Origin of the sequence: Steroidobacter agaridevorans (assembly GCF_009932555.1) — a bacterium.
GTDB lineage: Bacteria > Pseudomonadota > Gammaproteobacteria > Steroidobacterales > Steroidobacteraceae > Steroidobacter > Steroidobacter agaridevorans.
The window spans coordinates 519,043-575,707 of the sequence record NZ_BLJO01000003.1 but is presented as its reverse complement, the minus strand read 5'-3'; the positions used below and the strand labels follow the sequence as shown (position 1 = coordinate 575,707).

The 56,665-nt window shown below is 60.8% G+C and carries 56 protein-coding genes (1 of these 56 cut by a window edge); 16 read left to right on the top strand and 40 right to left on the bottom strand.

The genetic code is table 11. The features are described from left to right. Positions 1-30 precede the first annotated feature (30 nt). The gene (locus tag GYH35_RS13390) at positions 31-1,197 is read right to left on the bottom strand and encodes an HNH endonuclease (RefSeq protein ID WP_161828676.1); all 1,167 of its coding nucleotides are present in this window, start codon (positions 1,195-1,197) and stop codon (positions 31-33) included. After that, a complete protein-coding gene (locus tag GYH35_RS13385; protein ID WP_161828675.1) occupies positions 1,197-1,478 on the bottom strand; it encodes a hypothetical protein in 282 nt (93 codons plus the stop codon). Before GYH35_RS13385 ends, GYH35_RS13390 begins: the two co-directional genes overlap by 1 nt. 862 nt (positions 1,479-2,340) lie before the next feature. On the opposite strand from GYH35_RS13385, the gene GYH35_RS13380 reads away from it, so the two are divergent. Then, a complete protein-coding gene (locus GYH35_RS13380; protein WP_161828674.1) occupies positions 2,341-2,721 on the top strand; it encodes a helix-turn-helix domain-containing protein in 381 nt (126 codons plus the stop codon). Next, positions 2,718-2,945: a type II toxin-antitoxin system ParD family antitoxin gene (locus GYH35_RS13375; protein WP_161828673.1), complete on the top strand. Its 228-nt coding sequence runs from the start codon at positions 2,718-2,720 to the stop codon at positions 2,943-2,945. The genes GYH35_RS13380 and GYH35_RS13375 overlap by 4 nt, the downstream gene beginning before the upstream one ends. A 353-nt stretch (positions 2,946-3,298) precedes the next feature. Here GYH35_RS13375 and GYH35_RS13370 read toward each other — a convergent pair whose 3' ends face one another. Next, positions 3,299-5,557 carry a heavy metal translocating P-type ATPase gene (locus tag GYH35_RS13370; RefSeq protein WP_202624297.1) on the bottom strand — a complete coding sequence of 753 codons (2,259 nt, stop codon included), beginning with the start codon at positions 5,555-5,557 and terminating at the stop codon, positions 3,299-3,301. Between the two features lie 180 nt (positions 5,558-5,737). On the opposite strand from GYH35_RS13370, the gene GYH35_RS13365 reads away from it, so the two are divergent. Beyond that, the gene (locus GYH35_RS13365) at positions 5,738-5,932 is read left to right on the top strand and encodes a heavy-metal-associated domain-containing protein (protein WP_161828671.1); all 195 of its coding nucleotides are present in this window, start codon (positions 5,738-5,740) and stop codon (positions 5,930-5,932) included. A 44-nt stretch (positions 5,933-5,976) separates the two neighbouring features. On the opposite strand, the gene GYH35_RS13360 is transcribed toward GYH35_RS13365, so the two are convergent. The 7 genes from GYH35_RS13360 to GYH35_RS13330 form a co-directional block, all read right to left on the bottom strand. Continuing rightward, positions 5,977-6,729, bottom strand: a complete 753-nt coding sequence (locus tag GYH35_RS13360) for a PepSY domain-containing protein (RefSeq protein ID WP_161828670.1) — start codon at positions 6,727-6,729, stop codon at positions 5,977-5,979. A gap of 5 nt (positions 6,730-6,734) precedes the next feature. After that, positions 6,735-7,454, bottom strand: a complete 720-nt coding sequence (locus tag GYH35_RS13355) for a PepSY domain-containing protein (RefSeq protein WP_161828669.1) — start codon at positions 7,452-7,454, stop codon at positions 6,735-6,737. Positions 7,455-7,513: 59 nt separating this feature from the next. Beyond that, a complete protein-coding gene (locus tag GYH35_RS13350) occupies positions 7,514-7,858 on the bottom strand; it encodes a TonB-dependent receptor (RefSeq protein WP_161828668.1) in 345 nt (114 codons plus the stop codon). A 314-nt stretch (positions 7,859-8,172) separates the two neighbouring features. Continuing rightward, positions 8,173-8,574, bottom strand: coding sequence for a RidA family protein (locus GYH35_RS13345; RefSeq protein WP_161812313.1), 402 nt, complete (start codon positions 8,572-8,574; stop codon positions 8,173-8,175). Then, positions 8,571-9,767 carry an acyl-CoA dehydrogenase family protein gene (locus GYH35_RS13340; protein WP_161828667.1) on the bottom strand — a complete coding sequence of 399 codons (1,197 nt, stop codon included), beginning with the start codon at positions 9,765-9,767 and terminating at the stop codon, positions 8,571-8,573. Before GYH35_RS13340 ends, GYH35_RS13345 begins: the two co-directional genes overlap by 4 nt. Further along, the gene (locus GYH35_RS13335) at positions 9,764-10,588 is read right to left on the bottom strand and encodes an enoyl-CoA hydratase family protein (protein ID WP_161828666.1); all 825 of its coding nucleotides are present in this window, start codon (positions 10,586-10,588) and stop codon (positions 9,764-9,766) included. Before GYH35_RS13335 ends, GYH35_RS13340 begins: the two co-directional genes overlap by 4 nt. A 46-nt stretch (positions 10,589-10,634) precedes the next feature. Next, complete coding sequence (locus GYH35_RS13330) at positions 10,635-11,417, bottom strand: SDR family NAD(P)-dependent oxidoreductase (RefSeq protein WP_161828665.1); 783 nt, start codon at positions 11,415-11,417, stop codon at positions 10,635-10,637. Between the two features lie 180 nt (positions 11,418-11,597). Between GYH35_RS13330 and GYH35_RS13325 the strand changes: the two genes are divergently transcribed. Beyond that, positions 11,598-12,095 (top strand): MarR family winged helix-turn-helix transcriptional regulator, encoded by a 498-nt coding sequence (locus GYH35_RS13325; protein WP_161812309.1) that lies wholly within the window; start codon positions 11,598-11,600, stop codon positions 12,093-12,095. A 16-nt stretch (positions 12,096-12,111) separates the two neighbouring features. Here GYH35_RS13325 and GYH35_RS13320 read toward each other — a convergent pair whose 3' ends face one another. From GYH35_RS13320 to GYH35_RS13310, 3 genes are all read right to left on the bottom strand, one after another. Then, positions 12,112-14,430: a bifunctional salicylyl-CoA 5-hydroxylase/oxidoreductase gene (locus GYH35_RS13320; RefSeq protein ID WP_161828664.1), complete on the bottom strand. Its 2,319-nt coding sequence runs from the start codon at positions 14,428-14,430 to the stop codon at positions 12,112-12,114. A 154-nt stretch (positions 14,431-14,584) separates the two neighbouring features. Then, the gene (locus GYH35_RS13315) at positions 14,585-15,394 is read right to left on the bottom strand and encodes a tetratricopeptide repeat protein (RefSeq protein ID WP_161828663.1); all 810 of its coding nucleotides are present in this window, start codon (positions 15,392-15,394) and stop codon (positions 14,585-14,587) included. Between the two features lie 156 nt (positions 15,395-15,550). Further along, the gene (locus GYH35_RS13310) at positions 15,551-15,934 is read right to left on the bottom strand and encodes a UDP-N-acetylglucosamine-peptide N-acetylglucosaminyltransferase (protein ID WP_161828662.1); all 384 of its coding nucleotides are present in this window, start codon (positions 15,932-15,934) and stop codon (positions 15,551-15,553) included. Positions 15,935-16,225: 291 nt separating this feature from the next. Between GYH35_RS13310 and GYH35_RS13305 the strand changes: the two genes are divergently transcribed. Continuing rightward, on the top strand, positions 16,226-16,747 hold the full coding sequence (locus tag GYH35_RS13305; protein WP_161828661.1) for a hypothetical protein: 522 nt from the start codon (positions 16,226-16,228) through the stop codon (positions 16,745-16,747). Positions 16,748-17,236: 489 nt separating this feature from the next. Here GYH35_RS13305 and GYH35_RS13300 read toward each other — a convergent pair whose 3' ends face one another. Genes GYH35_RS13300 through GYH35_RS13290 form a run of 3 tightly spaced genes read right to left on the bottom strand, consistent with a single transcriptional unit; the run spans position 17,237 to position 20,265 of the window. Continuing rightward, positions 17,237-18,211 (bottom strand): alpha/beta hydrolase, encoded by a 975-nt coding sequence (locus GYH35_RS13300; RefSeq protein WP_161828660.1) that lies wholly within the window; start codon positions 18,209-18,211, stop codon positions 17,237-17,239. Positions 18,212-18,220: 9 nt separating this feature from the next. Beyond that, positions 18,221-19,867, bottom strand: a complete 1,647-nt coding sequence (locus GYH35_RS13295) for a M56 and MltD domain-containing protein (RefSeq protein ID WP_161828659.1) — start codon at positions 19,865-19,867, stop codon at positions 18,221-18,223. A gap of 2 nt (positions 19,868-19,869) precedes the next feature. Then, positions 19,870-20,265: a BlaI/MecI/CopY family transcriptional regulator gene (locus GYH35_RS13290; RefSeq protein ID WP_161812303.1), complete on the bottom strand. Its 396-nt coding sequence runs from the start codon at positions 20,263-20,265 to the stop codon at positions 19,870-19,872. A 109-nt stretch (positions 20,266-20,374) separates the two neighbouring features. Between GYH35_RS13290 and GYH35_RS13285 the strand changes: the two genes are divergently transcribed. After that, positions 20,375-21,319 carry a polysaccharide deacetylase family protein gene (locus GYH35_RS13285; protein ID WP_202624295.1) on the top strand — a complete coding sequence of 315 codons (945 nt, stop codon included), beginning with the start codon at positions 20,375-20,377 and terminating at the stop codon, positions 21,317-21,319. Between the two features lie 333 nt (positions 21,320-21,652). Continuing rightward, the gene (locus tag GYH35_RS13275; RefSeq protein ID WP_161812301.1) at positions 21,653-21,979 is read left to right on the top strand and encodes a hypothetical protein; all 327 of its coding nucleotides are present in this window, start codon (positions 21,653-21,655) and stop codon (positions 21,977-21,979) included. 33 nt (positions 21,980-22,012) lie between these two features. On the opposite strand, the gene GYH35_RS13270 is transcribed toward GYH35_RS13275, so the two are convergent. The 4 genes from GYH35_RS13270 to GYH35_RS13255 form a co-directional block, all read right to left on the bottom strand. Further along, the gene (locus GYH35_RS13270; protein ID WP_235936772.1) at positions 22,013-22,660 is read right to left on the bottom strand and encodes a superoxide dismutase; all 648 of its coding nucleotides are present in this window, start codon (positions 22,658-22,660) and stop codon (positions 22,013-22,015) included. 233 nt (positions 22,661-22,893) lie between these two features. Next, entirely contained in the window at positions 22,894-23,235 is a 342-nt protein-coding gene (locus GYH35_RS13265) for a hypothetical protein (RefSeq protein WP_161828657.1), read from the bottom strand. A 140-nt stretch (positions 23,236-23,375) separates the two neighbouring features. Beyond that, the gene (locus GYH35_RS13260) at positions 23,376-23,786 is read right to left on the bottom strand and encodes a hypothetical protein (RefSeq protein WP_161828656.1); all 411 of its coding nucleotides are present in this window, start codon (positions 23,784-23,786) and stop codon (positions 23,376-23,378) included. 183 nt (positions 23,787-23,969) lie between these two features. Beyond that, on the bottom strand, positions 23,970-24,248 hold the full coding sequence (locus GYH35_RS13255; protein WP_161828655.1) for a hypothetical protein: 279 nt from the start codon (positions 24,246-24,248) through the stop codon (positions 23,970-23,972). A 76-nt stretch (positions 24,249-24,324) separates the two neighbouring features. Between GYH35_RS13255 and GYH35_RS13250 the strand changes: the two genes are divergently transcribed. After that, positions 24,325-24,537, top strand: coding sequence for a hypothetical protein (locus tag GYH35_RS13250; protein WP_161828654.1), 213 nt, complete (start codon positions 24,325-24,327; stop codon positions 24,535-24,537). Between the two features lie 28 nt (positions 24,538-24,565). Here the strand turns inward: GYH35_RS13250 and GYH35_RS13245 are convergent, their stop codons facing one another. The 6 genes from GYH35_RS13245 to GYH35_RS13220 form a co-directional block, all read right to left on the bottom strand. Further along, entirely contained in the window at positions 24,566-26,203 is a 1,638-nt protein-coding gene (locus GYH35_RS13245; protein ID WP_161828653.1) for an MBL fold metallo-hydrolase, read from the bottom strand. A 15-nt stretch (positions 26,204-26,218) separates the two neighbouring features. Continuing rightward, the gene (locus GYH35_RS13240) at positions 26,219-28,672 is read right to left on the bottom strand and encodes a TonB-dependent receptor (protein WP_161828652.1); all 2,454 of its coding nucleotides are present in this window, start codon (positions 28,670-28,672) and stop codon (positions 26,219-26,221) included. 210 nt (positions 28,673-28,882) lie between these two features. After that, positions 28,883-29,311, bottom strand: a complete 429-nt coding sequence (locus GYH35_RS13235; RefSeq protein WP_161828651.1) for a putative quinol monooxygenase — start codon at positions 29,309-29,311, stop codon at positions 28,883-28,885. 20 nt (positions 29,312-29,331) lie between these two features. Further along, on the bottom strand, positions 29,332-30,687 hold the full coding sequence (locus GYH35_RS13230; protein ID WP_202624293.1) for an 8'-apo-carotenoid 13,14-cleaving dioxygenase: 1,356 nt from the start codon (positions 30,685-30,687) through the stop codon (positions 29,332-29,334). After that, on the bottom strand, positions 30,684-31,535 hold the full coding sequence (locus GYH35_RS13225) for a VOC family protein (protein ID WP_161828650.1): 852 nt from the start codon (positions 31,533-31,535) through the stop codon (positions 30,684-30,686). Before GYH35_RS13225 ends, GYH35_RS13230 begins: the two co-directional genes overlap by 4 nt. 2 nt (positions 31,536-31,537) lie before the next feature. Beyond that, entirely contained in the window at positions 31,538-32,626 is a 1,089-nt protein-coding gene (locus GYH35_RS13220; protein ID WP_161828844.1) for an SMP-30/gluconolactonase/LRE family protein, read from the bottom strand. Between the two features lie 213 nt (positions 32,627-32,839). Between GYH35_RS13220 and GYH35_RS13215 the strand changes: the two genes are divergently transcribed. The 3 genes from GYH35_RS13215 (at position 32,840) to GYH35_RS13205 (ending at position 37,208) form a co-directional block, all read left to right on the top strand. Then, complete coding sequence (locus tag GYH35_RS13215; protein ID WP_161828649.1) at positions 32,840-36,109, top strand: sensor histidine kinase; 3,270 nt, start codon at positions 32,840-32,842, stop codon at positions 36,107-36,109. Beyond that, entirely contained in the window at positions 36,106-36,753 is a 648-nt protein-coding gene (locus tag GYH35_RS13210; RefSeq protein ID WP_161828648.1) for a response regulator, read from the top strand. The genes GYH35_RS13215 and GYH35_RS13210 overlap by 4 nt, the downstream gene beginning before the upstream one ends. 68 nt (positions 36,754-36,821) lie before the next feature. Further along, positions 36,822-37,208, top strand: a complete 387-nt coding sequence (locus GYH35_RS13205; protein WP_161812289.1) for a hypothetical protein — start codon at positions 36,822-36,824, stop codon at positions 37,206-37,208. 16 nt (positions 37,209-37,224) lie between these two features. Here the strand turns inward: GYH35_RS13205 and GYH35_RS13200 are convergent, their stop codons facing one another. From GYH35_RS13200 to GYH35_RS13190, 3 genes are all read right to left on the bottom strand, one after another. After that, positions 37,225-37,968: an FKBP-type peptidyl-prolyl cis-trans isomerase gene (locus GYH35_RS13200; protein ID WP_161828647.1), complete on the bottom strand. Its 744-nt coding sequence runs from the start codon at positions 37,966-37,968 to the stop codon at positions 37,225-37,227. A gap of 99 nt (positions 37,969-38,067) precedes the next feature. Next, positions 38,068-38,262 (bottom strand): hypothetical protein, encoded by a 195-nt coding sequence (locus GYH35_RS13195; protein ID WP_161812287.1) that lies wholly within the window; start codon positions 38,260-38,262, stop codon positions 38,068-38,070. A gap of 649 nt (positions 38,263-38,911) precedes the next feature. Further along, positions 38,912-39,937 carry a lipase secretion chaperone gene (locus tag GYH35_RS13190; protein WP_161828646.1) on the bottom strand — a complete coding sequence of 342 codons (1,026 nt, stop codon included), beginning with the start codon at positions 39,935-39,937 and terminating at the stop codon, positions 38,912-38,914. Between the two features lie 90 nt (positions 39,938-40,027). On the opposite strand from GYH35_RS13190, the gene GYH35_RS13185 reads away from it, so the two are divergent. Next, the gene (locus tag GYH35_RS13185; RefSeq protein ID WP_161828645.1) at positions 40,028-40,528 is read left to right on the top strand and encodes a hypothetical protein; all 501 of its coding nucleotides are present in this window, start codon (positions 40,028-40,030) and stop codon (positions 40,526-40,528) included. Positions 40,529-40,550: 22 nt separating this feature from the next. On the opposite strand, the gene GYH35_RS13180 is transcribed toward GYH35_RS13185, so the two are convergent. From GYH35_RS13180 to GYH35_RS13165, 4 genes are all read right to left on the bottom strand, one after another. Beyond that, entirely contained in the window at positions 40,551-41,228 is a 678-nt protein-coding gene (locus GYH35_RS13180) for a cupin domain-containing protein (RefSeq protein WP_161828644.1), read from the bottom strand. A 3-nt stretch (positions 41,229-41,231) separates the two neighbouring features. Beyond that, positions 41,232-42,959, bottom strand: a complete 1,728-nt coding sequence (locus GYH35_RS13175; protein ID WP_161828643.1) for an ankyrin repeat domain-containing protein — start codon at positions 42,957-42,959, stop codon at positions 41,232-41,234. A 180-nt stretch (positions 42,960-43,139) separates the two neighbouring features. Beyond that, on the bottom strand, positions 43,140-43,706 hold the full coding sequence (locus GYH35_RS13170) for a hypothetical protein (RefSeq protein ID WP_161812282.1): 567 nt from the start codon (positions 43,704-43,706) through the stop codon (positions 43,140-43,142). 27 nt (positions 43,707-43,733) lie between these two features. Then, complete coding sequence (locus tag GYH35_RS13165) at positions 43,734-43,946, bottom strand: hypothetical protein (protein ID WP_161812281.1); 213 nt, start codon at positions 43,944-43,946, stop codon at positions 43,734-43,736. 164 nt (positions 43,947-44,110) lie between these two features. Here GYH35_RS13165 and GYH35_RS13160 point away from each other — a divergent pair, with 164 nt between their 5' ends. Further along, positions 44,111-44,668 (top strand): dihydrofolate reductase family protein, encoded by a 558-nt coding sequence (locus GYH35_RS13160; RefSeq protein ID WP_161812280.1) that lies wholly within the window; start codon positions 44,111-44,113, stop codon positions 44,666-44,668. A 481-nt stretch (positions 44,669-45,149) separates the two neighbouring features. Beyond that, complete coding sequence (locus GYH35_RS13155) at positions 45,150-47,918, top strand: TonB-dependent receptor (RefSeq protein ID WP_161828642.1); 2,769 nt, start codon at positions 45,150-45,152, stop codon at positions 47,916-47,918. A gap of 49 nt (positions 47,919-47,967) precedes the next feature. Here the strand turns inward: GYH35_RS13155 and GYH35_RS13150 are convergent, their stop codons facing one another. The 3 genes from GYH35_RS13150 to GYH35_RS13140 are packed head-to-tail and all read right to left on the bottom strand — an operon-like array spanning position 47,968 to position 52,143. After that, entirely contained in the window at positions 47,968-49,299 is a 1,332-nt protein-coding gene (locus GYH35_RS13150; RefSeq protein WP_161828641.1) for a DUF1552 domain-containing protein, read from the bottom strand. 11 nt (positions 49,300-49,310) lie between these two features. Beyond that, a complete protein-coding gene (locus GYH35_RS13145) occupies positions 49,311-50,945 on the bottom strand; it encodes a DUF1592 domain-containing protein (RefSeq protein WP_161828640.1) in 1,635 nt (544 codons plus the stop codon). Beyond that, entirely contained in the window at positions 50,935-52,143 is a 1,209-nt protein-coding gene (locus GYH35_RS13140) for a hypothetical protein (RefSeq protein ID WP_161828639.1), read from the bottom strand. The genes GYH35_RS13145 and GYH35_RS13140 overlap by 11 nt, the downstream gene beginning before the upstream one ends. An 84-nt stretch (positions 52,144-52,227) precedes the next feature. Between GYH35_RS13140 and GYH35_RS13135 the strand changes: the two genes are divergently transcribed. Both GYH35_RS13135 and GYH35_RS13130 read left to right on the top strand, forming a co-directional pair. Continuing rightward, complete coding sequence (locus GYH35_RS13135; RefSeq protein WP_161828638.1) at positions 52,228-52,896, top strand: TetR/AcrR family transcriptional regulator; 669 nt, start codon at positions 52,228-52,230, stop codon at positions 52,894-52,896. A gap of 13 nt (positions 52,897-52,909) precedes the next feature. After that, positions 52,910-54,178 (top strand): c-type cytochrome, encoded by a 1,269-nt coding sequence (locus GYH35_RS13130; protein ID WP_161828637.1) that lies wholly within the window; start codon positions 52,910-52,912, stop codon positions 54,176-54,178. Between the two features lie 9 nt (positions 54,179-54,187). On the opposite strand, the gene GYH35_RS13125 is transcribed toward GYH35_RS13130, so the two are convergent. The 4 genes from GYH35_RS13125 to GYH35_RS13110 all read right to left on the bottom strand — a co-directional run. After that, on the bottom strand, positions 54,188-54,814 hold the full coding sequence (locus GYH35_RS13125; RefSeq protein WP_161828636.1) for a hypothetical protein: 627 nt from the start codon (positions 54,812-54,814) through the stop codon (positions 54,188-54,190). 189 nt (positions 54,815-55,003) lie between these two features. Next, positions 55,004-55,864, bottom strand: coding sequence for a DUF2182 domain-containing protein (locus GYH35_RS13120; RefSeq protein WP_161828635.1), 861 nt, complete (start codon positions 55,862-55,864; stop codon positions 55,004-55,006). After that, entirely contained in the window at positions 55,865-56,497 is a 633-nt protein-coding gene (locus tag GYH35_RS13115; RefSeq protein WP_161812271.1) for a DUF1326 domain-containing protein, read from the bottom strand. A gap of 76 nt (positions 56,498-56,573) precedes the next feature. Next, positions 56,574-56,665: the 3' portion of a DUF3280 domain-containing protein gene (locus tag GYH35_RS13110; protein ID WP_161828634.1), read on the bottom strand. 448 nt of this gene lie beyond the right edge of the window; only the last 92 of its 540 coding nucleotides appear in the window; its start codon lies off the right edge, out of view; its stop codon occupies positions 56,574-56,576.

The following is a 56,665-nucleotide window of genomic DNA, read 5'->3' as shown; positions in this document are numbered from 1 at the left end:
CGCAGCCGACCCTGGAAGAGATTCTTGAGCCTATGCATAGGCGCCAGCGGCAGCCTTCGCTCGCACTTCGGCGACCATTGCTTGCATGGCCTCCAACGACCGGCGCAGCCCTTTGCGGCGCGCCCGCTGGCGGATCGAGTTGAGAGGCATATTCAACGCATGTTGCAATGTCTCTAATGATCCGGAGGGATAGTCGCGAGCGAGGATCTCGTCCATTTCCGGCGTCCACCGCTTGCAGATGTAGCCACCGCGCTTCCCAACGCGCGCGGTGGGCGCAGCTGGTTTCGTTGGGTTCAAAATGAACTCGTCGCGCTTGCCCCGTATGACGAGCTTTGCTTTGTTTACGAGCTTTATTACTTGCTGGACCGGCTTCGGTGACCCGTGGAACGTCGCGAACATTGCCGCGCCGTGCTCTTCACGGGACATGAACGCATGTAGATTGCTCGGATCGAAATTACGTTTGTTGCCGTCTTTGAAGATGACTCGCGCATTCTTGGGGAGCTTCCGGCTGTTGGCCTGCTCCCACACCACGGCTTGTTTCGGGCGCCATTGCTCACCATGGAACTTACCTACGGTTGCGACTTTGATAAGAACAATGTTCGAGCGCGTGTCATGGACGCGCTCGGTCCCGATCGGCAGTGCGTTCAGCGAGTTGCGCGCCTTGATCGCAACGTGATCCTTGCGAAATTTGTGAATACGAGCCTGGCGAGTGATGGTGGCGAGAGCGACGCCCAAGTCCCGCGCGATATCCTTGCTGCGCTTCGTCGGGAAGTCTCTACGAAGTATCTCCGTCATCGCCGCCGTCCAGGTATTGCGGGGCTTTTTTGCGCGTGGCTTGCGCAGCGTTTTGGCCTCAGCACGGCGCACTGTCGACGCCAGCGGCTTGCACGCTAGGTTGTCCAGTGAGATGTTTGTTCTATTGCCATCGATGGCGAACACGGTGAACCCGTTAGGTATCACACCGTGCGCGCGTTCCCATGCAATGCGCATTTTTTGGCGCGCAGGTTTGCGCACGAGAAAGCCGCGTTCCTTAAGACGCATCACATCCGCACGGTTCATCGCCCAATAGCGGCCCTTGCCCGCTTTTGCCACCAGCTTTGCGCGAATCTGCTTTGTGTTGATGAGCTGATGCACCTTCGTGCTGCCGACTCGGAGCATCCGCATCGCCTCGGCGCGCTTGATATGCTGCGCGACCATCACTTTCCCCTCAAGAGCTTGGTGTGGGTGGGCAGGCACTTCGATGCAGTAGAGCTGTCCGAATCCGATTCGATCACAGAACCTGCAAGTTGGCTCGGTGTCGCCTCTCTCTCGTTAGACCAAGCCATGTCGATCATTTGGCTTTCGACAACGAGTAGCTTCGCGATCTTTTCTGCGCCGTTTGCGATTCGGTCGGCTTGGTCGCAGGTGATGGCTCCGGAGTGGACGTTATCCATCATCGCAATCAGGCGGTCGTAAACACCGTCCAGCTTATTAGCCATTTTCGGTTCCTTATAGTGACGATGGCACCGCCCAATTCAGCAGCGCCGAGACCGAGGTGAATTCGGTCGTTTGCATCAACTTGCGCGATTTGCAGGCCCCTCGGCGTTTCCATTGCTTACGTAGGCGGCGTACCGCGCTAAGGCGAATGGGTCGCGCAGAAGCGCCGTAACGGCGCACCCGTTCGCGTATCGACAGCTGCCTCTTCCGGTCGGCCTCGCGCTTCTCCTTGAAGGCCAGCACTTCGTCGCGATGGAAGCGCCATACCGTCGCTTGCGGCCGCACGGGCACTGCTTTCTTCTTAACGGGGCGCCGCGTGCGGGCCGCGATCTTTGGAACGTGCGTCCAGCCAGACAGCTGCGCGAGTCGTCGCTGCTCGGCTCGAAGCCAGGGGTGTGGCTTCTCTTCATCGCGCTGAACGCGGGGGAGCGACGGAGTCAGTACTAACAACCTTGCCATGGCCCCGCTTCTGCCAAGGGCGTATACGCGGGAAGTGCTGACATTCAGCATCTTCGCTGCCTGGCGCGCACTGACATACTGTTCTCTCTCGCTGGGCTTCAGTTCAATCGGAGGTGTCTTTGTGATACCTAGGAGTGACTGCGCCGGCGGTAGCGCAGTCCACTCCTGCTTCTTAGGTTGTTTGCAATTCCTCTCTAAGTTCCGCGATCGCATCCGTCGCCCCTCGGCTTGCTGCAGACGAGTCTATGTGGCGACTTACGACCCTTGACAGACAACAAGCTGTGGAAATGCAGTGGAAATTATGCTGCGACTGGTCAGCATCTTCCGAGGGGGTCAAATACAAACTTTGCCTTGGGCTTCCTCCGAGCATGAGGACTACGATAGGGTGAATGCGGAGACCCTGTAATGAAGACCACACTGATCGTCATCCAGAACGACACTGATCACGTCCGGGCCAAGGCGCTGATCGAGAAGCTGATGAACTCGATAGATCCGGCCGACCAAGCCCGGATGATGGCTCAGGCGTACCTGACCGAGGCGTATGAGCGCTCTCGATGGCCGCGACGTGCGCCGTCGCTGCCCGACCTTCTCACCTATTTGATGGACCAACACGGACTGTCGCGTGCCGACCTCATCCCGCTGTTGGGAAGGGCTAGCCGCGTGAGCGAGGTGTTGACCGGAAAACGCGAACTGAGCATGACCATGGTGAGAAAACTACGCGAGCGGTTTCACATTCCAGCGGACTTGCTCATCCCGCCGCTTAGGCCGTCAGTAGTCGCCGCATGAGCGCCGGCTTAGAAGCAAACCTGCCGGATGGGATCTCGCGGGAGCGCGAGCGCCCCTGCTCGGCCAGCGAAGTCATGCCGACCAGTCTCCGGCCGCTTGAGGAACATGAGCGAAAAGTCGCGGCGTTGCGCCAAGCATTGATCGAGGGCGAGCACAGCGGCGAGGTGGACGAGCTTGACATCAAGAAGATCAAAGCAAAGGCGCGGAAGCGGTCAAGCGGGTGATGTACAAACTCCCTCTAGGCTCCCTTTTTGGCGTTACTCACCGAGAAAGCCATCGCGCGCTCCAGGAAAATTCAGCGTGGCGACAAAAAGGCGACAAGCTTTTTTCGGTCGCTGTAAGTCGCTGACCGTGCTGCGACTTTATTCTTTGTAGATCCAATCCATCATCGGCGCCACGCTGACCCTGCGATCTAAGTCTTTCATTGGCAAGCGGAAATCTGGGGTGCCGGAGTTTAGCCAGGATTGGACCGGTAAGCACTGCCGATCATCGCGTCAAGCCGGAAGCCCTTAGTTTCGCGGTGCTTTCCCCAGGGAAGGTTAGCGCTGGCTCGGCGGCCTCGGTCCCTGTTCCATCATCATGGGCGCCGCAGCGGTGGTCGTTGCCGAAAGCCGCGCAACCGCAATGAGTTACCCAACACGAAGCTGCTCGACACCGCCATAGCACCTGCTGCGAATATCGGCGAAAGCAGTATTCCCCAGAATGGCCACAGGGCGCCCGCGGCGATCGGAATCAGTGCCACGTTGTACGCAAACGCCCAGAACAAGTTCTGATGAATGTTACGTATAGTCGCGCGCGAGAGTGCGATAGCAGTGGCCACGGTGTTCAGATGACCCGACATCAGCACCACGTCAGCAGCCTCGATGGCGACGTCGGTACCGGTACCGACTGCGATGCCGACATCCGCCTCGGCTAGCGCCGGCGCATCGTTGATGCCATCGCCGACGAAGACCAGTTGGCCGTGTTCCTTCTTGAACCTGCGAACGGCTTCGACTTTTCCGTCGGGAAGCACCTCGGCGATTACCTCATCAATACCCAGCCTACGAGCGATTGCATCGGCGGTACGCGAGTTGTCGCCGGTGATCATCGCGACTTTGAGGCCGAGTGCGTGAAGCGCGGCGATGGCGGCGGGCGTTGTCTCTTTGATCTGATCGGACACAGCAACGATGGCCGCGAGCCTTCCGCCTATCGCGGCATAGACCGGCGACTTGCCTTCGGCAGCGAGATTTTCGACCGTCTTCGCAAACACGCCGACGTCGTACCCCAATTCACGCATGTAGCGATCGGCACCAATCTGCACAGTCTCGCCATCCGCTTTGGCCGTCACGCCGAACCCTGTGACCGATTCGAAGCTGCTCACCACTGGTAACGCAGTACCTTCGGCTCTAGCCGCATCGACGATGGCACGACCGATCGGATGCTCCGACCTTTCCTCCACCGCCGCGATCTGGCCGAGCACACGATCGCGGTCGAAGCCGAGCAACACTTGCAGATCAGGAAGCGCAGGCCGACCTTCAGTCAGCGTGCCAGTCTTGTCGAGCGCGATGACCTTGGCGTCCTTCAGAAGCTGAAGAGCCTCACCTTTGCGAAACAGAATTCCCAGCTCTGCGCCGCGGCCGGTCCCAACCATGATCGAGGTTGGCGTGGCGAGCCCCATGGCGCACGGACACGCAATGATGAGCACCGCCACCGCGTTCACCAGAGCGAACGTGAGTGCCGGCGAGGGACCGAGCAACAACCAGGCGGCGAACGTGAAAGCGGCTACTGCCATCACGGCGGGGACAAACCACATCGTTACCTTATCGACGAGCGCCTGGATCGGTAGCTTGGCGGCCTGAGCCTGCTCAACCAGGCGGATGATCTGCGACAGCATCGTCCCCTCGCCCACAGCCGTCGCGCGGAAGACCAGCGCCCCTCGCTGGTTTACGGTGCCGCCGACCAACGTTGCGCCTGCCGCTTTGAGAACCGGGACCGGCTCACCCGTGAGCATCGACTCATCGACGAAGCTTTCGCCTTCGGTGACTATTCCATCGACGGGAACGCGCTCGCCCGGCCGCACGTCGACGATGTCGTCGGCGACAACCTCAGCAAGCGGCACTTCGACCGACCCGCCGGCACGACGGACCCACGCAGTCTTCGCTTGTAGTCCTACGAGACGCTTGATTGCCTCTGACGTGCGCCCCTTGGCGCGAGTTTCCAGATAGCGGCCAAGCAGGACCAATGCGACGATGATGGCCGCCGCCTCGTAATAAACACTCACAGTGCCAGGCGGTAACAACTCCGGGGCAAAGGTGGCGACCAGCGAATACGCGTAGGCGGCCATGGTTCCCATTGCAACCAGCGAGTTCATGTCGGGCGCGAAACGCGCGAGCGCCGGGATGCCCTTGCGGTAGAAGCGCAATCCCGGACCCACGAGGATGAGCGTTGTCAGCGCGAACTGGATGTACCAGTTCGTCTGCATGCCGATGGTACGGGCAATCAGCGTGTGGACGGCCGGTATGAGATGTGACCCCATCTCCAAGAGGAAGACCGGCACCGCGAGCAGTGTCGCGAGAATCAGATCGCGTTTCAGCCGGCGTTGCTCCTTCTGCTTGCGCTCTCCCGAAATCTCATCGGAGCTCGCGCTCGGCTGAAGTGGCCTTGTTTTATAGCCTGCGCCGGCGACGGCAGCGACGAGCGCCGCCTGATCTGCGGTACCACGTACCGTGGCGCGCTCGGTCGCAAGATTGACGCTCGCCGCGGCGACCCCACGCACCGCCTTCAGAGCGCGTTCGACGCGCCCGACGCACGACGCGCAAGTCATGCCCTCGATAAGCAAGCTGATGGTCGAAGCCATCGGTGCTGACAAATCTCCCGCCGCTGACATCTCTCGCTTCCTCGATCTTCGTGAACCGACCGAGGTGTTATGGGGCTTCCCATGGTGGCAAGGTCAACAGTCGAGGGGCGCTCTTGACCTTCCCACAGTGGCAACCTTCATGCTCCGTAGCACGTATCCCGAACTCCGAAGGAGAGTCACATGCAATTCCACATCCAAGACATGACCTGCGGCTCGTGCGTTCGCCACGTCAACGAGGCAATCGCAAAGGTCGATCCTGCCGCCAAGATCGAGGCCAACACAGCTTCGCGCAGGATTACCGTCACCACGACGGCGAGTCAGCAGCAGATCGAGAAAGCCCTCAGGGACGACGGCTATCCCGCGACCCTGATCTGATTCCGGCGAACACGATAAGGCCCGGATGGGCCTTATCGTGCTTGTCAGTCAAGGGAGTTGCCGGCTTCGCTGCGTGAGTTGAACGCGGTAGTCCGACGCCACCCCAGAAGAAAAGCAAAATCCTGGCGTCGAAAACTTCGGAGCAGCAGCAGTGCACCGGACAGCGCTAGCCACAACGTCGCGAAGCCCACCGTGATCACGAGTGGATTGTTGAAGTTGTCCCGTCCGGCATAGTCCATCGTATGCAGCATCCAGAAGAAATCAAACAGTCGCCAGGTGTCGTTGCGCGCCTCGACCAAACGTCCGTCGTCGGCGGAGTAATAGAGCGTCGTGCCTCGCCCGTCGTCGAAGCGGGCCGCCCAGGTCGCCCCCGAGCCTCGGGTCTCCATTGTTGATGCGGGATGGAACGCGACAGAAGCCAGGCGCCCGCTGCCAACGTACTGCCGCTGAGCGAGCTCGCTCACAAGATCTTCTGTCAATCGAAGCGGCTCCCCGCTGATAGCACTTCGGAGCGTAATCCCGCTACGCGTCTCGATGCGCCAGACCCAATGATCGAGCAATGAGGTGAGCCGAATCTCGAGGATCTCACCGGAGGCAAGTTCTGAACTCCAGCTCTCGGCTTCCACGAGTGAAATAGACGGAGTCAACACCGCAGGATCGGGCGTCCGCACGCTGTGCTCTGCCGAGACCTCATGATGGTCCAGCCACGCGAAGATCAAGCCGCTGATCGTCCAGAGCAGCACCTGCAAGCCAACAATGAGGCCAAGCCATTTGTGTAACTTGCGAAGAAATCGCATGAGCATCATTCCTGGTTAGTACGCCGCGCAGGCGTCTTGCGCCGGAAGCTGAAATAGAGCAACCAGCAGCCGCTAAATACCGTCACCAGTCCAGCCACCGTCGTAGCACGCAGCAAACCGTTGTTCATGTCGGTTCGCGTGTCGAAGTCCATGATGTGGAACATCCACAGGAAATCGAACCAGCGCCAGAACCGGTGCCGTCTGGTGACCAACACGCCCGTATCGGGATGAACATAGAGGCTGGTTTCCAGCCAATCGTCGAAGTCCACACGCCAGAGCGGCAATGGCCGAGACTGAATCTCCAGAGGTGCGCCCGACTCGATCAGCCTGATAGCTGCAAGCTGGCCATCACCGGCGTAGTACTGTCGCGCGAGATCGGCGACGACTTCCTCCGGAAGCGGAGAGAGTTGGCGACCTGTCGACGCATCGATGAGCGCCTTCCCCGATTTCGTCGTGATCTCATAGACGGGCGCCGGAAAAGAAGGCAACGCACGCAACGACACATCCGTGACGCCTTCATATCGCTGTGCAACCGCACCGAATGGGATCTTGGACATCTCCCTCTGCAGCGGCACACGCACATTGCGAACCAGCGGATCGCCATGAATGAAATCGAGATCGACCACGACCATATAGAAGCCGCTGATCGTCCAGAAAACAAGTTGTATTCCGACGATCAAGCCGAGCCATTTGTGAAGCGTGCGTGATAGCAGTGCAGGCCGCATGGGACTCCAGGATGCTGTGTGTGAGTTGGGCGGCGGGTCCACCGCCGCCCATGCGATGGTTATTGCAGATTCCAGCTGGCCCGTAGATACCAACGCCGGCCCAGCAAGTCGTAAGTCATCGTATCGGTATTGGCATCGGTCCAGCTGGCCACGTACGGCGCATCCTTATCGAAGAGGTTGTCGACGCCTATGGCCACATCGATTGCCGCAGTCACGCGATATTGGAACTGTGCGTTGTGATAGAATACACCGCTCACCTTACTGCCGGGGCCAGTGTCCGTATTGATGTCGTCGGCCTTACCGACGTATTGGACACCCCAGGTCCCAGTCCAACGCTCGCTGCCGACGCGTACCGTCGCGTCTGAGCGCCAATGTGTATAGCTGCCATTGCCACCGGTGATCATGCCTGCGCGAAGTCGACCTCAAGCGCATTGGCTTCATCGAACAGATATTTCGTGACCTGGGCTGCCGCGGCAAGGAAGCGCACGTGCGAGCACGAGTGACGTATTACCATCAGGTGGGCTACTACGCATTGGGCATCCATGAATCTCGCCAGCAGCGACTCGAGTTGATGCCGTACTACACCAAGATTCTTTCGTAGTTCCGAGAGAGACCGAGTGGCAGCAAGGGCAATTGATTGCAAAGCCGTCGCGCCGCAGATGTCACCAGCCCTACTTCGTTCCGGCGGCCTCCACATCGACATAACCGCTCCGCGCGGTCAGCGAACGTAAGGAACGACGGCCGTGGCCTCGATCTCCACTTTCGCCTGCGCTTCCATCAGCGCCACGACTTGCACGACGGCCATCACCGGAAAGTGACGACCGAGCACTTCGCGATACGCCTGTCCGATCTGCGCCAGCTCCGCGTAGTACTCGTCCCGGCTAGTGACATACCAGGTCAGACGCACGAGATGCTCCGGCCGCGCGTCGGCCTCGTTCAATACCGCGACGATGTTCGTCAATGTCTGGCGCACCTGCTCGGCAAGCGTTGCAGGAAACTGCTGCTGCTCATCCCACCCGATCTGTCCCGCCACGAACACCTGGCGGCCCTCGGCCACCATGCCGTTGGCATAGCCCTTCGGACGCGGCCAGCCGGCGGGCTGCAGCACTTGAATGGTCATTTCAAAACCTCGCGGGCGATGATCAGCTTCTGTACCTCCGTCGCACCTTCGTAGATGCGCAAGGCACGAATGTCCCGATACAAACGTTCGACGACGGCGCCATGCACGACACCGCGCCCGCCGAACATCTGAACGGCGCGATCGATGACTGATTGCGCACTCTCGGTGGCCGTCATCTTTGCCATGGCTGCGCTCTTGGTCACAGGCTGGCCGGTGTCCCGCTGCCACGCCGCCCGATATGTCAGCAGCGCGGCGGCGTCGATCGCCGTAGCCATCTCGGCGATGGCTGCCTGAGTCAGTTGAAAGTCAGCCAGCGTCTTGCCGAACATCTGTCGCTGCCGCGAATACGCCACTGCTTCGTCCAATGCGCGACGCGCGAACCCCAAGGCCGCCGCCGCCACGGAGGCGCGAAAGATATCCAATGTGCGCATCGCGATCTTGAAACCGTCGCCTTCGGCGCCGATGCGCCGTGTCACTGGAACGCGGCATTCATGGAAGCGCAATGTGCCCAGCGGATGAGGCGCGATCACATCGATGCGCTGCTCGACGCTGAACCCCGGATCGTCCGGCTCGACCAGAAATGCAGTGATGCCCTGCGCCCCCACGGTGCCATCGGCTCGCTTCTGCCCTGCCGTCGTCCGAGCGAACACACAATAGAAATCGGCGATGCCGCCATTCGAGATCCACGTTTTCGTGCCGTTCAGCACGTAGTGGTCGCCGTCGAGGCGCGCCGACGTTTGCATGGCGGCGACATCTGAACCGGCATCCGGCTCCGACAACGCGAAAGCCGAGATCGCCGTGCCGCTCGCGACCCGCGGCAGATACTGCTGCTGCAAGCTCAAGTCGCCGGCAAGGGACAGCGAGCCACTGCCCAGCCCTTGCATGGCGAACGCGAAATCGGCGAGGCCGTCGTGATACGCCAGCGATTCGCGAATCAAACAAATGGCACGCGAATCGAAGTCCTTCAGCACGCCACCATGCTCCGCTCGAACGCAGTAACGCGTGATGCCGGCTTTGCCGAGCGCGGCGACGAGCTTGCGAGCCTGTGCGTCAACTTCGTCGCGCGACTCGCCGTGCGCCGCGTCGACTAAATGATCGGAGCTCCACGTCGTCACCAAATCGGCAAGCGTCCGGTGCTCATGCCCGAAAAACGGCCAGGTGAGCCGTTCGCTCAGATCGAATCGCACGCTCATTTGCCGACGAACTCCGGCTTGCGCTTGGCCGAGAAAGCTTCGAAGGCGCGGCGAAAATCTTCGGTCTGCATGCAGATGGCCTGCGCCTGCGCTTCAGCCTCCAGCGCCTGTTCAATGCTCATGGTCCATTCTTGATTGAGCATGTTCTTCGTCATGCTGTGCGCGAACATGGGACCCGTCGCCAGAGTACGCGCCAGGCGTGTTGATTCCGGCAGCAGTTGTTCGGCGGCGACGAGCTGATTGAAGAACCCCCAGCGCTCGCCCTCTTCCGCCGTCATCGCTCGGCCGGTGAACATCAACTCCGCCGCGCGGCCCTGGCCAATCAATCGAGGCAGGATGGCGCATGCGCCCATGTCACACCCGGCCAGGCCGACGCGTGTGAACAGAAATGCCGCCTTCGCACGCAGCGTGCCGATGCGCATGTCCGACACCATGGCGATGATTGCGCCGGCGCCGGCACAGATGCCGTCCACGGCCGAAATAACAACTTGAGGACAGCCGCGAATCGCCTTCACCAAATCGCCCGTCATGCGTGTGAACGTCAGCAACTCGGGCATCGTCATGCGCGTCAACGGACCGATGATGTCGTGCACGTCGCCGCCAGAGCAGAAGTTGTCGCCGGCACCATCGATCACGATGGCGCGGATGTCCTTGTCATACACCAGATTGCGAAACAGGTCGCGCAGCTCTGCGTATGAGTCGAAGGTGAGCGGGTTCTTCCGATCTGGAATATTGAGCGTGACGTAGCCGACGCCCTCCTCCACCCGCCACAGGAAATGCTTGGCCTTGTATCCGGACAGATCGACCTGTGTGAACGACATGGGTCCTCGCGATCAGCCGCGTACCGCGGCTGTCATCGATGATCGATTACATGATCTCGCCGCCGGCCACGGCAATGCTCTGGCCAGTGACGCTCTCGCTGCCCGGCAAGCAAAGCCACGCAACCGCATTCGCCACTTCCTCGCACCGGATCAAGCGACGCTGTGGATTGTTGGCGACCAGCACTGCCATCGCTTCGCCTTCCGAGCGGCCGGTCTTCGCCTGAATGTTGCTGACGGTCTCACGGACGATGTCAGTATCCGTGTACCCGGGACAGACCGCATTCACGGTAATGTTTCGGCTTGCGACCTCGAGCGCGACGGAGCGAGTAAGGCCGATCACGCCGTGCTTGGCCGCGCTATACGCGGAGACATAGGGATAACCTTTCAACCCCGCGGTGCTCGCGATATTCACGATGCGACCGAAGTTTCGTTCCAGCATCGAGGGCAGCACCAGACGCATGCCGCTGTACGTACCTGTGAGATTCACGGCCAGCATGGCGCTCCACAGCGCATCGTCCATCTTGTGCAACGGGGCGCTCGCGGCTTGCCCGGCGTTGTTTACGAGGATGTCGACCGGACCGAAGCGACTGCTTGCATCCTGGAGGGCCGCACGCATCTGATCGGCGTTGCCGACATCGGCAGCCACTGCGTAACAGATATCCGTGCTGAGTTTGCCGGCGGCCGCAGCGACACTCGCAAGCTGGCGCCCGAGCAGCGTAACGCGTGCGCCTTCAGCCAGCAGCCGCTGCGCGATGGCAATACCGATGCCCCGGCTCGCGCCTGTGACGAGTGCGTGCCTTCCCGATAAAAGTTGTTCGTTTGCGCTCAAACGGCACCTATCCGCAGCTCGACTCGGCCATAGTACGAGCGAAATATTTTAAGTGTCAACTTTCGACTCGAAGCCTGCCCTGGCACGAAGGCGTTGCCGCTACAGCGCAACTCTTTTAGCATGCGAACAGTCCTTGAATTCCCATTCCGGAGAGCTGCCCCGAGCGGCCGCAATCTATCCATGACGACTCCCACCGCGGCGCCCCGCGCCTTCGCCGAGAAACTTGGCGGCGCTCCTCACAGCAAGGCCTCGCTGCGCCTGTGGCTACGCTTGCTGAGCTGCTCGATGATCATCGAACGGCGTGTCCGGGCGCGGCTGGAGGAAGAATTCGAGACCACGCTGCCGCGCTTCGACGTGCTCGCGGCGCTCGAGCGAGAGCCCGACGGGCTCACCATGAGCCAGCTGTCTGCAGCGCTGCTGGTGTCGAACGGGAATATCACCGGCATCGTCAATCGCCTGATCGAAGAACTACTCGTGATCCGCACTGCCGAATCGGAAGACAAGCGCATCGCTACCGTGCGCCTCACCCGCAAGGGCCGCGAGACGTTCCAACGCATGGCTCGCAAGCACGAAGAGTGGGTCGACAAAATGTTCGCCGGCGTCACCGATACGCAGATGGAGCAGCTGATGAAGCTGCTCGCCACCGTGCGCCATTCGATCGACGAAAACCCGGTCTGATCGACCGCCTCTCAAATCATCCGGTCTTGGTCAGCGCCGCGCGCGCCAGATTGTTCTCATACTGCGCGCGAGCGGAGTGGTATTGCTTGGGCCAGGCTTGAGCCGGGTAACCGATCTTTGCGGCTTCATGCATCACAAAGAACGGGTCGGCCAAATGCGGCCGGGCCACGGCGCACAGGTCTGCTCGCCCGGCGGCGATGATGGAATTTGCATGATCGGCTTCCGAGATCGCCCCGACCGCGATGGTCGCGACACCGATCTCGTTGCGTATCTTGTCGGCGAACGGGGTTTGGAAGAGTCGACCGTAGACCGGCTTTTCTTCCTTCACCACCTGGCCAGACGAGCAATCGATCAGATCCGCGCCCGCTTCCTTGAACATTCTGGCGAACACCGCTGCGTCTTCCGGCGTATTACCCCCGTCGAACCAGTCATGCGTCGAAAGGCGCACAGAGATCGGCCGATCGTGGGGCCACGCTGCGCGCACCGCCTGAAACACCTCGAGCGGAAACCGCGCGCGATTTTCGTGAGTGCCGCCGTACTCATCGTCTCTCAAATTCGTCAAGGGCGATAAAAAGCTGGATAACAGATAACCATGAGCCGCGTGCAGCTCGAGAATGTCGAAACCCACCTCGGCTGCACGCCGGGTCGCCGCGACGAAATCAGCGACAACCTGATTCATGTCTTCGCGGTCCATTGAACGCGGCACAGCCGAGTAGCGCAAATACGGCAGAGCAGACGCAGAGATCAGCGGCCACTCACCCTGCTCTAACGGTTGATCGATGCCCTCCCAGGCAACCTTGGTCGCGCCTTTGCGTCCCGCGTGCCCAAGCTGCATGCCGATCTTCGCCGGCGTCTGCCGATGCACATAGTCGACGATGCGTCGAAAGGCGTCCGCCTGCGTTTCATTCCACAAGCCGAGACAGCCGGGCGTAATCCGCGCGTCGGGAGATACACAGGTCATCTCCGGAAAAACGAGCGCAGCACCACCCATCGCACGCGCGCCCAAATGAACCAGATGAAAGTCGTTGGGAACGCCATTCTCGGCCGAGTACATTGCCATCGGCGATACGACGATGCGATTGTGCAGCGTGAGGCCGCGCACCTTGTAAGGAGTAAACATCGGCGGCGGAACGACACCCTGCGGTGCAAGCTCGACGCCGGCACGGGCCGCAAACCAGCGCTCAAAGCTCTCCAACCACACTTTGTCTCGCAGTCGCAGATTCTCATGGCTGATTCGTTGCGACCGAGTCAGCATGGAGTACATGAACTGTTCCGGCTCCAGCTGATCGGCATAGCGATGGCCGACCACCTCGAACCACTCCATCGCATTGCGCGCCGCGTTTTGAATGCGCGCTACGTCGACCCGCCGAATCTGCTCGTAAGCATCGAGCACGGCCGGGATCTTGTTCGCGTCATGACCCGCGATCTCGAACTGATTGGTCAACTCGATCGCATCGTCGATGGCGAGTTTCGTCCCCGAGCCGATCGCGAAGTGCGCGGTGTGGGCGCTGTCGCCCATCAGCACGACGTGGCTTTTACCGTTGTAATGACTCCAGCGCTCACACACGAGGCGGTTGAAATTCAACCATGCCGAGCCGCGCAGGTGCCGGGCATTGGTCATCAATCGATGACCGTCGAGCGTCTCCGCGAAGATGCGCTCACAGAAGGCAATCGACTGGTCCTGATCCATCTTGTCCAGCCCGTGCGCCTTGAAGGCCGCATCGGTGGTTTCGACGATGAAGGTCGACGTCTGGTCGTCGAAGCGATAGATATGCGCCTGGAACCACCCGTGCTCGGTGCGACGGAAGTCGAACGTGAAAGCATCGTAGGTTTTATGAGTGCCGAGCCAGATGAAACGATTCGGCCGAACCTGCAGATCGGGCTTGAAGACGGCCGCGTATTTGTTCCGGATCTTGGAGTTCACGCCATCGGCGGTGATGATGAGGTCGGCGTCGGGAAACTCCTCATCGCTGTTGACCTCGCGTTCGAACACCAGCTCGACCCCGACCTCCACACAGCGCTCCTGCAGGATGTTGAGCATCTGCTTGCGCCCGATACCCACGAATCCGTGTCCGCTGGTGCGCAGCTTCCGCCCTTTGAACACCAGCTCGATATCGTCCCAATGGTTGAAGGCATCCTCGATCAGCGACGCAGTCGGCGGATCCCACTTGCGCATCGATTGCATGGTGGCATCCGAGAACACCACTCCCCAACCGAAGGTATCGAAGGGGCGATTACGTTCGACCACCGTAATGCGGTGTGCAGGGTGCCTGCGCTTCATCAGCAGCGCGAAGTAAAGCCCCGCCGGACCACCCCCGATACATACGATTCGCATGAGGTTCCAGTTCTCTCCTCGACACCCTCGGACTCACGGCGAGCCTCCGAGGTCGGGAATAGCATGGAACCTTCGACGATCAATTTCAAGCTTAAAGTTATTGTCGATACGCGTTGACGGTTTCTAACAGCCGAGCCGCTCACAGGCACCTGAATCAACGCCGAAGTGTCTTCGCCCGCTGCTCGTACTGTCGGGCGCGGTTCGCATCCCCCTTCGCCTGATATAGCAGTTGCAATTCTTCGTAGATGTAATGTCTCGGCTCCTGCGCGTCCGCACTTTCTCGTTCCAGTCGCAACTGGATTGCCAAGGCATCGTCGGTGTGTTCTTGGACACGAAGGACGCGGGCGATGTGCCAATAGGCATCCCGGGCACCGCGCGAATCATCGCTCTGCTCGCGCAGGAACAATGCCCTGCGGAAGTACTTCAGCGCCTCATCGTACCTACGGAGGTCATATAGCGCTTCTCCGGTATTGCTGCTGATCGAAGCCTCCCATCGTTTGGCTTCCGGTTGCTCGGACGCAGCTATAACCGCCAGCGCCTCTTGATTCCACTTCAGCTGATCCTCGGGCGCAGTATCGACAAATACGAACATGTGTAGAGCATCGACAGCCAGTCCATCCAACTTCGCTTCCCTGGAGATATCGAGTGCTGTAGAAAACGCACTCCGGGCGACGCGCCTGGATTCGGGCGTCTGGGCTGCTGGATCGTGCCGATGTGATGCATGGCTGCGCCCCAGCTCGAGCCAGTATCTTGCTTTCGCTTCGGCGCCGGCCTCTGTGATGTCGGCTGAGATGGCCTGCAACATATTCCTCGCCCCTGCGAAATCCTTCCTCAGCATGTGAGTTCGAGCAATCTGCGTCTGAATGATGAGCCGATCGTCGCCCTCAGCGGATTTCAAAGCGTCACGAAAGCGGCGTTCACTGAGGGCGGGATCACTGAAGTCCCAAAGAGCCGACAGATCCACTGCGGACATGGCGCCGGTCGCCGCGATTGTCGAAAGGATTGCCAGTGCTGTGCGAAACATCCCTTGTGCACCTCGTGTGGACATTATCGGTAGCGACCGCGGCCTCCGCCGCGACTCCGGATAGTCTGCTTTCCTATCGCCAGCCGAGCAGCAGTACTATTGCCCTTGGGGATCGAAGTACGCTTCCCAGCTTTCCGGGTCGGCCTGCAATGCATTCGCCCGCTCGAACCAGCCCCTCGCTTCTTCGGGGGTTCTCCATTCGAAGACAGCAACCCCCATGTTGAAGTATGTATTGCGGTCGGTGCTACCGTTCGCCACCGCTCTTTTCAGCGCCCGCACAGCTTCGAGGTGATGCCGCTGGTCCGCCAGGATGGCGCCCAGGCAAGTTAGCAACAGAATATCATCGGCGTTCCCGGCCAGCTGATCCTCGACGAGTGAGCGTGCGCGTGAATAGTTCCGCTCCCAGAGATGCGTTAGTTTGTACGCTTCTTCGATGAGCCGCCTGGCTTGACGGACCGCATCCAATCTTTGATCGCTCATGGCCTCACTCACGTGACGGGCCGACGAAGCACAGATGCGGCCCGGACACGGTTCGCCCGGCCAGAGCAGCAGGCTCTGAGATCCTCATTCGTCTTTTCCCTTGAGGCTGCATGAGCAACAACGCATGGCCATGCTGGAGTGAATTGTAAGGTCGAGCACAAGATCGCTTGCGTCCTGCTTGCCGTCAAGGCGTTTGGGTGCTCTGCTCCGCATGCGTTGGCTGATTAGGGCGGAGCGCCGATCAGTCAGCTAACATAGCGACTGAGCCTGGGCCGATTTCAGGAGAATGGAATGCGAATCGCAGTGGCGCTGAATGGTGTGGCAAAGCACGTCGCCGGAGTCAGTGGGGCCGGCTATCTGAATGCTCACCTGAACTTGGCGAATCGCCCAAAAGAGCACCAAGTGAAGCGTGTGCTTCGCGTCGTCGGATACGACACGAACCGCCCTACTGAGACAGTCTTTCTGGACTGGCCCGAGATTCCCTTGGCGGCTGGAGATACATTGCAGCTCCAGGTTCTCGACGAAGGGCCCGCCGATAGTCCGGCATCACGGCGAACCAGCACGGAATTACCGACCAATCTGTTCAGCGACCCAGGACTCGCCAAAGAACTGCTCGCGCTTTGCGAGGACTTCCAGGGAAGACTATTTCAGCTAATGAAGAAGTCGGAAACCGTCGAGCCTGCAGACGAACACGAGAGGTTCAAGAGGGCTATTGGAAACGTAGTCGCCGAAGTCGGCGAGAGCTTTTTAAGGCCCGTCTATCGGCGGCATCCCGATCTAGTGCCCGACGCCCTTCGCGGTGAGCGGCTGTAATTGCCGTCGACGGTCGGGCCACAGCCACTGGCGAAAGAACTATGGCCTCATCGTCCCGGCAACCGCTCAGTTGCTGTTCGGCACGAGCAATCGCTTCGCTGGCGATAATTGTGCCGGTGGTGAAATCCAACATGCTCTGCGCTCCCGCGCGGGGCGCGAAACGCAGCGTGTTCGTGCCGCTCCCGTGGAGATAGTCCGCGAACGCGCCATTCGCGAGCCTCAGGCGAGGCTTGCCCTTGACCGTCACCAATTCGTTGAACGTGAGATGGATGCCGCCAGCACCGCTCTTCACGGATTGAACGAAGGGTGCTCCTCGCTCGGGATCCCAGTACCCGGCGAACGTCCACTTCGCATCGATCTCCGCCGCGCTCGGGCTCCCTTTGGCTTCGGAGAGATTGTCAGGTTATCCGAGCGATTCTTCCCGGAATCGGCGCAAGACTTTCAGGATCGTAATCTCACGCGGCGGTCGGCGGGCCCTGCGACCGCAGTTCATTGCATCGGCACGCTCAACGGCGGCTGAGCCGGCAGCGCCCACATCAGCCCGCGGGTGATCGCGGAGGGATAGACGGTGAGGTGGTCTTCGTCGTCAATGACGTTCGACTCGATGCGCAGGCTGGGATAACGGCGCGAGCGCAATTGCGCTTCGAACTTGCGCAGGTCCCGGACCATGTCGTTATTGCGATGATAGCGCTTGTTCGCTGAAGACGGGCTGACTGTTTCGAACGAACCGATCGACAAGAAAACATCGGCGCGCATGTCGGTGTGAACTGCGGCGTAAGCTCGCTCGCGCGCCAGCATGACTCTATCGTCATACCACAACGACGGACTGCTGAGAATGTACCGCTCGAACATGGTCGGCTCGGTCAACAGGATGTGCGCGCCGAGCAATCCGCCGTACGAGTGACCCGCGAAAATCTTGCGATTCATATCGACGCGATAGTGCTCGGCGACCAGAGGAAATACTTCATCGGCGATGAATCTGCGATACGCCTCGGCCTCGCCGTGCACGACGGGCCGGCCTGGCATGTCCGATACGGTGTCTTCGCTGTTCGGTGTCGGCGTGTAATCGCGCCGCCGGCTGTACTGCCCCGTGTCGCCCTTGGCGTAGGACAACCCGATAAGAACGAAATCTTCCAGGCCCTTGCCCCTGTCGCCGACCATCCGGCCGATATTACGCACGAGCGGAAACGCGTAGCTGGCGTCCGTTACGAACAGCACGGGGAAACGATGCCCAGGGCGCTGCTCGTAGGACCCGGGCAGGCTGACGAACAACTGATACGTGCGCCCTAACGGTCCCGACGTAATGTCGCGAACCTCGGTGTCGGCAAGGACATACGCGAGCGGAGCGCTCTCGGTTGGCGCCGGATGCGGCGGCACCGAAGGTTCAGGAACCTTGACTTCCGAACATGCAGACAGTGCAAGGCAGAACGCCGCGAATAGCGACGGTGCGATCTTTTCGAACATCGGTGACGCTCACTCGAGCGCGGTGGGGTTCTTCATGATGAGCAGCACGGCCGTGACGCGCGCCACGTAGTCGGGATCGTTCTCGTAGCCGTGCTCCACGATCTGCCATACGTCACGCGAACCCGTCGTGCGTATGCCCTGCTCTACGCGACGCACGCCTGAGTTGTAAGCGAGCAAAGCCAGCCCCCAGTCGCCAAACTGCTCATAGAGACGGCCGAACATGCGCATGGCCGCGTCGGTTTCCAGCGCGACGTTCAGGCGCTCATCTATGCTTGCATCCACAGCCAAGCCGAACTCGCGAGCTGTCGGCTCGATGAACATCCATAGGCCGGCGCCATGTCGGGAATCGCCATCGTGCGGCAGATTGCGATAGCCCGACTCGACCAGCGGCACAGCCATAAGCTCCGCGGGCAGGCCGTAGTGCGCCAGGGCACCGACGATCAGCGCTTCGTGCTCCTGCATACGTTGCAGGCTCGAACGCATGAACGCTCTGCCGTCCGGCGTGCCCAGCAAGCGATTGAGCTGCTCGATGACTCGCTCATTGACGGCCAGCGGAAAATCATCTCCCGGATGCATAGCGGACAACAGAACCCGCTGAGGCGTGACAGGAAGTAACTCGCCGCGTTGTCTCGCGACCGCCAGCATCTGCTGCGCAACTTCGGGTGTGATCCTCCGGTCCTGAATGGTCGCAGAGAACGCGACCGTCATGCCCGACATCAATGCCAGCATCGCACCACCGAGCGCCATTGCTACAGGCGCGCGCCCTGCACGTGAACGTTTCACGAGCAATGCCTCGATTCTATTTTTCAGAATGCGGTGCCCTGCCCCACCCAACATGCCAGTGCAGATCGACATGTTCTGCTGGTTCACCGCCGCTTCGGCAACGCGCATCAGGCAGCTGCAATACGCGTGCGCCGACACCTTTCGCTGCACAATCAAAACCTCATCGCACGCGAACTCCTGCAGCTCGGTAACAGATTTGTACAGCCAGTGCACCGCTGGATTCCAGAAGAACAGCGCGCGCAGCAGTTGATAGATATAAGTCACGCGGGTGTCGAGTTGGCGATGGTGCTGGGCCTCGTGTCGAATCGCCATGCGCAAGTCGTCGGGCCGCAGGATGAGATCCGCGGGCAATACGATGAAGTGCGATCCTGGCAACCAGAACGAAAATGGCACGCACACGGTCTGCGAAGACAGCACTCGCACGTGTCGCCGCCGTGCAATTGTCTGGGCATCGACAATGATGCGGCGGATCCTCGCAGCTTCGATCAGCAGCGTGATCGCAAATACGGCGAAGCCCGCCAGCAACAGGCTAGCGGTCATCGTACCGGCCGCCTGCAGGGGCACCGATACCTCGGATGAGGCTATTGAGATCGCGATTCGGTGACTATTCTCGGCGCTGTGACTGTCCTGCATGGACGCCGCAGACCAAATCTGCGCATTCCGCGGCATCAGTTCCGTTCGTTGTTGTATGACTAGCGTCGATGGCAACAGCGCCGCGGCAACGGACAGCGCATAAGCGATCCGCAACTGGCGACGATACGCGATCGGGTTCGCCAACCTGCCACTCACCCAACGCACGCACGCCACACACACCGCCGCAACGAGCAGCAGAAAATTGGCCGTGATGTACATGTTCACCGCATGCACGCCCATCGTCAGCCTCCCTTCTTACGTAGCAGGGCACGGATCTCGGCTAGATCGTCCGAGCTCAGCGATTCGGTATCGAGCAGGCGGCGCACCAGGAGCACCGGGGCGTTATCGAACACGCTCGTCACCATCCGCTGCACGGTGCTGCGCTGGTACTCCTCCTTGGACACGGCGGCGCCGTACAGATGTCCGCGGCCCTCCTTGGAACTGGTGACGTAACCCTTCTGCTCCAGAATGCGCACAATCGTGGAGACACTGGTGTACGCCAGTTCCCGCTCTGGACGCAGTTGCTCGACGATCTGCAGCACCGAACATGGACCGATCCGCCAGATGACATTCATCATCTCCAGCTCAGTAGCGGTGAGCGGCTTCTCGATGCGTTGCGCGCGGGTTTTCCTGACCATGAATGTCGCCTCTGCAAATGGCGCACGCATCGTAACTAAAGAATTAGTTGCCCTGCAACTAAGAGTTTAGTCATGATGCTCGCCCCTCCTCCCCGCACGAGACGAATATATGAATCCAACGTCAACTGCGATCAGCCGTCGCGCGTGTATGGGCATGATGATGGGCGCGTTGCTCGGTTGCCGCAGCTCCGAACTAGCACCCGCCAAACCTGAAATCGCGATTACCATCGACGATTTCGACGTCAATGTCGAAACGCCGCGCCTGGACCCCGATGCCAGGAATGCCGCGATCCTCGCCACATTGCAGGCGGCAGGAATACGCGCGGCCGCGTTCGTCGCCGGCAAGCGGGTCGACACCCCTGACGGCAAGCGACGCCTCGCACTCTGGAGCGAGGCTGGCCACATGCTCGCCAACCATTCGTACTCGCATTGGAACTATCCTCGCGTCGATTTCGAAGCGTTCTCCGCAGACGTTCTGCGCGCGGAGGCCGTGATCGCGTCGTACCCGACGTTCCGCAAGTTGTTCAGGTTTCCGTATCTGAAGGAAGGCGCAACCGCCGAGCAGCGCGACCGCATGCGCGCTTTCCTGAAGGCGCACGGCTATCGCATGGGCTATGTCACTGTCGACGCTTCGGACTGGGCCATCAACGCGCGGTTACACAAGCGCCTGGAAGAGAATCCACAGGCGCCGCTCGACGGTTATCGGGACTTCTACATCGAACACATCTGGGAACGCACGCAGTTCTACGACAGCCTCGCGCGGCGAGTGCTGAACCGGCCGGTCCGGCACACGCTCCTCATCCACCACAACCTGCTCAACGCACTATTCCTGGCGGACCTGCTGCAAATGTATGCGCGGCGGGGTTGGCGACTGATCGACGCTGCAACAGCCTTCGAGGATCCGATCTTTGTGAACGAGCCCGATATCCTGCCGGCCGGCGAGAGCATTCTTTGGGCAATGGCCAAGGAGTCGGGCAAGCTCGACGCGGCGCTGCGTTACCCGGCCGAAGACGAAGCTTACGAGCGCAAGCGGATGGACGAGCTCGGGTTGTGAATGGCGACGACACCAGGCGACCGCAGTGCGGATGGAAGCCTGTTTCGACTGGCAGATGCGCGGTCTCCAGCCCGAACAAGCGCCTCAGCCGACCGTTCCCCTGTCACAAAAACTATAGCCATCTTGGAAAACCGCCGGTAGATTGTCGCCCGCAGGATGCGCGTCCAGTAGCCAACTGGCTCCAAAGTACGACAGGGAACGTTTGTTATGAAGGGATTGATCAGTGTCGTGGTCGCCTGGCGGCGAGCCATCCACCGGAATCCAGCACTGGATTTTCAGGCAGTCCGCACCGGCAAGCTCGTGGCCGATCGCTGATCTGCCCGCGAAGCGACCATGGCAAGGACCTGGGAAATCGCCGCCGTCTGCTGCCTTGGAATGGCGGCGACCCTCGGATCGGGCACGATTCGAGCGATGGAGAGCGCTGAAGCGAGCAGCTTCGTCACAATCAAATTCGACGGCGACGGCGCATGCGATGCGCGCAACAATCGGTTGTGGCTGATCAATGACCATACGTTCAAAACCATCGCCACCACTGTGCGTTGGCGCGCCGCCGGTGGCAAAGTCCTCAGCGAGGAATTCTACGTCAGCCCCCAGACCGTGAAAGAGATCGGCTGCGCCGCCGAAGCGGAGATTCTCGAAGCAAAGTTCGCGGATTTCTGATCTTCAGAACCTGATTTGCATTCGACGCCGGGGTCACACCGTAACGCGCTTTGCCACCTCGTCCCAATTCACATTCGCAAAGAACGCATCGATGTACTTGGCTGCCGCCGCGCCGAAGTCCATGTGATAGGCATGCTCATACATGTCCATCACCAGCACCGGCCGCGTATGCGGTGGATTGTGGGCATGATCGGCCATCCAGTAGTTCTCGAGCAGTTGCAAGTGCTCGTTGTAGCCCAGGACCACCCACCCCGAGCCGCCGCCGAGCCCTTGCCCGATCTTCCGGAACTCACTTTCCCAGGCATCGAATGTTCCGAACGATTTGGCAACCGTCGACCTCAGCTGCGCGGGCGCCTTGCCGTCGCCACCAAGGTTGCCGAAATACAGCTCGTGCAATACGACTGAGCCGGTACGGATGAGATGTTCGCGCTTTAGATCGTTATAGACGTACGGCGGGTCTTGAGACGCCAACTGACCTCGCAACTTCTCCCGAACCACGTTCAGTGCCTTGACGGCGCCTGCGTAGTTGTTCTCCCAGTGCGAGACGACGAGCTTCTCTGAAAGCCCGTTGAGATTCTTGGCATTGAACGGCAGAGGCTTTGGCTCGACCATGCGCGACAGCGCCGGAGCGGGAGCTCCAGTGGTGCTCTCTTGGGCACCGACATCGGCAGTCGCAAGCATAGTGACTCCGAGAGCGGCTGTTCGAAGAACTTCCCGGCGAGTGAGGTCAGTCATGCGTTCGCTCCCCGTACAACGATCTCTGTTGATGGACATCGCGACCGCGATAACGAATACCGCGGCTGCACAGGCATCATTGACGCTCGTGACCGGTAGCGCGACTGTAGTTCCCCCGATGAGGCCGACCATTACGGCCGCTAGCCCCTGCAAGACGCAGCCGAGAAGCTGCAGCTCCCTCAGTCGATCATTATATCTACTCGATAGATCAGCGCCGCACCGGTGCTGGAGCATCCGCTAACGCCAACCACTATCTTCTGCCCCGCTGCAATCGCGGCAAGCAGGCTGGCGTACATGTTTCTATTCTCAGGCTGCGTTGTCCAATCGAGGTGCACCGTATCGGATACCGAGCACCCTTCCAATCCTGGAAGTGCGGGCGTAAATCGCACGCCCGCCATGGTGGGATACGTGTTAAGAGCAAAAATCGTGCGCTGACCATGTAAGACAAGTTGCGTTGCGGCGTCAGCTACCGGCGCCAGCATTGAGATCGAGGCGGCAACGAGCAAGAGAGTCTTTCGCATAAATTCCCTTCCATTCTTCCGTGCAATGGTGTGTTTTCCTATGACCCAGCCGAGTTGACAGGCATCAACGCTGTCTTTCCCCGCGAATGGATCGGGCAAATCCTTCTCAGATCTCGCTTGTCGAGCATCGGGCCATCAGCTCAGCCACGATCCTCGATAAAGTACACGTCGGCAATTCCCCAATCAGCGAGATTGCAAGCGGTCGACCGCGTGTAGAGATGAACCGTCGCGCCGGCCTTCTGCGCTGAGATCAGCATCGCCAGCCACCCCTTGCAAGTTGCAACGTTCGCTTCGTAACCCGCGCTGTCATCGATATTGCAGATTTCCCAGATCGGACTATTCAGCGTTCCCTGACGCACGACGAGCTGCCCCTCATCGTGTACACCAACAGCGGCGATAGGTCCCTCGCATACCGCCGCGCGAGCGTTCGTGCAGAACATCGTAGCTGCCACGGTCGCCATGAACAGCCCTTTGAACAAACTGTGGCCGATATTTTTGGAACTGCAGGCAGCAACTTCCGACTGGGTTGAGGCATGCTTCGTTCCGATCAACGATGTCCTTGTCATTTTACGTCCCTGTTATGAGTAAGCGGCAGTGGAATCGAGATACTCGATAGGCCTGGATCCAAGCTACCAAGGCCTTCAGGGAATCGTCAACGGCATCTTCTCAAATCAGGTTTTCGCTGAAACTACGTCTCTTCGCTCACTGCAACACTTCAGGGCAGGACGCACATCTCAGCGAGTTCCAAACCCGACTCGCAGCGTGAGTCCGATCTCCCGCTCCTGCAGTACGTTGACGCTGTAGTACGGGGAGGCAAACGCGGACGACGTACTGCCGACGATAGTGCCGCCAGGCCCGAAGCGCAGCGTGCTTAGATTCGTCGTCTGTGGGCCGGCGCTGCTGTTGAGAACGACCTCTTCATCGAAGATGTTCTTCGCGAACAGAGTCACCTCCCATTGACCCTCGGAGTCGCGAACGCCCGTATAGAGGTTCAACATTGCGTAGCTGTCCACGCTGTCGAACGGGTTGCTCGGATCCTGTGCTCCGGCGGAGATAGCACGTCCGCTAGAGAAGTCCCGGCACGCTCACATGAGCGACTTGCTGTCGTCCGATATCGCCACCTATTCACGCACCGAAAAACGACCGGCGAGCGATCCGCGTCAAGTGGCACTCGATCTGATGTCGCTGCTCACCGGCTGGTTCCGCATACAGCAACAGCTCGGCACCCTTTCGTTGCCCGCTGCCCTGAAGTTCGGCGATCACGCGGTGGATGTGCTGATGGCGGCGCGCAAATGCTGGTGATCCACAGGCGGCGCGCCGCCCCTTGAAGTCAGGGTCGGGCAGAAAAGGAATCCGTTGGTACTGGCAACGAACCGTCGTGCCCATACTGATCTAGAGTATTGCTAACCGGGCAGCCTTGGACTGAAAGCTCGGCCCCTCGCGCGCGGGCACACAACAACTCCGCTCCGTGTGTCTGCTTCTTCAGCATGGCGATGACTTCGCTGTATGTATGAATATTGCCGTGGACGGGAAGATCCCACTCGACCTCGAGCTTCCAGAAGTTGACGGTATCCGGATAGCTGTTTCCCCACCAGACAAGGTTCCAGCCCTCATCGACCAAGTCGCCCTCGGCGACCAGGCGGTCACGTGCGACATACGCGATCAGCCCATCGGCGAAATGGCTGTTGCCAATCACGCGCAGTACTTGCACCGTCATCGAGCCATCCTTGAGCTCCAGACGATCGTCCACCGCGACTACGTTCGCCTTGCGTCCGCTGCGCGCCAGCGCATCGGGGAAATGCCTTGCAGGACGCGACGTGACTTCCTGCACGTAAGCCACATTTTCGCGATTGGCGATGACCGTGAGCCCTTCGGAGACCGCGGCACGCAGACCACCCGTATGGTCGATATGATGATGCGAGAGAATGACGTGTGTCAGTGGCTTGTTGGGTACAGTCTGGCGAGCCTTGGCAATGATGGCGAGCGCGTTGCTCTCGCTGCCATAGGCCTCGTACAGGACGAGATGGTCGTCGAACTCGAACAGCGTCGAATTACCCCGGCCCTTCAAATACCACACGCCCTTCGCCACCGGCACCGCCTCGACGTTCGGTCGTTCCGCGTCGGGCGGCACGGCCGCGGCAATCATCTGTTGTGTGGCGCCCGGCAGGGAATCCTCAGGCGCGTCGATCACATACTTATCAACATAGAGTTTGTATTGAACGACGTTTCTAAAGTCGCTCACGGTGTTGTAGCCGCTCGGCAGCAGGATCGGCGTGCGGTCCCGATCGCCCTCGCGCTGATAGCCCACGAAGTTCGTGCGGTACGTGACATCGCCGAAGTTTGCGTGCGGAGCGACCCAGCTCACCCATGCTGGCAGATGGGTCTGCACATCGAGCGCCAGCGACATCTGCTCTCCATGCTTTGTCGTGAAGTCGACGATGTTTACCGAACCGTCTCGCGTCAAGCGTCCGAGCTTCGCCCGCGGGTCGAGTGCGGCGCGCACGATCGACACAGGGTTGTTCAGCATCTCGATGCGCCGTGCTCGCATCGTTCCTTCCGACGCACGCACCGATTTGCCATCCGGGCCGACGTTGTACGCGATATCTCCATCGAGTGACTGATCGAGCCGCACGGCGCCCGTCATGTTTCGATCGTAGGCGAATACGAAATCCTGCACATTGCGCTGCTGCAGACGCATCCGTTCGTTTGGAAAATCGAGGGTCCGCTGGTGCGCGTTGATGTTGATCCACTTCTGCGGCGCCAGGGGCGAGCTCGAGATGTTGCCGCCCCCGTCCTGGTACGCGAGCTGTCCGTAGCCCAGGATCTTCAGCGTTTTCACCGCCTCGATGCGTTGCTTGCCGCCCAGTGCCTCGGCGGCAGCTTCGATGGCCTGCGTCGCAGGGGAATTCGCCTGCGACCAGGCGACGCTACTCGTGAAGGCCAGCAGCAGACAAAGCATCGTTCGCATCGTTGTCTCCGTGACCTACTCGAATCGAACGTTGAAAGAGAGAGCGACTTCTCTCGGGCGCCCCACGGTGGCGCTCACTGCCGTCGTCTGCGGCTGATAGAACGCGCTCATGATGTAGTACTCGCCGGTGAGATTCGTCCCCGATAGCGCCACGTCCCAGTTGGCGCCGCTGGGTGAGTACGCCAACCGCGCACTCAGCAGACCGAAATCGGGTATCTCGTATGCAGTGATCCGGTCGACGGCCGACATCTGCGAGTCCTGCCACGTGTAGTCCCCGCGCAGAGTCAATTCTCCACTCGTCAACTTCCAACCGTATTGCGCGCCGAGTGCGTAGCTGAACTCCGGCGCCAGCGCCAGCGCCGAGCCGGGCTCCAGATTGCGAGTCGTGCCGCGATCGGTGTACTTCGCATCGATCCAGCCAAGGCCATAGTTCAGAGCGAGCGCATCGGTCGCCTGCCACACGCCTTCGATCTCGACGCCCTTGATCTCGGCGTCCGCGTTGGCGTCGAACAAGCGCCCCGGCACGAGCTCTTCGGACAACTCCAGGTTGGTGAATTCATCGTAGAAGACAGTTGCGTTGAACCGGAGCGTGTTGCCGAAGAATTCCGAGCGCAGTCCGAGCTCGTAGTTTTTGACCTCCTCCGGCAGCGTTTGATAGTCCGACAGGCCGAGCGCGATGATCTGTGGGTCCGCCTCATCGACGTTGACGATGGTGCCGCCGGTGCCCGCCCCTTTCGAGTACGTCGCGTACATCATGATCTGCGGCGTGAACTCGTATTGCAGGGAGAACCGCGGCGTCCACTGAGTCACGGTGGACTTGTCGACTTCCGGAACTCCCGTGCCCGCGTAGTAATCCGCACCCGGGATCAAATCCTGATACAAGGCCGGCACAGGATGCAGCGACTGATCGCCACCGAAGGGATTGGCTTTATAGCTGGTCTCGGTGGTGTCCTGCTCCGTGTAGCGCAAACCGCCGGTCAGGCGCAGCCCTTCCGTCACTTCGACGGTCCACTCCGAAAACGCGGCGAATTGCTCGGTCGCCGTGCGACTGATGCCGATGAAGCCATTGCCGAGCAGTTGCGGGCCGCTTTCCGGATGGCCGCCGAACAGCGGATTGACGGCGCTTCCGGGGTACGCTGCATTGGCCGCCGCGGCCAGCGCGGGGGACTGCAGCAGATCGTTATTGATCCAATTGATACGCCTGCCGTTGGCGCCCGGCGCCTTCTCCCAATACACACCCGTTGTACCGCTCAGGCGCGAGCCACTGTAGATGAACTGCAACTCGCCGGTACGCAGATCGCTGCGCTCGGTGAAGAACGGCAGCTGATTCACCCAAAGATCGAGCCCCGTGCCGTCCAGATCCTCGTAGGAATGGCCGGTGCCCCAACGTCGCGATCCCAGGGCCCTGACGGTCATCGTGCTGTTGAGATTCCAGGTCATATCGACGCGCACGTCGTCGTAGGTCTGACGCCAGCCGGCATCCGCTGTGTCGATGGTATTGAGATATCTCTGCTGCGCCCCGTAGGAATGAAACTCATCGTTGAACGCCTGCACTCCGGGAGTGCTGGGATCGAGATCGACAGAGGTGTAGAGGCAGTAAGCGTTCGGAGCGAAGAAGATCTGCACGCCATCGCCGCTGAACCAGTTCGCCGGCGCCTGCCCGTCATTGCAAACCGGCAGCAGGTTCAGGTTGACGTACGGCACGCCACTGCTCTTGTTTTCAGTCCGGGCATACTGCGCACGCACTTCAAAATCTTTGATCGGCCGCCACAGCACGTCGAGCCTGCCGAGCTTGTCGTCCTGGCTGCCGAACAGGGTATCGACGTTGGTGCTGGACACGTAGCCGTCACGCTCCATGCTTGCGGCGGTCAACTTCACGAACAGTTCGTCGGTGATCGGAACATTGAGATTGCCCGATACGTCAACGCGGTTCTTGGAACCAAACGCCGTATGCATATCGAGCGAGAATTCATCTTGCGGCTTGCGGGTGACGAGTTGGATGGCGCCGCCGATGGCGGAGCGCCCGAAGAGCGTGCCCTGGGGTCCGCGGAGCACCTCCACGCGCTCGATGTCCGTGAGGTTCGGTAACGCTCCGCCTTCGAAAGGTGCGCCGTCCTGGTAGACGACGACACCAGGGACGCCGCGCATGCGAAACTGGCTGCCCACGGTCCCTGAAAACTGACTGGTCGCGATCACTACATTGGGAATCTGACCGTTCACCTGCCGCAGGTCGGTCACATTGCGCTGTTCCAGATCCTCGCCGCCGATCGCGGCTATCGACAAAGGCACATCCTGCAAGCTTTCTTCGCGACGACGAGCGGTCACGAAGACTTCGGTGATGACAGGGCTGTCGGCGGCTTCCCGAAGCGCAGCGTCTTGCGCTCGCGCCGCGGGCAGCGCCGATACAGTCAGGCCAGCGACAATGGCGCCGCCCACCGCATGTTTCAGCGCCTTTTTGTTTCGGATCATGTTTCCCCCGTTCGGCAAAATTGTGCGAGCACCGCTCGCGAGCAGATGCCCGCGGCGGCGATTTATGGCCTGACCGTCCGTACGAGCGTTTGCCACGCTCTCCGAATCGAACGAGCCAGAACGAGGGATGCCGACATTTTGCCTGGGGGCTGGTCTCGGATCAGGGTATGGGTGCTCTCACCTCCGAGGAAATCTGGTCTATCGAAGCTCTCAACGCCGAACGTCTGTCCTATTACCAAGGATCTCCATGCGCACGACTTTCACGCCGCCATCGGCCAGTTCGGGCAGCCTGGCGAACCAGGACTGCACATGGGGAGTGGCGTTGTGGGCTTCGAAGTCCGCCTGGCTCGCGAAGATCTCGTAGAACACAAAATGTCCCGGCGCTTCGCGATCCTCGTGCAGGAAATAGACGAGGTTGTTCGGCTCGGCACGCACCTGCGCCACCAGTCTGAGCGTGGCTTCGCGAAGCTCCCGTTCCTTGCCCGGCTTCGCACGAACTTCGGCCACAACCGAATAGGCGCCCTCGGGGATTTCGCTATAACGCATGGCACTTCCTTTCTGGGTTGTCGCAGGCTCGCCGTTCGCACTGACGGCAATGAGTGCGAACAGCACGAAGAGAATCGATAACGGACGACGCATGGCAGACCTCTTGAGCAGTGTCATATCTGAAAGGCGGCTTGATTCTGCACCCAGTTCCCGTGGAACCCGGGCGGCACGATGTGCGGAATACGGATGCTGGCCTGAGGCGCAGCTTCGAAGTTGCGCGCATCGAGGATGACGAGATCGGTCACGTTGGCCTTGGCGTCGATGACGAAGCCGACGAGCCAGCCTTCGTCCTCTGCCGCCTTCGGGTGGGCGGGCACGAACATGAACTCACAAGGGTGGCGCTGCGGGCCGAAGTCATGGACCTGACGCGTGCCACCCTGCAAGTCATGTTTATATAGAGCCGAGCCGAGAAACCATCCGGTCATCGCCATTGTGTAGGCATAGCGATAGGGCTGGCCGAGGCGTCGTTCATCCGGGCGCGGAAATTCCTGTGGGGCCGAATCTAGAACGACGCGCACGACCTGCCGCGTCGTGGGATCGATGGTCCAGCGTTCCAGGCTGCAGTGTTGCGAATCGGGCCCGGCTTTGATTCGGGAAAACATGCGGTCGTGGACGATCACATCCAATATCACCTTGCCATCGGTCGCGTCGTAGCTGTTCACCGCATGGAAGATGTAGCACGGGTCGACCGGACACCAGATGATGTCTTTCGCCTCGCCTTCTCGCGGTAACAGCCCAACGCGCGCCGCATGTGACGGCCGCCAGCGATAAGGAAAGGTCTGGCCCGTCATGCCGGCCCACAGTGAGAACGTGACCGGCAGGTCCAGGACGATCGCGAAGCGCTGCGTAAAAGCGGAATCGTGAATCATCGGGCCGTGTTTGACCGGGATCGACACCTCGCGCCGGACCTTGCCATCGGGCTTGACGACCACATAGCGAATCGAGCGCCAGCGGGCGGCGTCGTAACAAATGCCGTGCATCTCACCGGTCAGCGGATCCACATGGGGATGGGCAGTGAAGCTGCCATGAAGCGTGCCACCGAAATCGGTGTAACAAAGCGTCTCGAGCATCTCACCGATCTCGACCGGCGTGCTGCCCGCCTCGACCAGGCCGAGTGTCTTGCCGGCGAAGTGGACGACGTTTGTATTGACGGTGTCGAAGGTATTGCGCGGCCCTTCGACTCGCGCCTCGCCGAGCGCCTTGCTTACCGAAGTCGAGCGGATCCAGCGATTGCGATACCAACGCGCGCGCCCCTCCTCGATCCTGATTCCGTGGATCATGCCGTCACCGGAGAACCAGTGATATTTATCCGGCTTGGGCGCCCTCGGGTTCGGCCCCATTCGTAGGTAACGGCCATTGAATGCGGGCGGAATCACGCCGGTGACGGGCAGATCCTCGAGCGTCAGCTCCTGCCGCATCGGTGTGTGAACGCCGGTCAAGTAGGGATTCGCTCCCAACACGGCGTTCACTGCGCGGCCTTCTTTCGACGCACCTGCAAGGCGCCATCGAATGTCTGTTTCACCGGCCCCAGCGCCTGGACAAATTCCAGTTGTTCGCCTTCGGGCCCCTTGCAGTAGATCAACCTCCAACCATTCGATTTGCCTTCGGTGATGCCGTTGCTGTTGGCCTCTATAGGCGCGGCCGTCCGCTCCTTTTCGGACCGCACGGTGAGCACCCGGTTCGCTCTGACTTGCGTCATGCCGCGCCGGCCCGCCTCCGCCTCCAGATCGGCGATGAACTTGTTGAAATCGACGTCGTCGCGAATGTGAAAGCAGATGTGCATCATCCGCGGGAAAGCGGGACTCATGTGATCGAGAGGTTCGGCGAAGGCGGCGCCGCTGCCGGCGGGCTGCTCCGCGTCGCGGTACTGCAGGAGCTCGATCACGACGTTGTCGAATTGAATGAAGCGCACGTCCAGACGCTGCGCGCCGCCTCGCAAATCCGGAATGCCCATCGTGCGCGGATTGACCTTGCGCACGCGCGCCTCGATCTCCTGATCGGTCAGCAGTGTGTTGTGGATGCGCTCGCCCTGGAAGTCGCCATCGCGCATCACCTCGGTTCCGCCGAGCACTTCGGTATAGAAAGCAAACGCTCGATCCATGTTCTGAACGGTCAGACCGAAGTGCTGCACGCCCTGCAATCTCGCGCCGAGCGGCCGGTCGTTGCGTGCGACAGCGCTGCTCGACCGCCCGTCCGCCTCGACACTCGTAGAGGTCACAGGCGATGCCAGCAGGCCACCCGCTATCGCCAATCCAGCGCCTTGCAGGATGCCTCTGCGCTGGAAGTTCGTTTCTTCTGAATGTTTGTGTTCGCTCATTACTATCTCCTGGCGTACGGAACCCAACCGATTGCAGGTGCGTGCAAACTGTGAATGTAGAGCCGGTCCGCTGTCTCAGTGGCGCCCGTGGTTTCCGGATACGCGCCGATGGGATCCTGCAGATCCTCGGTTACGTGACCGCTCTCATCGAAGGCAAATACATGGGAGTATGGATCGCCCACTGGCAACAGCGCGCGCGGCATGCGCAGCAGCACCTTTCGCATGAAAGGTTTTTGAGACAGGTTATCTGCCGCGGGATTGCGGGGTCTGAAGAGCCCCGCCCAGATGCGACCCTCTCGCCCTCGCATCAAGTTGTCGGGGTAGCCAGGCAAATTATCGAACAGCACCGTCGCCTGCGATGAACCGCTTTGGATATCCAGATCTCGCACGTCGCTCGCGATCTTCCAGATACGATAGCGACCGGTCTCCGACACGAACAAGGCTCGCCCATCGGACGATAAGGCGATTCCGTTCGCGAACGAGAATCCATGGGCTACGACTCGAGTGCTCGCGGTCGCAGGGTCATAGGCAAGCACTCGACCTGACGCGGCCTGCTCCAGGATGTCGAGCACGCTCGCTTCATAAGTGCCGCCCCACTCCGCTGGCGAAAAGCGCGCGGACGCGTCGGTGAAAAAAATGGTTCCGTCCGTCGCGACCACGACGGAATTGGCGTAGCGAATCGGATCATCCGAGCTCACCTGATCGGTGAGCACGCTCACGCGCCGATCCGCACCGACGATGAGCAGGCCGCGCATCGCATCGGCGGCGATCATCCGACCGTCTTTATCGAAATCGAAGCCGAGTACGCGGCCACGCGTGTTCGCAAAGATCTCCTGATGCGTGCCGTCGGGGTCCATGCGCACCAAATTGCCGCTGGTCATCGCCGCGTACAGTTTGTTGTCGGGTCCGATGGCGATGTGCTCCGGACCAAATTCATTGCCGATGTCGATGGTGCGCAAACCGGACAGGTGCGTGTTCGGCGCATGGACGCCGACGTAGCCGGGCGGTTTTGGTGCGAGCCATGCCACAGGCTCCGCGGGAACGGACCAGAAGCACAGATAGACCGCGACTGCGGCGAACAGGACTCCCATCGCGCCCGCGAGTCTTGGAACAGTGATGGCGCTCAAAGGGCGCTCCCTCGTGTCATTGCGGTCCCCGCCTCCGACATCAGAGCGCCATGATCGATCCGCTGCACCGGATGCGCATCACCACGAAGGAGCTATCGCCTTGTCCTCTTTCGAGTACATTGTTATATGCGAGCCGCACACGTACGATTTGACAGCAGCAGCACCGCATCAGCGCGCATGAGCACCAACATCTATCAGCGGCTCCCCCGTCACCTTCGACGGGTTGCTCTCGCGGTCATGGCGACGTGCGCGATCGTGTGTACGACGTGCTACGCCGAGCTCTCCCCAGATCCCGCCATTGCGCAGATCGCCCCCGACATCGTCCATCTCGGTGTGACCGAGGGACATGATCTGCGGTTCGTGCGATTGTCACGTTCGCAGGGGCTCTCTCAACAGCGCGTCACGCATATCGTTCAGGACGATCGTGGCTTTCTCTGGTTCGGTACCCAGTACGGCCTCAATCGCTACGACGGCTACCAGTTTCGCGTTTTCAAGAACGATCCCGCCGATCCGGACAGTCTCTGCGATGTCCACATCACGGCATTGTTCAAAGACCGCGCGGGACACCTGTGGGTCGGATGCGCCTACTCGGTCGACCGCTACGATCCGGTCACTGAAACGTTCGTGCACTATCCCCTCGAGCGCTCGGCAGCCGCACGCACGAGCGGCGATGTACGACACATCAGCGAGGACCGGGAAGGCCATCTGTGGTTGTCCACGGGATACGGACTGTACCGTCTCGACCCACAGAGCGGTCTCGTGCGGCGCTTCGTGCACGAGACCGCAAACGCCCACAGCCTGAGCAGTAGCGTGATCAAGTTCAGCGGCGAGGATCGCGCCGGCGACTTCTGGGTTGCAAATGGCGCGGGACTCGATCGGTTCGATCGCCGCAGCGAGCGCGTCACGCTGCACGTACCACTGCCCGAAAGCAGACCCCTCAAGTTTTATGAAGATCGCGCAGGAACGTTTTGGATCTTTGGCGAATCGGGCCCCGGCCTGGCGATTCTGGATCGCCGCGCACAGCGCCTCGTGCGCTACTCGTTCGCCGACAAGGAAGTCCCCGGCCTCCCATTGACCGGGGTGACTTCGATGCTCGAAGACCAGGATGGAACGCTTTGGGTGGGAACGGTGGCCGATGGCCTGCTCAAGTTCGATCGTTCCCGGCAACGATTCACGCGCTATCGCAACGATCCGGCGAACCTCGAGAGTCTCTCCGAGAACCGCATCACGACGCTCTTCGAAGATCGCGAAGGTCACATCTGGACTGGATTCGGTGCGACAGAACCCGGCTTCTTCACCCGCAGCCCGCCGCCGTTCACCAAGCTGCCGGTCGATCTTCACAATCCGAACAATCTTGGCGAGACGCTGGTCAATGTCATCTACGAGGATCGTCACGGCATCCTGTGGATGGGCACGACCGGCGCTCTCAACCGACTGGACCGCAGCACCGGCAGACTCACTCACCTCGACATCCCGGGCGATGGCATTGCGGCCGACGTGCTGGCGATCGTCGACGATCCCTGGTCCGACGCTCTGTGGGTCGGGACCGGCGGCCAGGGATTGTATCGACTCGATACGGCCAACAATCGTCTGCAAGCATTTCGTCATGACGACAAAGATCCGACCAGCCTGAGCGACAACCGGGTCATTCGTCTGTTCGCCGATTCCCGCAAGCAACTCTGGATCGGCACCTACGATGGCTTGAACCGGTTCGATCCCGCCACGCAGACATTCGTCGCGTATCGGCACGGCAAACCGGATACACAACACGTATATCGGTCGATCGTGGAGGACGCGCGCGGAACCCTTTGGATGGATGCCGACGGCGATGGCGTACAGCGTTTCGATCCCCACACCGGGCACTTCACCCAGGTCCGCCTGCAGCCCGCGAACGAAAGCCCACTGCTATACAAACGTGTGCTGTCTCTGTACATCGATCGCGTTGGAGCGTTATGGGCTGGAACAGGGAACGGGCTGTTTCGCTATGACGTCGAAACGGGTGCGAGCACGTATTACAGCGAACGCGACGGGCTGCCGAGCAATGCCGTCAGCTGCACGTTCGAGGATGCCTTGGGACAGCTGTGGCTGGGGACGAGCGCGGGCCTGTCGCGTCTCGACCGCGAGCGCCGGGTATTCAAGAATTACTCGCCCGCGGACGGACTGCCGGGGCTGGATTTCACGGGCTTTAGCGCGTGTTACCGCGGGGCATCGGGAGAAATGTTTTTCGGGGGCTTCGCCGGCGCAGTCGCATTCCGCCCGGAAACCCTGCGGGAAGTCGACTACTCGCTTCCGGTGGCGCTCACCGCTTTCCAGCTTTCCGGTGTTGCTCCGACGCCTGGCACCCGCCCGCCGCTATCCCGCGCGATCGACTATACGAGCGCGATAACATTGGCGCACTCGCAATCCAGCTTCTCGATCGAGTTCGCCGCGCTCGGCTTCCGCAGTCCGACGACGAACCGCTATCGTCATCGGCTCGCCGGATTGGAAGACACCTGGCACGAAGTCGGCAGCGATCGACGCTTCGCCAGTTACACCACGTTGCCGGCCGGTCAGTACCGGTTTCAGGTTCAAGCCGCAACCAGCCGCGGCTCGTGGGGCGAGCCGGGAGCCGAGGTCGCGATCGAGATACGACCGCCCTGGTGGGGAACCTGGTGGTTCAAAGGCCTGCTGCTGCTGCTGGGCCTGGCCGTCATCGGTGGCACCTATATGTTGCGCATTCGACAGATCGCGCATCGCTTCGATATTCGGCTGGAGGAGCGCGTGAACGAGCGAACCCGCATCGCGCGCGAGCTGCACGATTCGTTGCTCCAAAGCTTCCAGGGCTTGATCTTCCGCTTGCAGGCCGTGCACGCATTGTTGCCGGATCGCACGCCCGAGGCGGCAGCGCTGCTTGAAAAATCACTCGATCATGGCGATCGCGCCATCGCCGAGGCTCGTTCAGCCGTGCACGATCTGCGCTCGAACGTCCCGGTCGCGAGCGATCTTTCCGATGCCCTCGCGGCGCTGGGACCGGAACTCGCAGCTGACGAGCCAGGAGCCCGCTCATTTCGCGTCATGCAGGAGGGCGAGGCGCGGCCAATCGCACCGCTGGTTCGAGACGACGTGTACCGCATCGCTCGCGAAGCCCTGCGTAATGCAGCTCAGCACTCTCATGCGCGTCACATCGAGGCCGAACTACACTACGGCGAGAAGGAATTCGTACTGCGGATCCGCGACGACGGTGTCGGCATCGATGCGACCGTCGTGGGTGAAGCACAACGCGCGGGCCACTGGGGGCTGCAGGGGATGCGCGAACGAGCCGAGACTTTCGGTGCCCGGCTCGACGTGTGGAGTGAGCTCAACGCCGGCACCGAAATCGAGATGTCGATTCCTGCGCAGATCGCTTACCAAGGCGCCGGCAGGCATCGATCGCCATTCAGAATCAACGCTCTCTGGAAACGTTCATGAGCTCCGAAGCGCCGATCCGGATCCTGGCTGCCGACGATCACCCTTTGTTGCGCGAGGGAATCGCCTCGCTGATCGGTGCTCAACGCGACATGCGACTGGTGGCGGAGGCCGCGACGGGACGCGAAACCATCGAGCAGTTTCGCGCCTTCCGGCCTGACGTGACGCTACTCGATATCCAGATGCCGGAGACCAGCGGCATCGACGCGCTGATCGCCATCCGCAGCGAGTTTCCCACAGCGAAGATCATCATGCTGACGACCTATGGCGGAGATGCGCTTGCTCAGCGCGCCCTCAAAGCCGGTGCGTACTCATACGTTCTCAAGGGACTGGTCCGCAAGGAGCTGATCGAAACCATTCGCGCGGCCCATGCGGGCCAAAAGCGGATTCATCCGCAGGTGGCATCCGAGCTCGCCGCGCATCTTGGCGAGGACACGCTGTCGGATCGCGAGATCGAAGTGCTGGCTTTAGTCGCGGTCGGCAACTCCAACAAGGAAATCGGCGCCCTCCTCTCGATCACCGAAGAAACCGCCAAGGCGCACGTCAAGCGCATCATTGCGAAACTCGGCGCCAACGATCGCACTCATGCCGTGACCCTGGCGATGAGCCGAGGCATGCTCGCCAGCCCCCTTCCCTCGAAGGGATAATCGGGCGACTCCCAGTTCGGGGATCTGGCGCGACAGCGAAGACGAGTAATGTCGGCCATGAGAAACCGATGCAACGCTTATTTTCTACTTTTCCCAACGGCTGGCCAGGTTGCGGACTGTTGCTGCTGCGATTGAGCTGCGGCGCCCCACCGTTGCTCATCGGCAGCGCAAGGTTATGGGGAGCGCAACTCGATGCAGCTTTCGGGCTCGATCTGCTCAGCTGCGCGGCTGCGCTGTCGATACTCGTCGGATTCTGGACGCCTCTCGCCGCCTCGAGCCAGGCAGTTCTGCAAGGCTTACTCGCATTCTCCGGCGCAACGTTCGAATGGGCGCCGCTGGCGCTCGCCATCACCGATGTCAGCTTGGTGATGCTTGGCCCGGGATCGTTGTCCATGGATGCTCGCCTCTATGGGCGCAAGCGCATAGATCTGGGTCGTTCACCGCGAATGCCTTGAGCTCCACTGCTGAGACTCACTGTCTCTTGTCGACTTCGAGCAGCTCCACCTCGAAAATCAATACAGCATTGGGCCCGACATAGGGTGGCGATCCTGCTTCTCCATAGGCAAGGTTGGCAGGAACATACAATTCCCACTTGGCGCCTTCCGACATCAACTGGAGTGCTTCGGCCCAACCTTCGATGAGCGCTTTGGCATTGGTGCTGTAAGGCTCGCCCCGTGAGTACGTGCTGTCGAACTCGGCCCCGTCGATCAGCCTTCCTCGATAGTGCACTTTCACGTCATCTTCCACGGTCGGTGTATACCCGCCACTACCCTTGGCGATCACCTTGTACTGCAAGCCGCTCTTGGTGACTATCACACCTTCTTTCCCGGCGTTCTCCCTCAGGAAAATCTCGCCTGCTCTTTTATTTTCTTCGGTTGCCACCGCCCATTCTGCTTCCTTCTGCTTTGCATGAGCTTCTTGATAGAGTTGAATCGTGGCGGCAATTTCTCCAGCAGACATTCTCTTCTCGCTGCCAGCGAACACAGCCTGCATCGCAGCCGCCATGAGATCGACGTTCATCGCAATGCCTTCTGCTCTGAACTGCTCCGCCAGATTCGCGCCATAGGCATAACTGTAACGATCTTCCAGCGTTTTGAAGTCTTGTTGGCTCTCCTGAGCCGCGGCTGCTTTTTCTTCGGAGGGAGACTGTGGGTTGCAGGCCGCCATGCAAACCGCAATCGACACCAACACGGCAGCGCCTTTGTTCTGTTTCATGGAGTTTGCCCGCTGAACAACGTCTACTCGATTGCCGACACACAAAAACCCCAACCGCGAACGGCTGGGGTCCTTCCTGAGAAGCCAGGCTGAGAGCGGCTACAGCAGCAAACGGTCAATCTGGGTGCGCATGGCTGCGCCGACCGCGCCACCGGTGCCGGAAATCGGTGCGAAGTGAGTGCCCGTGGTCGTGACCTGCCTGTAGATGGTCGAGTTGCGCCTGCAGTTGGCCGCGTTGCTGGGCAATGCCGGGGCCAGCGTGTCGCCAGTACTGAAGATGCAAGTAACGTCCACGTTGGCCGCGACTGGACGCAGAATCCTGACCGTGAAAACAGTGTCAGGCTGAACGGCAATGACACATGACACATCCGAGCCAATCACATTCGCGGCATTGAAGGAGCCACCCCCGCCTTGCGAGTGACCGGACGTGCAGATTTTTGGACTTGCATTGAGGATACCGGCGTAACGGCTCCTCGCTTGACTCAGAGCGTCTCGAACGTCAGTCCCGCTGCCAGAATTAGCGGTTGTAGCAGCCGCCACCAAAACGCAACGTTGAGCAGCGGCAGTCAGCAGACCCGAGTACGTGGTTGCGCCGCCTCCGGTGCCGTTACCCCATGCCAAGATGTTGTAACGCCCGTCGCCACCGCTGGGCACATAGAATCGGGCGCCGATTCCGCTTTGAATGCTGACGCTGCAACTCTGCGCGAATGCGCCTTGCGACAGCAAGCAGCCGAGCAAGAGTGCGGCCCCAAAGAGTACTTTGATGTTCACGATTTACCCCCAAGATTGAGCTTCCAATATCGGCACGGTCAGCCTGCATGAATTGGCGTCGACCAACTCACCGTGGGGAATCTTAGGGAACCGTATTCAGGAACAATATGACCTCACCTTCCTGATCTCGACAGAAATGGCAGCTGAGGTCACCGCGTCGACTGGCGGCCATCTATTTCGCATCTCGCGCCTGCCAATCGGAACTGGTCAGGCGAGCCCGCTCTCGCTCTTCGGGACTGAAGTACTGTTCGAGCAATTGTTCGATCTGACGCTCGCGTTCGACCTCGTCCAAGCCTGCCTGCATGACGTAACGGCGCGCCTGCCAGAATCCGTTGAAGCGGCTTTGCCACGCCGCCTCTTCACGGTCCGCCGCGGCCAGATCACGCGCGCTTTCCGCGCTCAGAAGCGCCTTACGGGTGGCGTAAATGTCGGCGTTCGAGGCGCCTTGCTCACGCAGGCGTTGCACCTTTTCCGCTGCAGCCTCTTCCGGCTCCAACAGCCCCAGGGCTAGCAGGCGATCATTCAAGTTCTCCTGCAAGGCTTCCTGCTGAGCCAGCTTCTGTTCATCCGTCAAGTTCGAGTTCGTCTGAATGGCGATGGCAGCGAACATGTGCCGCCCGTTGGTATCTTCTACCTCAAACAATTTGTCGGCCGTTTCCGCGCCGAGGTAGCTGCGTCTCAGCTCCACCAGTTTTTCGTAATGCTCGGCAGGCGACTGGTCGATCGGTTGTCCTTCGAACTCCATCTCTGCCAGACGGAATCGATAATAGTTCTCCAGAATTTGCGCCGCTGCTTCGCCCGCCTGACCGGGCAACCCGGTGCGAATCGACTTCTGCAGCTCTGACATGGCCTCCGTGCTCAGATGGGGCCCCAAGTCTTCGAATCCCTCCTCGAGCGCTTCCTTCATGGTTTGATCCGGCACCACGCGGCCACTCTCATCGAGCTTCATGCTCTGCAGAATTCTGTAGACCGTCACGACGTTGGCAGGCACCTCGCTACCTGTCGTCCCCGGCTGTTCCGCTTCCGGCTTGGTGAAATTCCGCCATTGCCAGCGAGATGCAATGGTGTTGGTGTTTGTTTCTTGAATTTCCGCAGGAGGCGCCGACTCAGCTTCGTCCCGGGGCAACACCCAATAAGCCAATCCACCGATCACGGCGGCCGCCGCAAGACCGGAAACAACTTTCCATTGTTTTGGCATGGGCGTCGTACTACCACATCTGATTGTCAACCAACAGTCCCCGTCCGGGCCGCTCGGGCAGCCGCTGCCGTTTTTCACCAACGGGGGTGCGTGTACGAAATATATGTATTGCGGCGATCTGACATCGAGGCGTTGATGCCCGCAGGAGCCAAGCGCAGAATCTGGAAGTCGCCACCCATACGCGCACCCAGCAGCAGGAGAATTTCGATGCGATATTCAATTGCAATCTCCGTTCTGGCCCTCGCTGCATTCACTCCGTTGCTCTTGGCGCAGCCAGAGCACTCGCCGCAGCGCTACATCATCGAAGTGACCAGCCTCGTGCCCGATGCCGAGCGAACGGTGCGCGGCGCCATAGGGTATGACAGTCAGTTGGAACTGATTGAAGTGAGTACGCCGTTCAGAAAGGAACTGAATGCCGTCGCCATCACGGCGATGTTTGTGGTGGCGGAGCCCGATGGCAATATTCAGGTCGTCGTCCACGACAAGGGGACGGCAGGGCTAACGAAGCATGGTGGGGCGAGCGGCCGCGCGATCAAGATTGTCGAAGATCCTCGCGACCCGCTCGTGACATCGAGCTTTGGCGGTTTCTGAGCGCGGACTGCGCGGAGAACGATCAAGTAAAGTCGCATACATCCGCATGCAGCAGCGGCGCCAGTTTGTACCAAACGCGAGTGCCTTGCGGCCCCGCTCGCACGTGTAGTCCCTGACCGGCGGGAAGTCGCAGCCAGGTCCATCCGTCCAATGCCTCTGAACCATCGGAGCAGTCCCCAGCGAGCACTAGCAATTCGAGCCCTTTGGGATTCGGCAACTCGATTGTCGCGCCAGCGCCCCACTCTTCAAACACGACGCGCTCATCCGCACCCGAGAACAGCTCCAGGGAAGTAACTACGCCCGGTCGCAAGTCGCCCGAGACGCCTTCACCGGGACGGCGAACGATACGCTCGCGATCGTCCCTTCTGAACTGCCAGAGCTTGACGAAAATCGTGCATCCCGCTTCGGCGCCCGGCGCATGCCCGGTCCCCGGGGGATTGCGGACATAGGTCCCGGCGGGGAAGTCACCTGTCTCATCCTGGAAAGTGCCTTCCAGCACGAGAAACTCTTCGCCGCCGGCATGGCTGTGTCGAGCAAAGTGGCTGCCAGGTGCGTAGCGCACGATCGACGTGGCGCGCGCCTTCTCTTCGCCAATTCGAAACAACATGCGGCGCTCCACGCCTTTAGCGGGACTCGACACCCAATCGAGATTGGCCGCATGGACCAGAGCGCGCATCGAAAGATCAGCATTGAGTAGCATGGCTCATACCTTCGTCGCTGCCATCGCCGCATCTTCCAAAAGCGCCGCAGCGTCGTCCAGCCCTCGACGGCGCGCGACTTCCCCGGGTGTATGTCCCTGTGGATTGCGAAAGGTCGGATCGGCGCCAAACGATACTAGCAACTCAGCAATCTCAACCGCCTTTTCCTCATCGTCGGGCAAGCAGAAAAGCGCCGGTTCGCCGTCGCGATCGTGGCGATTCGCACGGTCAGGCGCATCGGTGAGGAGCTCCCTCACCCTGTCGACCGCCCCCGCATAGCAGAGGCCGCGAAAGTTGCGGCTGACGGCGGCCAGCAGATTCACCATCTCCGTTTGCCTGTTATAAACAGCATGGGTGAGAGGCGTTCCGCCATAGCGCAGCTCGAACGGATCGATCTGCGCGCCGCGAGCGATGAGCAATCGTGCGATCTCCTCCGCTCCGCAATGGGTCGTGTAATGCAAGGCACGAAGATTCTTCTCGTCGCCGATGTCGACCGACATGCCGAGCTCGAGCAGAGCCTCCGCGATGTCGGCGCGCCGGAGGCGGATGACTGCGAACATGGGTTCGTGATTCTGGAGGAACTCCGGATGCTTCAGAGCGAGCTCGCGCATCCTTGCGAAGTCGCCCGCGACGGTCGCGGCGAAGAAGCGCTCCAGTTCGGTGAGCTCAGGCCGGGTCGCACCCTGACGAACGAGGAGCTCGACCATGTCTTCGCGGCCAGCCTGCACGGCATGCTTGATCACAGGTTTGCGCGAATAGAAATTTATGCCGTGCGCATCCGCGCCGTGCTCCAGCAGCCAGCGCGTTCGTTGAATGTGATGAGGCACGGCGTTTCCAAGCAGATATGCGAGCGCACTGGAACATCGCTCGCCACCCAGCTCCTTCGGGGCCGGACCCGTCCATTTGTGAGTTTCACCGCGTCTTGCGGACTCTGACCAGAGCAGATCGAGCCAGAACGTGGAGTCCGGCCCGAGCGAGGTGTTGTAGAGAGCCTGTGGAGCAAACGGATCGGCGCCACGGGCGATCAGCAGGCGCACGAACGCCTCCGCCAGTGGATGTGCGACCTGGCCGCCCTCGCCCCCGCCGATGACCCCGACCAGCACGTTGAAATCATTGGCGCCATCGGACCAGCCCGCGTTGGGATCGGCGCCAGCATCCAACAGAACATTCGCAATCTCGAGTGCATTGTTCGCCACCGCTTCAATCGGCAGGCGCGCGTAGGCCAGTCGCACTAGAGGAGTCCATCCATCGAAGCCACTGCGATCATTAGCCGTGCGCGGATTCTTGCGCAGAAAAGTGCGCACAGCGTCGACGTCGTGGGCGGCCACAGCAGTGTGGATACTGTCGCGGACAATCTCGGGATGACGCTCGAGGACACGAGCGGCAACAACGCCGCGCTGAGGCCCATCGGGCTCGTAGGTGCCCCACTTCTGGGTCGTGGGATCGGTGCTGTACCGGTTGACGGACTTCTCGAGAAAAAGCCGGACGCGGTCGCCGAAGCTGCGCGCCCGATCCTCGATCTCCTGCTTCAGCGCCGCCCAGGACGAAGCGCCGTATTCCCGAGCCAGCGCGTGCTGTACCTGTCGAAGTTTTGGAACGCCGCTATGAGCGGGAAAGACCTGGCGGAATCGACTGACGGCCTCGATATCGCCAGCCGCGATGGCCTTGAGCCAGCGCTTGGCCTCGCCACGCAGGGCGTCCAGATTGGAAAAGGACGAAAGCGAACGGGTCATGACACCTTCCTTCCGAAAATGCGCCTGATGTCCGCTTCCCAGGCCGGAAGAAGGTTGATACCGATTGCGATTGCATCGAATGGGTGGGAGCAGGCTCCCTTGCCGCGGACCGGTGGCGCCCCAAGCGCACTGTGGCCATCCTAACTCCGTGGGCAGCCGATCTTCAACGGTCAGACGCGCCTATTCTCGTTGCAATGGCGGACCGAAAAACAGTACTCGCACATAGCCGATGACAAGTGCGATGCAGAGGCCCGCTAGAAAGATGACCATGGAGCCGATCGAGCCCATCCACAGTCTGGACTCGCTCACATGAGCGATCGTTCGTGCGCTCCGCCCCGCACTGTTCACCAGGTCCTCCGGTTGCACGCTCATGGTCGCGGGAAAGATGACAAAAAACACTGCTACAGCGATGAGCAGCAAGCAGACTTTGAAGCGGGAAAAGCGCTGAAGCGTCCTCTGATTCGGCTTGATCAGAGCCGGGTATCTGCTGATCAGCGCCGCAATCCCGGGCACCAACAGCCACTGCACGGCCAGGAACATCTTGGTTGCGACGGGGAATTCAGAAACCGAGACAAAGCCGTCTATGGAAGGCACCGCAGCCGCGACCAGATCGGCAAGCATCGTCATTGCAGGCGGATAGCTCTCGGCGCTATTGGGCAGTAGCAAGCTCAATACAGTGCTTGCGGCCACGAATAGGAAGAACATCAGGCCCGCCGCCTGTACGATTTCTGGATCCTTCTCACTCACAGGTCACTCCGTTCGACCCCGTCCCGCTCAGCGCTTCTTCAGACCCACCACGAAAAGCACGAGGCCGGCGCCCAAGGCGACGCCGCCGATCCAATCCGGGACTCGATGCTCCTGTTGCATCTTCGCCTCGAAGCCACCCAGCTTGAAAAAGCTCTCCTCGCGCGTGTAGCTCACGCCCACGAGGAGCAGAAACGCTCCCACTGCCGCAAGCACGGCGCCCGAGATCAATGCAACTCGCATGACAACCTCTACTCGATTTCCCAAGCACCTTCGAATTGCGGCAAGCCCCACCAAGGAGATGCTCTGGCTCACACTGCTGAATTGTAGCTGATTGGCGCCTTTGTACAGGAATCCGGCACATGGCCCACCTTTGCTGGGCTACCGATTGAAGGTACTCTCACGCCATGCAACCGCTTCGCTATGCCATCAATGTCACGTTGGACGGGTGTTGCCATCATGAGGCGGCATCCACCGACGAAGAATTGCATCGTTACTGGGCCGAGCAGCTCGCGCGGGCCGATGCTCTCATTTTTGGCCGCATCACCTACGGAATGATGGAGGCGGCCTGGCGACTGCGGGCGGGAGTGATACCGGAGTGGATGGCCGATTGGATGGAACCGTTCGCCCGCACCATCGATGCGGCCAAGAAGTACGTCGTCTCGAGCACCCTGGAGCGGGCCGATTGGAACTCGCAACTCGTGCGCGGCGATCAACTGCAGGAGACCATCCAGCAACTGAAGCGCCAGCCCGGTAAAGGGCTGTTCGTGGGCGGCGTGACACTACCGCAGGCGTTGGCGGAAATGGGATTGATCGACGAGTACGAGTTCGTGGTGCATCCCAGGCTGGTGGGCCACGGGCCGACGTTGTTCGCGAGGCTATCGAAACCTGTCGACCTGAAGCTCGTGAGCCGACGGGAGTTCAAGTCGGGAGCGGTCGCGCTTCGGTATGAGCCGAAAAGGTAGCGACATCACCAGCGCTCTGGCGTGACATCGAGACGCAACGGCCGCTGATAGGAAACATCCCGCTTGTCATTGAGGCCTTTGGTGTAGCCCTGCTTCTGGAACATCGGCGCCTTCAGTATCACCTGCTGCGCAGGCGTTCGCGTCGCCTCACAACGAGAAAGTCTCGGCGACGGTCCTTACGCCCGTATAGAAAACATTGCGCGAATAAGAGTGATCGTCCACGAGCGGATCATCGGTTCAAGACCTGAATCGATTGATCCACATTTGGAATTGGCCTGGCGGAAAACGGTCTCTCTAAACTCCAGACCATCCACAACATCCTGGCATCGACACCGGCTCGGTCGATCAGGAGGCTCGATCTCGATAGGTGACACCGGTGTCAAACTCGCGCACAATGCGTGAGCTTCTAAGATTCAGGCTTCGATCGCGCGCGAAACATATCGCGCCTTGACAACGATTCTGCTCGACAGGGGGAAGCAAGATGGCACCAGGTAACAAAGGGCCTCGCCGTACGTTTTCGCGCATTCTGATGACGGGCCTGTGCGCTTCGGCGTTGCAGTCCGGCGCAGCGAACGCACAGGAGAGCGGCAACGTTTCGCAGAGCGAGCTCGAGGAAGTCGTCGTGACCGGCTTCCGTCAAAGTCTGGAGCAGGCGCTGAGCTTGAAGCGCGACGCTCCCAACGTTCGCGACAGCATCGTCGCCGAAGATATCGGCAAGATGCCCGATCTGAATCTCGCCGAATCCATCCAGCGCATCCCGGGCGTTGCCATCTCACGTGACGGTGGCGAAGGCCGAAATATCACGCTGCGCGGCCTGGGCCCGCAGTTCACGCTCGTGACCCTCAACGGCATGGAAGTTCCGTCGGCCACGGCCGGTCTCGACTCTTCCGGCGGCGTGAACCGCGGCCGCAGCTTCGACTTCAACGTGTTTTCTTCGGAGCTGTTCAACCGCATCGACGTCAACAAGTCCTCGACCGCGTCGATCGAGGAAGGCGGCCTGGCCGGCACGGTCCAACTCTATACCGCGCGCCCGCTCGATCAGCCTGGCTTCAACGCAACGCTGAGTGGGCAGGCTTACTACAATGACGTCAACGAGGACATCAATCCGCGCGCCGGCGTGACCATCTCCAACACGTTCGCGGATAACAAATTCGGCGTGCTGGTCAATGCAACTTACACCGAGCGCAATCCGTTCCAGGACGGCTTCGGCACGGTGCGTTGGGAGCGCCCCACCGGCAGCGGCTTCGCCAATGTCGGCGGAGCGATCGTCCATGGCACGCCGACCTCCGTCGACCGCGACGGCAATGTCGTCGATGTCGGAGCGCCCGGCATCAACCTGAATGACGTATGGTTCCCTCGCTTGCCGCGGCAGGATTCGTTCCGGCACGCGTGGGAGCGGCTGGGCACCGCAGTCAGCCTCGAGTTCCAGCCGACCGAAACATTCAATGCCGGGCTCACCTGGCTGCGCTCGGAGCTCGATCAGGATGTGGCCGCGCAGAACTCGTTCGCCCAGTTCCGCACGAATGCCGGCCATGGCTACCCCGCGATCACGCCGGTCGAAGTCTGGCTGGATGAATCGGGCCGCTACGCGGTCGCCGGCACATTCAACAACGTGCGCCTGCGCACCGAAAGCCGCCTGACGGAGGACGTGAGCGAGTTCAACCAATACGTGGGCGACTTCCGCTGGGACCTGAGCGATTCGCTGCGATTGAGCGGCATGGTCGGCGTGGCGGAGAACGAGCTGACGAATCAGTTCTTCCGCGTGAACGTCGAGGCGAGAGCGGGTTCGACATTCACTTACGACTTCCGCAACGACCCTGACGTCGCCTCGATCCGCTACGGCTTCGACGTGTCGGATCCGGCGAACTTCGCCCTGCAGACCAACAACGAGCTCATCCAAAGAAACGTCGTCAACCGCGAAAACACCACCGCGCGCATCGATCTGGAATGGCACGATGACAGCACCAGCTTGAAATTCGGCGTCGTGACCAACGAGCGCGAGCTGGATACCGCGAACTACCAGCTCGACTACACGGAGCCGGCGACCTTCGACGGCATCTCCACGGTCTTCAATTACATCGATCTCGGCAACCATGGCGGCAACACGGATCTGAATTTCGTGGCGATCGATTTCGATGCCGCTCTCGGTATCTACAACCCGACCGGCGGCACCTTGCGCAGGGGGCCGGGTATCGCCACATGGACGGTGACGGAAGAGACATTGGGCGGCTATGTGGAGGCCAATGCCGAAGCCGAGCTGCTCGGACGTCCGCTGCACTTGAATGCCGGCGTGCGGGTCGTGCGCACTGAAACGGAGTCGAACGGCTTCGGTACCGGAGAAATCCCGATCAGTGTCGACAACTCGTACACGAACTATCTGCCGTCCGCGAACGTCGCCTGGGACCTGACGAACGATTTCGTCGTCCGTTTCGGCGCCAGCCGCACCCTCACCCGCCCCAGCCAGTCCGCCCTCGCCCCGTCACGCGGCTATTCGGACGTGAACCTCTCGGTGAGCGGCGGCAACCCGCTGCTCATGCCGCAACTGTCGAACAATATCGACATCGGCTTCGAGTGGTATTTCGCCGAGGAATCGGCCGTGTCGCTGGCGTTCTTCCGCAAGGACATCGATTCGCTGATCGAAACGTCGCAGGAAGAAGGGGTCTTGTCGGCCGCGGACAGAGAAGCGGTCGCGCGAGTCTATCCAACTCAGCCGGCGCTGCTCGCCCCGGGCGTCATCTGGACCTTCAACCAACCGCTCAACCTGGACGGAACGGATGTGGAGGGCTTCGAAATCGCCTATCAGCAGCCGTTCACGTTCCTGCCCAGCTTCCTGAGCAACATGGGCTTCCTGGCCAACTACACCTATGTCAGCTCGGAAACGACCTTCGAGTTCGAGGACCAGAGCATCACCGCGCCATTGAACGGCCTGTCGGAGGACTCATTCAACGCCACGCTCTATTATGAGACCGACCGTTGGGGCGCTCGCCTTTCGGTCAACGACCGCAGCGACTACACCACCGCGGTGCCGGGCGGCAACGGCAACCTGACCGAAGCAACGTCGGGCCTGCCGCACTACGACTTCTCGTCCTTCTACAATCTCACCGACAACATCGTGCTGTCGCTCGAGGTGATCAACCTGACGGACGAGGCCGAACGCCTGTACACCACCGGCGACGGCGACCTCGATCTGGTCCGTGAGTACAACAAGACGGGCCGGGAGTTCTTCCTCGGCGCGCGTGTGAGCTTCTAATCGTTGTGACTTCGGACGCCGGCGGTTCTCGCCGGCGTCCGTTCAACTCTCAAGCCAGCAACTCGGGCACCGTGCGGTTCGTCTCCATCGACATGACGCCCCAGCGCTCGACCTGCAATCCCATCGCCTGCTGCAACGTCAGTCCGACTCGCGTGACTGGATCCGCGTTGCCGGCGAGGTGAAAGCCCGTCCGGATCTTCCCGCCGGCATTGCCCGCGATCATCATCGGAATACCCTCCACCGCGTGCGCCTTGGCGATCGAGCAATCGGAATGCGCGAGGATCAGGCAGTTATCGAGCAAGGTGCCGTCGCCTTCCGGAATCGCGGCAACTTCATCCAGGAAATCGCGCCAGGCCACCATGCTTCGGGTAGCGAACCACGCGTGTTCCTTCTGATAGCCCAGCTGCGGATCGGTCGGCTCTTCGTGGGTGAGCGTGTGATGCGTCGTGGTCGATCCTTTGCGACGCAGGTTCGACGCCGTATCCGAGAGCAGGAGGTTGAAGACACGCGTTTGATTACATTGCAGCGCCTTGGCCAGCAGGCCCGCCATCAGCTTGTGAGTGATGAGCACATTGTCCATCTCCGAGTCGAACGGCACGTTGGGCGGCGCCTTCGGCATCGTGAAGTTCTGCACGGGCGCCGGCGGCTGCAGCTGTAGCGCCAGCTGCTCTTCGAGCTGTCGAATCGACGTGAAGTACTCATCCAGGCGGCGTCGGTCATCCACACCGACCTCACGCATCAATCGCTGGCGATCCTCCTGGACCGCGGAGAGCACGCTCTGTCGCACCATCGTGCTCGGATCGGGTTTGAAATCCACCGAGTTTGGATCCTGGAAGCCCGGGCCGAAGATGCGTTGATACAGCGCCATCGGCGAGACTTCGCTGGGATTGGGCGATCCTGCCGCGCGGTAGGAATACGAGCGCTCGGTGCCCGATGTACTGATCTCGAGCGAACGAAACCGCGTGTTCTTACCGATCTCATCGCCGATGATGACGTCGAGCGTGGGCGCCTTGACGCTCTCGTTCGGAACGGGCACGCCGGTGCGCAAGCCGAGGCAGCCGGTGATGTGAGGTTTGTTCGGTACGCCATCGAGCTTCACATCGAACCCGCTCAGGATCGCGAGCTTGTTTCGATACGGCTCGAGCGGTTGCAGATCTTCGGGCATGGCGAAGCTCGCTCCCGTCGCAGTGGGCACCCACTTCTCCGGAATGAAACCGCAGCCCCAGATCCACGTGCCGAAGCGAACCGGAATGCGCCGGCCCGTCGCGGCGAGCGCACGCCCGCTATCGGTGAGAAAGCAGTTCAACAGCGGCAACGCCACGCCCACGGCGGAGCCTTGCAGAATGCCCCGAAGGACCGTGCGTCGATTGATCTTGCTCATGCTTGCTCCTGTCATTCGACTTCGGCGTCGCGGACCGTCGAGATCGCAGAGAAGTTCTCGCTCAATGCAATGGTCCGCATGAGCTCCGGCACGCGATAACCGCTGGCTTTGAATTCCCGGTTCAGATAATCCATGTACGGACGCTCTTCCATTTCGGTATCGCGTCCCACCGCGAATCGATACATCTTTTCGACCAGGCAGCGCGGCGTCTCCGGATGATCGTGCAATGCCTGCGCGAGTCCGTCAGCGGAGTTGAAAGCGATCCCGTCCAGATCGCCGCTTGCATCGATGCTCGCGCCGTTCTCGACCGAACGATACGTGCCCAGTCCGTCGAAGTTCTCCAGCGTCAGCCCGACCGGATCGGTGATCGCGTGACAACCTGCGCAGGCCGGCTCGGTTCGATGGGCAATCAATCGCTCCCTCGCCGTCGGCATTGCAACGTTCGACGGGTCCTGAACCACCGCGAAGTCCACGTTTGCGGGCGGATCCGGCACTTCCTGACAAAGAAACACTTCACGCAGCGCTTTGCCTCGCAAGGTCGCCGATGACCGGCCAGGGTGGGAATTCACCGCCAGAAACGCCACTTGCGACTGGATGCCGTCGCGGTGTTTGCCCGGCTCGAACACAGTCGGCTCCCAGCCATTGCGCGTAGCGACTGGAACGCGATAGACGACACCTAAGGCACGCGTGAGAAAAGTGTTGCGGGTCGTGAACAGGTCGCGGTAATCGCCCTTCTCGTCGATCAACAGATGCGTGATCGTTCGCAACGTCTGTTCCTGAGCATCGGCCGCGACCGTCGAGTTGAACGCGGGATACACGAGAGGATCTTTCGCCAGGTCGCCGAACTTGTCGAACTGGAGCATGTCCTGGAAGAACGCTCGCACGGCCGCTTCGAATGGCGGCGATGCGACCAGGCGATCCACTTGTCGCTGCAAGCCGCGCCCGCTCTCCAGTTCCCCAGCGCCGGCGGCGCGCAGCAACTCTTCGTCGGGCGTGGAGTTCGTCAGAAAGTAGCTCAACCGAGTGGCCTTGGACCATGCATCCAATTGCACGACCTCTCGTTGCTTTTCCTCGGGCTGCGGCCTTTCGATACGCAGCAGGAATTCCGGCGACACCATCATCGCGGCCAGCGCGAACTGCAGCCCGGCGTAGAAATCGCCCAGCCGATCCTGCCCCGCGCGCGCTGCCTCGACGAAACGCGTTACTTCCTCATCACGCAACGGACGTCGGAACAGCGGCATGCCGTAGTGTTCAACAAAGCGCTTGGCGCACTCACCATCGAACTGACTCGCACCGGATTTCGGTTGGCAAGGAACCAGCTTGGCTCGGTGCTCTTCGCCAACCACCGCAGCGGCAACGGTCAAGGCGGCTCCGTCGTATTGCTCGATGCTGAAGGGCGACATGCCTGCCCTGCCCGTGCCGATCGAGATCAAGCCATCTTCGCGCAATGCGCGTTCGAAGCGAGCCGCCACCGGTATCTCCGGCCCGAAGATGTCAGCGACGGTCGCGCGATACTGAGACTCCGTCAGTCGCCGCATGACGGCCGGACCGCCGACAGCATCCGGCTCTCCCGTACCGTTGCCACAACCGGCGAGCGCGGTGAGCAGCACCGCAAGGGCGCCTGTGAGGACGTATCTACTTTGCATTGCCGCTCGCCTGAATCAACTTGTCGTTGGCGCTCTGCGTTTTCACATCCACCACGAACGCCGGGACCGCCTTGATGTGATATTGAGTGGAGAGGGATGAGCAACGACCGGTTTGCGGATCGGGATCGGCATCCGCGTGCTGATAAAGAGATTGATAGGCGCCCTGGCAGGTATAGCCCAGCACACGCGCTGCGCCGTTCGCCGTATGCAGCCGTAACATCTGCGGGCCCGGCTCCCCCGCGGCATTGCGGGCATTGCGAAAGCCGAACTGCATGTCGTACACCGACTCCACCGGCGTATAGCCCGCCAGAAAGCCCTCGATGACACCCGTTTCCGAGAGCGTCATATGCAGCCGCGCGCGCTTCAGTGGCCGATCGTTGAAGAGACTGTTTACTTCCGTGTAAAAGCGCACGTCGACGGGATCGGTGGTCAACACGCCGTCCTTGATGCGGCCACGCATGCTGGATCGATAGCGCGGATCCTGATGCATGGCATACGTGGCATAGGCGAGCGGCTCGCGTGTCGGACTCAGCTGAATAGGATCGGCGTTCGAGACGAAGCCGACCTCGACATCGTCATCGTTGCGAATGTCGTCGACGCCATCGAGCGTGATCAGGATGCCCCACGAGCCGGTCAGCATGCCGATGCCGAAGCCGTTCGATTGGCCGGTGGATTGAAACGATCGATTGCATCCGACGACCCGAAAGAATTGATTGTCGACGCCGCGCTGACCGTTCCTTCCCACGAAATCCTGGTGCGGACACATGCCGCCCGCAGCGGGCTGCTGCGCATTCGAATCGACCGCATCGAGATCGATGCCGTCGGCCACAACCTTGGCGGATTCGAGCGATCGATAATGCGGATCGGGCGGCGCCGCCTCGGGATTGGCGCATACATTCCGACCGTTGGATGCTGCCGAGATCGCTCGCCCGCCGGCTTCCACTCGCTTGCTGTAAGCGTCGTCGGGCTCACCTTTGCGCCGCTTCCCTTCCGGCGTGGCCGCGTAGATCTCGGCGACGTTGAGCGACATGCCTCGGGGACACGCCCCTGTCTGTGCGGCATCGTCCCCGAGCGCATAACGAATGCCCGTCACGACGAACCCCGCCCTACCGTTCTGCACGAACTCGGGCGACGCCGCCCCGGCAGCCCCTGCCGACAGCAACAGCGCAAACGTCACAACTGACGAAGTTCGGGTCATCGAGTGCTCCATCCATTTCTGACGTGCATGTTAATAACAGGGGTGTTAGCATGTCAATGCAGCGGCAAACCCGGAATTTCGACCATGGCTCGACCCATCATTGCTTCCGACGAAGAGATCCTGCAGGCGGCGCATCGAGTGCTCGACCGGCGCGGGCCGGATGCTTTCTCGATTGCCGAAGTGGCAGCCGAGGCCGGGATTTCGCGCGCCACTATCATTCTGAGATTCAGGAGCACGAGCGCGCTCAAGCTCACGCTGTTGACGCAGGTGGTTCAGCACTTCGCCGCGGCCATCGCCCAGGTACCGAAACCGAAGGGTGGCGATGGCCTGCTGCACATCGCGGCGTTCATCGGAACCCACCTGCACTCCCGCGAAAGCAGTGCGAAGTTCTTCGCGCGCTACAACGCCAATCTGCAAGACCCCGAGCTCACCGACCTGGAGCACAAGCGCGGCAAGATTCTCCTCGACGCCATTTCGGCGGTGATGCCGAAAGTGGCGATCGAACACGATGCGGCCGTAAGAGCCTTTCTCTCGCAGCTCACGGGAAACATCATTGCCTGGCTCGCCACGGACGATCAGGATTCGAGACGTTACCTGGTGCTGCGGACTCGAGATTGGCTGCAGTTGGCGGGCATCCGCTTCAGCGAGGAACTGGTCAAGGAATTCACGGCGGGCTCCACCGCGCCCATAAAGAAAACATCAGCATCGACGCCAGCGCGCAGCGCGCCGCGAGCCAAGCGTCGTTCGAACTGAGAGCTCTCGAAGAATGACCATTCGCAGGATGGGCCTGAAAGCCGCCGCATTGATTGGCGCCGTTGCCGTGGGGTTCGCGGCGTATCTATTCTGGCCGCAGCCGCAAGTGCAGCCGAAGGAACTCGCCGCGCTCCAAGGATCCGTGGACCAAGGTCGCTATCTTGCCACCGTGGGCAACTGTGCCTCTTGCCACACGGCCAGGAATGGCGCCCCTTATGCCGGTGGCGTGAAGTTTCACACGGAGTTCGGCGAGCTGTATTCGACAAACATCACCTCCGATGTCGAGACGGGCATTGGCGCCTGGTCGTTCGACGATTTCCATCGAGCGATGAAACACGGCGTGCGCCCGGACGGGGCCCAGCTATATCCCGCCTTCCCCTACCCGTCTTTCGCGAAGATGACCGACTCGGACATCGCGTCGCTGTTCCTGTACATGCAGACCGTTGCACCGGTGAAGTCGGCGGCGAAAGCAAACGATCTGAGCTTCCCCTATAACATTCGCTTTGCCCTGCGCGCCTGGAACAAGTTGTTCCACGAGCCCACCCCCTTTGCTCCGGATCCGAAACAATCCGCCGACTGGAATCGCGGCGCCTATTTGACGCAAACGGTCGCGCATTGCGGCGCTTGTCACTCCCCGCGCAACTTCCTTGGCGCCGAGCGCAACGATCTGGCCTTGACCGGTGGCGTGATGTTCGACGAGGTCAAACCCGGCAAGTATCGAGAATGGTCCGCCGTGAACCTGACGCCTCACGCGACCGGCTTGGGACACTGGACCGACGCGGACATCGCCTCGTACCTGCAAAAAGGAGAATCGGAGCGCGCGATCGTGCACGGCCCGATGATCGAAGTCGTTCTGAACTCCACACAGCATTTCGCGGCCGCGGATGTGCGAGCCATTGCAACGTATCTGCGCGGAATTCCCGCTGCCGCGCCCCCTAGCGGTAGAACGCCAACATCGGAACAGCTCGCGTCAGGCAAGATCTCCTATACCGTGCACTGTGGCAGTTGCCACTTGCCGACGGGGCTGGGCGACAAGGGCCTCGGCGTCACGCTTGCCGGCAACAGCATCGTGCAGGCTGCCGATCCTTCGTCCTTGATCAACGTGATCCTCTACGGCCCCCGCCTCCCTCCGCCGCCGTTCGTTTCCGAACGCACTCGCATGAAGCCCTTTGGCAAACGCTTGTCGGATGAAGACATCGCGAACCTCGCAAGTTACGTTCGCGCGAACTTCGGCAACCAGGCGGGCGCGATCACGCCGGCACAGGTGAATCGTCAGCGCTGAGCGTTGCACTCAAGGCGCGCTGGCGTCCTCTTTGGTCTCGAAAACCCGCAACTCGCCGTTGTATTCGTTGCGCGAAAACACGACATAGCCGACGCCGGAGTAGGACCAGGACACGCGGCGGGTGTCGCTGCCAAAATAAAATGGAATGCCTTTCTTGCCGGTGGATTTGGAAGACACATGATCGGGCGATCCGATCGCGGCGATGACCTCACTGTCGAGCATCTCCGGCGTGATGTTGGCGAGATCGATCGTGCGCCGTGCGGCCGGCTCCAGCGGCTGGGCGGTCGCCAGCGTCGCGTTGGATTTCATTTCCGTGATCAACCGGCAACAGCTCTTCAGCGTTGCGTGAGCCAGCCCTTCTTCGGCAGCGTCGAGACTGGATTGAAAATACCAGCCGTGGCCTGACGTGCCGCGAAGCTGGTAGTAGTAGGTCTGCCCCGGCTGCCACTCGGCATCGCCTTGCCAGCCCGGCGTACCGCTCGCCGCCGGCCAACGAATTGCGAGCTTGTGTTTGCCGGGATCGACGACCGCATGCGCAAAGCCCTGCTGCGGGACTGCGAAGATCTGCGTGCCATCGACATCGATTTTCGCGGCCAGCTTGGTCGGTTCGGCGTACTCGCGATAGACCACCATCATGGCCTTGTCCTGAGGCGGCGATGGCAGAACCATTTCGCCGAATGTCGGCCCGGTTGGCGCCGCCGCGCAGCCTGTGAGAGCCAACGCAAAGATTATGTATAGATGCCGAAGCCCGCCGATCTTCATGCTGATCCCCATTCCGTGTGTTTGGTCTGCGGGATCGAAGACTGCCTCAGCAGTGCACCGTTCTCAAGCTGCAGAAGTCAGCGAAACGAGCGAAATGAGCGGCTCTTCGCTATATGAGGCCAGCACCATCCAGGCGCCCGTCGCGATACACACGACGCCGGCGGCGCGCGCGATCCACTTTCCCCACGGCGCAACCTTCTCCAACAGAACGAGCAGCGCCAGGATCGCGATCCAGAGCACGTTCATCACGCCCACCACGAACAACAGCGCCATGAGCACCCAGCAGCAGCCGACGCAATAGATCCCGTGCAGAAACCCCAGGTGAACGCAACCGCGTACATCGCTGCGGAATCCGCCATGGCTCATCAGGAACCCCAGCGGCGTCTGGCACTGAGCGAGACACGCGTTCTTGATCGGCGTCCATTGATAAACGCCTGCCGCAATCAGCACGGCGGCGCCCAGCCAGATGTTCGCGCTCGTCATGCGGGCATCGAGCAGCGCCTGCCGCTCCAACAACCATTGAATAACCGTTGCCGCGAGAGAAAAGCCCGCCCAGGCCAACAGATAACCGGCGGCGAACCAGCCGGTCGCGGCGAATGGCTGGCTTGTGTCCTTTCTCTGCCGAACCACACGCGCATACATGAGGATCATCGGAGCCGCCGACGGCGCCATCATGCCGATCATCATCGCCGCCCACATGACAAACACGAAGGCGAACTCGACAGCGCTCCACGGCGCAGCAGCCGGGGCCATCATCCCGATGCCGGCGGGGACCATGCGGAACTCGCTCATGTCCATGCCGTTCATGTCCATGTCGGCGGCGAGCCAGAGAAGATAGGCCCACGCGAGCGCGGCGATCACGGCGAGGGCGCTCGCAACGATGAGACGATCCCGACGCAGCACTGTTTCCAGCGCGAGCTGCATTCAGGAAACGTTCGACCAGCGGATCGACGCGTACAGACCGTTTCTTCCCGAATTATCCCAACGCATGCCACGATCGCTGAACGTGTTGCCAGCGGCGCCGACCGCCAGCGCCATCTTGTCGGCGCTGACCGGATGGCCGAGATTCGCCCACATTTCCCCGCTCGGGTGCATGGTCGGCAACGGTTCGACGGACATGCGCAGAATGCCCGGGATTTCCGCCGAGCGCGTCTTGCCATCGATGCGGAATGCGATGGGGACTTTGCTCACGCCCAGGTTCTTGCTGATCAGCGGAGTGAACGCCGCCATGGGGCCGCCGGCAGCGCCGGTGAATATCGCCGTCAGCGCCTCGGTCTGCTCATCGTCGGCGCGCTCGTCGATGTAGGTGGCCGCCGACCAATCGCCGTCTGCCATGACGCCGGGCGCCTGGAGAATCACGAAAACATTGAGTCCATCGAGGACGACGTCGCCATAGCGGCCGCTGTCGATATGGAAGACCAGCGGCACGTTGCAAAAGCCCTCGGTCGGTCGCGAGGTCAACGGCGCTGCTGCCGAGACCAAACACGGACACACGACGCTGCAACTGCAATTCTCGAAATAGTCACCGGACAGGTGCCATGAGATTGGGTCCGCCATCGCTCTCTCCCGCTTGCTTCGGATGAGCTCTGTGTGACGAAATGGTACGCCCCGCGAGGCCGGCGACAAAGCCCGGCTATCGTTCGAGCCGGCTCTGCAGCAACCGATCCTCGATCAACCGAGTCGCACCTCGGCTCCAGGAGTAATCGGCGCCCATCCGCAGGCCGC

Coding starts and splice junctions, on each gene's coding strand:
- GYH35_RS13145 (WP_161828640.1), bottom strand. CDS start 50,945: ATGCAAAGTAGATACGTCCTCACAGGCGCCCTTGCGGTGCTGCTCACC.
- GYH35_RS13160 (WP_161812280.1), top strand. CDS start 44,111: ATGCAACCGCTTCGCTATGCCATCAATGTCACGTTGGACGGGTGTTGC.
- GYH35_RS13365 (WP_161828671.1), top strand. CDS start 5,738: ATGCAATTCCACATCCAAGACATGACCTGCGGCTCGTGCGTTCGCCAC.
- GYH35_RS13380 (WP_161828674.1), top strand. CDS start 2,341: ATGAAGACCACACTGATCGTCATCCAGAACGACACTGATCACGTCCGG.
- GYH35_RS13240 (WP_161828652.1), bottom strand. CDS start 28,672: ATGATCCGAAACAAAAAGGCGCTGAAACATGCGGTGGGCGGCGCCATT.
- GYH35_RS13370 (WP_202624297.1), bottom strand. CDS start 5,557: ATGGCTTCGACCATCAGCTTGCTTATCGAGGGCATGACTTGCGCGTCG.
- GYH35_RS13190 (WP_161828646.1), bottom strand. CDS start 39,937: ATGCCAAAACAATGGAAAGTTGTTTCCGGTCTTGCGGCGGCCGCCGTG.
- GYH35_RS13355 (WP_161828669.1), bottom strand. CDS start 7,454: ATGCGGCCTGCACTGCTATCACGCACGCTTCACAAATGGCTCGGCTTG.
- GYH35_RS13275 (WP_161812301.1), top strand. CDS start 21,653: ATGGCAAGGACCTGGGAAATCGCCGCCGTCTGCTGCCTTGGAATGGCG.
- GYH35_RS13125 (WP_161828636.1), bottom strand. CDS start 54,814: ATGATGGTGGTCTATCGCGAGTACGCCGAACCGACCAAGCTGGCCGCG.
- GYH35_RS13150 (WP_161828641.1), bottom strand. CDS start 49,299: ATGAGCAAGATCAATCGACGCACGGTCCTTCGGGGCATTCTGCAAGGC.
- GYH35_RS13250 (WP_161828654.1), top strand. CDS start 24,325: ATGAGCGACTTGCTGTCGTCCGATATCGCCACCTATTCACGCACCGAA.
- GYH35_RS13290 (WP_161812303.1), bottom strand. CDS start 20,265: ATGGTCAGGAAAACCCGCGCGCAACGCATCGAGAAGCCGCTCACCGCT.
- GYH35_RS13320 (WP_161828664.1), bottom strand. CDS start 14,430: ATGCGAATCGTATGTATCGGGGGTGGTCCGGCGGGGCTTTACTTCGCG.
- GYH35_RS13180 (WP_161828644.1), bottom strand. CDS start 41,228: ATGCTACTCAATGCTGATCTTTCGATGCGCGCTCTGGTCCATGCGGCC.
- GYH35_RS13210 (WP_161828648.1), top strand. CDS start 36,106: ATGAGCTCCGAAGCGCCGATCCGGATCCTGGCTGCCGACGATCACCCT.
- GYH35_RS13390 (WP_161828676.1), bottom strand. CDS start 1,197: ATGGTCGCGCAGCATATCAAGCGCGCCGAGGCGATGCGGATGCTCCGA.
- GYH35_RS13385 (WP_161828675.1), bottom strand. CDS start 1,478: ATGGCTAATAAGCTGGACGGTGTTTACGACCGCCTGATTGCGATGATG.
- GYH35_RS13115 (WP_161812271.1), bottom strand. CDS start 56,497: ATGGCGGACCCAATCTCATGGCACCTGTCCGGTGACTATTTCGAGAAT.
- GYH35_RS13340 (WP_161828667.1), bottom strand. CDS start 9,767: ATGAGCGTGCGATTCGATCTGAGCGAACGGCTCACCTGGCCGTTTTTC.
- GYH35_RS13245 (WP_161828653.1), bottom strand. CDS start 26,203: ATGCGAACGATGCTTTGTCTGCTGCTGGCCTTCACGAGTAGCGTCGCC.
- GYH35_RS13205 (WP_161812289.1), top strand. CDS start 36,822: ATGCAACGCTTATTTTCTACTTTTCCCAACGGCTGGCCAGGTTGCGGA.
- GYH35_RS13335 (WP_161828666.1), bottom strand. CDS start 10,588: ATGTCGTTCACACAGGTCGATCTGTCCGGATACAAGGCCAAGCATTTC.
- GYH35_RS13300 (WP_161828660.1), bottom strand. CDS start 18,211: ATGTTCGAAAAGATCGCACCGTCGCTATTCGCGGCGTTCTGCCTTGCA.
- GYH35_RS13220 (WP_161828844.1), bottom strand. CDS start 32,626: ATGGGAGTCCTGTTCGCCGCAGTCGCGGTCTATCTGTGCTTCTGGTCC.
- GYH35_RS13140 (WP_161828639.1), bottom strand. CDS start 52,143: ATGACCCGAACTTCGTCAGTTGTGACGTTTGCGCTGTTGCTGTCGGCA.
- GYH35_RS13350 (WP_161828668.1), bottom strand. CDS start 7,858: ATGATCACCGGTGGCAATGGCAGCTATACACATTGGCGCTCAGACGCG.
- GYH35_RS13135 (WP_161828638.1), top strand. CDS start 52,228: ATGGCTCGACCCATCATTGCTTCCGACGAAGAGATCCTGCAGGCGGCG.
- GYH35_RS13285 (WP_202624295.1), top strand. CDS start 20,375: ATGAATCCAACGTCAACTGCGATCAGCCGTCGCGCGTGTATGGGCATG.
- GYH35_RS13155 (WP_161828642.1), top strand. CDS start 45,150: ATGGCACCAGGTAACAAAGGGCCTCGCCGTACGTTTTCGCGCATTCTG.
- GYH35_RS13270 (WP_235936772.1), bottom strand. CDS start 22,660: ATGCTTGCGACTGCCGATGTCGGTGCCCAAGAGAGCACCACTGGAGCT.
- GYH35_RS13235 (WP_161828651.1), bottom strand. CDS start 29,311: ATGCGTCGTCCGTTATCGATTCTCTTCGTGCTGTTCGCACTCATTGCC.
- GYH35_RS13345 (WP_161812313.1), bottom strand. CDS start 8,574: ATGACCATTCAAGTGCTGCAGCCCGCCGGCTGGCCGCGTCCGAAGGGC.
- GYH35_RS13325 (WP_161812309.1), top strand. CDS start 11,598: ATGACGACTCCCACCGCGGCGCCCCGCGCCTTCGCCGAGAAACTTGGC.
- GYH35_RS13305 (WP_161828661.1), top strand. CDS start 16,226: ATGCGAATCGCAGTGGCGCTGAATGGTGTGGCAAAGCACGTCGCCGGA.
- GYH35_RS13360 (WP_161828670.1), bottom strand. CDS start 6,729: ATGCGATTTCTTCGCAAGTTACACAAATGGCTTGGCCTCATTGTTGGC.
- GYH35_RS13165 (WP_161812281.1), bottom strand. CDS start 43,946: ATGCGAGTTGCATTGATCTCGGGCGCCGTGCTTGCGGCAGTGGGAGCG.
- GYH35_RS13225 (WP_161828650.1), bottom strand. CDS start 31,535: ATGAGCGAACACAAACATTCAGAAGAAACGAACTTCCAGCGCAGAGGC.
- GYH35_RS13120 (WP_161828635.1), bottom strand. CDS start 55,864: ATGCAGCTCGCGCTGGAAACAGTGCTGCGTCGGGATCGTCTCATCGTT.
- GYH35_RS13130 (WP_161828637.1), top strand. CDS start 52,910: ATGACCATTCGCAGGATGGGCCTGAAAGCCGCCGCATTGATTGGCGCC.
- GYH35_RS13215 (WP_161828649.1), top strand. CDS start 32,840: ATGAGCACCAACATCTATCAGCGGCTCCCCCGTCACCTTCGACGGGTT.
- GYH35_RS13295 (WP_161828659.1), bottom strand. CDS start 19,867: ATGGGCGTGCATGCGGTGAACATGTACATCACGGCCAATTTTCTGCTG.
- GYH35_RS13375 (WP_161828673.1), top strand. CDS start 2,718: ATGAGCGCCGGCTTAGAAGCAAACCTGCCGGATGGGATCTCGCGGGAG.
- GYH35_RS13310 (WP_161828662.1), bottom strand. CDS start 15,934: ATGAGCGATCAAAGATTGGATGCGGTCCGTCAAGCCAGGCGGCTCATC.
- GYH35_RS13175 (WP_161828643.1), bottom strand. CDS start 42,959: ATGACCCGTTCGCTTTCGTCCTTTTCCAATCTGGACGCCCTGCGTGGC.
- GYH35_RS13265 (WP_161828657.1), bottom strand. CDS start 23,235: ATGCGAAAGACTCTCTTGCTCGTTGCCGCCTCGATCTCAATGCTGGCG.
- GYH35_RS13200 (WP_161828647.1), bottom strand. CDS start 37,968: ATGAAACAGAACAAAGGCGCTGCCGTGTTGGTGTCGATTGCGGTTTGC.